At 41.7% G+C, this 55,923-nt stretch carries 71 protein-coding genes and 1 tRNA gene (1 of these 72 only partly in view); 59 read left to right on the forward strand and 13 right to left on the reverse strand.

Going from position 1 to position 55,923, the window contains the following annotated elements:
* Positions 1-95: 95 nt before the first annotated feature.
* Together GT508_RS04845 and GT508_RS04850 are read right to left on the reverse strand one after the other, a co-directional pair.
* Positions 96-1,475 carry an aldehyde dehydrogenase gene (locus GT508_RS04845; protein WP_161143687.1) on the reverse strand — a complete coding sequence of 460 codons (1,380 nt, stop codon included), beginning with the start codon at positions 1,473-1,475 and terminating at the stop codon, positions 96-98.
* Entirely contained in the window at positions 1,432-2,679 is a 1,248-nt protein-coding gene (locus GT508_RS04850) for an iron-containing alcohol dehydrogenase (protein WP_161143688.1), read from the reverse strand. The genes GT508_RS04845 and GT508_RS04850 overlap by 44 nt, the downstream gene beginning before the upstream one ends.
* A gap of 105 nt (positions 2,680-2,784) precedes the next feature.
* On the opposite strand from GT508_RS04850, the gene GT508_RS04855 reads away from it, so the two are divergent.
* Positions 2,785-3,633: a MerR family transcriptional regulator gene (locus tag GT508_RS04855; RefSeq protein WP_161143689.1), complete on the forward strand. Its 849-nt coding sequence runs from the start codon at positions 2,785-2,787 to the stop codon at positions 3,631-3,633.
* On the opposite strand, the gene GT508_RS04860 is transcribed toward GT508_RS04855, so the two are convergent.
* The 4 genes from GT508_RS04860 to GT508_RS04875 all read right to left on the reverse strand — a co-directional run bounded on the left by GT508_RS04860 (position 3,628) and on the right by GT508_RS04875 (position 5,678).
* Positions 3,628-3,918, reverse strand: a complete 291-nt coding sequence (locus GT508_RS04860) for a hypothetical protein (RefSeq protein ID WP_028088492.1) — start codon at positions 3,916-3,918, stop codon at positions 3,628-3,630. The genes GT508_RS04855 and GT508_RS04860 overlap by 6 nt on opposite strands.
* A gap of 89 nt (positions 3,919-4,007) precedes the next feature.
* Positions 4,008-4,598, reverse strand: a complete 591-nt coding sequence (locus GT508_RS04865) for a cytidylate kinase-like family protein (protein ID WP_055283662.1) — start codon at positions 4,596-4,598, stop codon at positions 4,008-4,010.
* A gap of 35 nt (positions 4,599-4,633) precedes the next feature.
* Positions 4,634-5,326 (reverse strand): LrgB family protein, encoded by a 693-nt coding sequence (locus tag GT508_RS04870; protein WP_161143690.1) that lies wholly within the window; start codon positions 5,324-5,326, stop codon positions 4,634-4,636.
* On the reverse strand, positions 5,319-5,678 hold the full coding sequence (locus GT508_RS04875) for a CidA/LrgA family protein (protein ID WP_006426152.1): 360 nt from the start codon (positions 5,676-5,678) through the stop codon (positions 5,319-5,321). The genes GT508_RS04870 and GT508_RS04875 overlap by 8 nt, the downstream gene beginning before the upstream one ends.
* 293 nt (positions 5,679-5,971) lie before the next feature.
* On the opposite strand from GT508_RS04875, the gene GT508_RS04880 reads away from it, so the two are divergent.
* Genes GT508_RS04880 through GT508_RS04890 form a run of 3 tightly spaced genes read left to right on the forward strand, consistent with a single transcriptional unit; the run spans position 5,972 to position 9,654 of the window.
* Positions 5,972-6,724 carry an ABC transporter ATP-binding protein gene (locus tag GT508_RS04880; protein WP_161143691.1) on the forward strand — a complete coding sequence of 251 codons (753 nt, stop codon included), beginning with the start codon at positions 5,972-5,974 and terminating at the stop codon, positions 6,722-6,724.
* The gene (locus tag GT508_RS04885) at positions 6,690-8,264 is read left to right on the forward strand and encodes a COG1361 S-layer family protein (protein ID WP_161143692.1); all 1,575 of its coding nucleotides are present in this window, start codon (positions 6,690-6,692) and stop codon (positions 8,262-8,264) included. The genes GT508_RS04880 and GT508_RS04885 overlap by 35 nt, the downstream gene beginning before the upstream one ends.
* Positions 8,227-9,654: an ABC transporter permease gene (locus GT508_RS04890; RefSeq protein WP_161143693.1), complete on the forward strand. Its 1,428-nt coding sequence runs from the start codon at positions 8,227-8,229 to the stop codon at positions 9,652-9,654. Before GT508_RS04885 ends, GT508_RS04890 begins: the two co-directional genes overlap by 38 nt.
* A gap of 75 nt (positions 9,655-9,729) precedes the next feature.
* Here the strand turns inward: GT508_RS04890 and GT508_RS04895 are convergent, their stop codons facing one another.
* Entirely contained in the window at positions 9,730-9,993 is a 264-nt protein-coding gene (locus tag GT508_RS04895; RefSeq protein WP_022416470.1) for a hypothetical protein, read from the reverse strand.
* Positions 9,994-10,190: 197 nt separating this feature from the next.
* Between GT508_RS04895 and GT508_RS04900 the strand changes: the two genes are divergently transcribed.
* The 14 genes from GT508_RS04900 to GT508_RS04965 all read left to right on the forward strand — a co-directional run bounded on the left by GT508_RS04900 (position 10,191) and on the right by GT508_RS04965 (position 23,840).
* A complete protein-coding gene (locus tag GT508_RS04900; RefSeq protein ID WP_161143694.1) occupies positions 10,191-11,039 on the forward strand; it encodes an aldo/keto reductase in 849 nt (282 codons plus the stop codon).
* A 147-nt stretch (positions 11,040-11,186) separates the two neighbouring features.
* Complete coding sequence (locus GT508_RS04905; RefSeq protein ID WP_118309561.1) at positions 11,187-12,251, forward strand: PTS transporter subunit IIC; 1,065 nt, start codon at positions 11,187-11,189, stop codon at positions 12,249-12,251.
* Between the two features lie 108 nt (positions 12,252-12,359).
* Positions 12,360-12,884, forward strand: a complete 525-nt coding sequence (locus GT508_RS04910; RefSeq protein WP_028088485.1) for a cob(I)yrinic acid a,c-diamide adenosyltransferase — start codon at positions 12,360-12,362, stop codon at positions 12,882-12,884.
* Positions 12,885-13,048: 164 nt separating this feature from the next.
* On the forward strand, positions 13,049-13,759 hold the full coding sequence (locus GT508_RS04915) for a GTP pyrophosphokinase (protein WP_118224693.1): 711 nt from the start codon (positions 13,049-13,051) through the stop codon (positions 13,757-13,759).
* A gap of 143 nt (positions 13,760-13,902) precedes the next feature.
* Entirely contained in the window at positions 13,903-14,562 is a 660-nt protein-coding gene (locus GT508_RS04920; protein ID WP_161143695.1) for a PHP domain-containing protein, read from the forward strand.
* 115 nt (positions 14,563-14,677) lie between these two features.
* Positions 14,678-15,283 (forward strand): sulfurtransferase-like selenium metabolism protein YedF, encoded by a 606-nt coding sequence (gene yedF / locus GT508_RS04925; protein ID WP_028088482.1) that lies wholly within the window; start codon positions 14,678-14,680, stop codon positions 15,281-15,283.
* 167 nt (positions 15,284-15,450) lie between these two features.
* Entirely contained in the window at positions 15,451-16,491 is a 1,041-nt protein-coding gene (selD, locus tag GT508_RS04930; protein ID WP_173791848.1) for a selenide, water dikinase SelD, read from the forward strand.
* A gap of 39 nt (positions 16,492-16,530) precedes the next feature.
* Positions 16,531-17,949 carry an L-seryl-tRNA(Sec) selenium transferase gene (selA, locus tag GT508_RS04935; RefSeq protein WP_161143696.1) on the forward strand — a complete coding sequence of 473 codons (1,419 nt, stop codon included), beginning with the start codon at positions 16,531-16,533 and terminating at the stop codon, positions 17,947-17,949.
* A gap of 15 nt (positions 17,950-17,964) precedes the next feature.
* A complete protein-coding gene (gene selB, locus GT508_RS04940; RefSeq protein WP_161143697.1) occupies positions 17,965-19,878 on the forward strand; it encodes a selenocysteine-specific translation elongation factor in 1,914 nt (637 codons plus the stop codon).
* Positions 19,878-20,789: a selenium metabolism-associated LysR family transcriptional regulator gene (locus GT508_RS04945; protein WP_161143698.1), complete on the forward strand. Its 912-nt coding sequence runs from the start codon at positions 19,878-19,880 to the stop codon at positions 20,787-20,789. The genes selB and GT508_RS04945 overlap by 1 nt, the downstream gene beginning before the upstream one ends.
* Before the next feature lie 227 nt (positions 20,790-21,016).
* Positions 21,017-22,156, forward strand: coding sequence for an aminotransferase class V-fold PLP-dependent enzyme (locus GT508_RS04950; RefSeq protein WP_028088477.1), 1,140 nt, complete (start codon positions 21,017-21,019; stop codon positions 22,154-22,156).
* A 92-nt stretch (positions 22,157-22,248) separates the two neighbouring features.
* Complete coding sequence (gene yedE / locus GT508_RS04955; RefSeq protein WP_055283698.1) at positions 22,249-23,346, forward strand: YedE family putative selenium transporter; 1,098 nt, start codon at positions 22,249-22,251, stop codon at positions 23,344-23,346.
* A gap of 51 nt (positions 23,347-23,397) precedes the next feature.
* Entirely contained in the window at positions 23,398-23,601 is a 204-nt protein-coding gene (locus GT508_RS04960; RefSeq protein WP_028088475.1) for a sulfurtransferase TusA family protein, read from the forward strand.
* A 2-nt stretch (positions 23,602-23,603) separates the two neighbouring features.
* Complete coding sequence (locus GT508_RS04965; protein ID WP_028088474.1) at positions 23,604-23,840, forward strand: DUF3343 domain-containing protein; 237 nt, start codon at positions 23,604-23,606, stop codon at positions 23,838-23,840.
* A 62-nt stretch (positions 23,841-23,902) separates the two neighbouring features.
* Here the strand turns inward: GT508_RS04965 and GT508_RS04970 are convergent, their stop codons facing one another.
* Together GT508_RS04970 and GT508_RS04975 are read right to left on the reverse strand one after the other, a co-directional pair.
* Complete coding sequence (locus GT508_RS04970; RefSeq protein ID WP_028088473.1) at positions 23,903-24,490, reverse strand: TetR/AcrR family transcriptional regulator; 588 nt, start codon at positions 24,488-24,490, stop codon at positions 23,903-23,905.
* A gap of 166 nt (positions 24,491-24,656) precedes the next feature.
* Positions 24,657-25,691, reverse strand: coding sequence for a proline racemase family protein (locus tag GT508_RS04975; protein WP_044919936.1), 1,035 nt, complete (start codon positions 25,689-25,691; stop codon positions 24,657-24,659).
* Between the two features lie 294 nt (positions 25,692-25,985).
* Here GT508_RS04975 and GT508_RS04980 point away from each other — a divergent pair.
* From GT508_RS04980 to GT508_RS05010, 7 genes are all read left to right on the forward strand, one after another.
* Positions 25,986-26,083, forward strand: a tRNA-Sec gene (locus GT508_RS04980).
* A gap of 140 nt (positions 26,084-26,223) precedes the next feature.
* Entirely contained in the window at positions 26,224-27,639 is a 1,416-nt protein-coding gene (gene prdC / locus GT508_RS04985; protein ID WP_028088471.1) for a proline reductase-associated electron transfer protein PrdC, read from the forward strand.
* Between the two features lie 204 nt (positions 27,640-27,843).
* Positions 27,844-29,700: a D-proline reductase (dithiol) proprotein PrdA gene (gene prdA / locus GT508_RS04990; RefSeq protein WP_117597706.1), complete on the forward strand. Its 1,857-nt coding sequence runs from the start codon at positions 27,844-27,846 to the stop codon at positions 29,698-29,700.
* Between the two features lie 17 nt (positions 29,701-29,717).
* Positions 29,718-30,017, forward strand: coding sequence for a CBO2463/CBO2479 domain-containing protein (locus GT508_RS04995; RefSeq protein ID WP_028088469.1), 300 nt, complete (start codon positions 29,718-29,720; stop codon positions 30,015-30,017).
* Positions 30,018-30,019: 2 nt separating this feature from the next.
* A complete protein-coding gene (gene prdB / locus GT508_RS05000) occupies positions 30,020-30,745 on the forward strand; it encodes a D-proline reductase (dithiol) protein PrdB (RefSeq protein ID WP_117597705.1) in 726 nt (241 codons plus the stop codon).
* 211 nt (positions 30,746-30,956) lie between these two features.
* Positions 30,957-31,724 (forward strand): proline reductase cluster protein PrdD, encoded by a 768-nt coding sequence (prdD, locus tag GT508_RS05005; protein WP_028088466.1) that lies wholly within the window; start codon positions 30,957-30,959, stop codon positions 31,722-31,724.
* 20 nt (positions 31,725-31,744) lie between these two features.
* The gene (locus GT508_RS05010; RefSeq protein WP_055214632.1) at positions 31,745-32,227 is read left to right on the forward strand and encodes a glycine/sarcosine/betaine reductase component B subunit; all 483 of its coding nucleotides are present in this window, start codon (positions 31,745-31,747) and stop codon (positions 32,225-32,227) included.
* A gap of 91 nt (positions 32,228-32,318) precedes the next feature.
* Here GT508_RS05010 and GT508_RS05015 read toward each other — a convergent pair whose 3' ends face one another.
* Together GT508_RS05015 and GT508_RS05020 are read right to left on the reverse strand one after the other, a co-directional pair.
* The gene (locus tag GT508_RS05015; protein ID WP_161143699.1) at positions 32,319-32,858 is read right to left on the reverse strand and encodes a YcxB family protein; all 540 of its coding nucleotides are present in this window, start codon (positions 32,856-32,858) and stop codon (positions 32,319-32,321) included.
* 155 nt (positions 32,859-33,013) lie between these two features.
* Complete coding sequence (locus GT508_RS05020) at positions 33,014-33,904, reverse strand: permease (protein WP_117597704.1); 891 nt, start codon at positions 33,902-33,904, stop codon at positions 33,014-33,016.
* 965 nt (positions 33,905-34,869) lie between these two features.
* On the opposite strand from GT508_RS05020, the gene GT508_RS05025 reads away from it, so the two are divergent.
* On the forward strand, positions 34,870-36,228 hold the full coding sequence (locus GT508_RS05025; protein WP_161143700.1) for a sodium-dependent transporter: 1,359 nt from the start codon (positions 34,870-34,872) through the stop codon (positions 36,226-36,228).
* A gap of 113 nt (positions 36,229-36,341) precedes the next feature.
* On the opposite strand, the gene GT508_RS05030 is transcribed toward GT508_RS05025, so the two are convergent.
* Both GT508_RS05030 and GT508_RS05035 read right to left on the reverse strand, forming a co-directional pair.
* On the reverse strand, positions 36,342-37,214 hold the full coding sequence (locus GT508_RS05030) for a LysR family transcriptional regulator (protein WP_161143701.1): 873 nt from the start codon (positions 37,212-37,214) through the stop codon (positions 36,342-36,344).
* A 156-nt stretch (positions 37,215-37,370) separates the two neighbouring features.
* Positions 37,371-38,738 (reverse strand): sodium-dependent transporter, encoded by a 1,368-nt coding sequence (locus GT508_RS05035; protein ID WP_161143702.1) that lies wholly within the window; start codon positions 38,736-38,738, stop codon positions 37,371-37,373.
* A gap of 508 nt (positions 38,739-39,246) precedes the next feature.
* On the opposite strand from GT508_RS05035, the gene rpsJ reads away from it, so the two are divergent.
* The 33 genes from rpsJ to GT508_RS05200 all read left to right on the forward strand — a co-directional run.
* Positions 39,247-39,558, forward strand: a complete 312-nt coding sequence (gene rpsJ, locus GT508_RS05040) for a 30S ribosomal protein S10 (protein WP_006427379.1) — start codon at positions 39,247-39,249, stop codon at positions 39,556-39,558.
* A 78-nt stretch (positions 39,559-39,636) separates the two neighbouring features.
* Positions 39,637-40,317 carry a 50S ribosomal protein L3 gene (rplC, locus tag GT508_RS05045; protein ID WP_055283717.1) on the forward strand — a complete coding sequence of 227 codons (681 nt, stop codon included), beginning with the start codon at positions 39,637-39,639 and terminating at the stop codon, positions 40,315-40,317.
* Positions 40,318-40,346: 29 nt separating this feature from the next.
* Positions 40,347-40,967 (forward strand): 50S ribosomal protein L4, encoded by a 621-nt coding sequence (gene rplD / locus GT508_RS05050; protein WP_117597701.1) that lies wholly within the window; start codon positions 40,347-40,349, stop codon positions 40,965-40,967.
* Positions 40,967-41,272, forward strand: a complete 306-nt coding sequence (gene rplW, locus GT508_RS05055) for a 50S ribosomal protein L23 (protein WP_006427386.1) — start codon at positions 40,967-40,969, stop codon at positions 41,270-41,272. The genes rplD and rplW overlap by 1 nt, the downstream gene beginning before the upstream one ends.
* A gap of 57 nt (positions 41,273-41,329) precedes the next feature.
* Positions 41,330-42,172, forward strand: a complete 843-nt coding sequence (rplB, locus tag GT508_RS05060; RefSeq protein WP_055283721.1) for a 50S ribosomal protein L2 — start codon at positions 41,330-41,332, stop codon at positions 42,170-42,172.
* 23 nt (positions 42,173-42,195) lie between these two features.
* Complete coding sequence (rpsS, locus tag GT508_RS05065) at positions 42,196-42,477, forward strand: 30S ribosomal protein S19 (RefSeq protein ID WP_006427388.1); 282 nt, start codon at positions 42,196-42,198, stop codon at positions 42,475-42,477.
* A 26-nt stretch (positions 42,478-42,503) separates the two neighbouring features.
* Positions 42,504-42,890, forward strand: a complete 387-nt coding sequence (rplV, locus tag GT508_RS05070; RefSeq protein ID WP_004607294.1) for a 50S ribosomal protein L22 — start codon at positions 42,504-42,506, stop codon at positions 42,888-42,890.
* 11 nt (positions 42,891-42,901) lie between these two features.
* Positions 42,902-43,555 (forward strand): 30S ribosomal protein S3, encoded by a 654-nt coding sequence (gene rpsC, locus GT508_RS05075; RefSeq protein WP_006427389.1) that lies wholly within the window; start codon positions 42,902-42,904, stop codon positions 43,553-43,555.
* A gap of 2 nt (positions 43,556-43,557) precedes the next feature.
* Entirely contained in the window at positions 43,558-43,995 is a 438-nt protein-coding gene (gene rplP, locus GT508_RS05080) for a 50S ribosomal protein L16 (protein ID WP_006427390.1), read from the forward strand.
* Positions 43,985-44,188: a 50S ribosomal protein L29 gene (gene rpmC / locus GT508_RS05085; RefSeq protein WP_028088456.1), complete on the forward strand. Its 204-nt coding sequence runs from the start codon at positions 43,985-43,987 to the stop codon at positions 44,186-44,188. The genes rplP and rpmC overlap by 11 nt, the downstream gene beginning before the upstream one ends.
* 37 nt (positions 44,189-44,225) lie before the next feature.
* Positions 44,226-44,480 (forward strand): 30S ribosomal protein S17, encoded by a 255-nt coding sequence (gene rpsQ, locus GT508_RS05090; RefSeq protein ID WP_022416483.1) that lies wholly within the window; start codon positions 44,226-44,228, stop codon positions 44,478-44,480.
* Positions 44,481-44,499: 19 nt separating this feature from the next.
* On the forward strand, positions 44,500-44,868 hold the full coding sequence (rplN, locus tag GT508_RS05095; protein WP_006427393.1) for a 50S ribosomal protein L14: 369 nt from the start codon (positions 44,500-44,502) through the stop codon (positions 44,866-44,868).
* Positions 44,869-44,883: 15 nt separating this feature from the next.
* Positions 44,884-45,195: a 50S ribosomal protein L24 gene (rplX, locus tag GT508_RS05100; protein ID WP_022416484.1), complete on the forward strand. Its 312-nt coding sequence runs from the start codon at positions 44,884-44,886 to the stop codon at positions 45,193-45,195.
* 23 nt (positions 45,196-45,218) lie between these two features.
* A complete protein-coding gene (rplE, locus tag GT508_RS05105) occupies positions 45,219-45,758 on the forward strand; it encodes a 50S ribosomal protein L5 (protein ID WP_028088455.1) in 540 nt (179 codons plus the stop codon).
* An 11-nt stretch (positions 45,759-45,769) separates the two neighbouring features.
* Positions 45,770-45,955, forward strand: a complete 186-nt coding sequence (locus GT508_RS05110) for a type Z 30S ribosomal protein S14 (RefSeq protein WP_006427396.1) — start codon at positions 45,770-45,772, stop codon at positions 45,953-45,955.
* A gap of 12 nt (positions 45,956-45,967) precedes the next feature.
* Positions 45,968-46,369 carry a 30S ribosomal protein S8 gene (rpsH, locus tag GT508_RS05115; protein WP_055283723.1) on the forward strand — a complete coding sequence of 134 codons (402 nt, stop codon included), beginning with the start codon at positions 45,968-45,970 and terminating at the stop codon, positions 46,367-46,369.
* Positions 46,370-46,495: 126 nt separating this feature from the next.
* The gene (gene rplF / locus GT508_RS05120) at positions 46,496-47,038 is read left to right on the forward strand and encodes a 50S ribosomal protein L6 (RefSeq protein ID WP_028088453.1); all 543 of its coding nucleotides are present in this window, start codon (positions 46,496-46,498) and stop codon (positions 47,036-47,038) included.
* 17 nt (positions 47,039-47,055) lie between these two features.
* Entirely contained in the window at positions 47,056-47,424 is a 369-nt protein-coding gene (rplR, locus tag GT508_RS05125; protein ID WP_022415193.1) for a 50S ribosomal protein L18, read from the forward strand.
* A gap of 14 nt (positions 47,425-47,438) precedes the next feature.
* Positions 47,439-47,948, forward strand: a complete 510-nt coding sequence (gene rpsE / locus GT508_RS05130; RefSeq protein WP_006427400.1) for a 30S ribosomal protein S5 — start codon at positions 47,439-47,441, stop codon at positions 47,946-47,948.
* Positions 47,949-47,962: 14 nt separating this feature from the next.
* Entirely contained in the window at positions 47,963-48,142 is a 180-nt protein-coding gene (gene rpmD / locus GT508_RS05135) for a 50S ribosomal protein L30 (protein WP_006427401.1), read from the forward strand.
* 29 nt (positions 48,143-48,171) lie between these two features.
* The gene (gene rplO, locus GT508_RS05140) at positions 48,172-48,612 is read left to right on the forward strand and encodes a 50S ribosomal protein L15 (protein WP_161143703.1); all 441 of its coding nucleotides are present in this window, start codon (positions 48,172-48,174) and stop codon (positions 48,610-48,612) included.
* Entirely contained in the window at positions 48,612-49,928 is a 1,317-nt protein-coding gene (secY, locus tag GT508_RS05145) for a preprotein translocase subunit SecY (protein WP_055283727.1), read from the forward strand. Before rplO ends, secY begins: the two co-directional genes overlap by 1 nt.
* A gap of 60 nt (positions 49,929-49,988) precedes the next feature.
* On the forward strand, positions 49,989-50,633 hold the full coding sequence (locus GT508_RS05150; RefSeq protein ID WP_055283729.1) for an adenylate kinase: 645 nt from the start codon (positions 49,989-49,991) through the stop codon (positions 50,631-50,633).
* A 4-nt stretch (positions 50,634-50,637) separates the two neighbouring features.
* Entirely contained in the window at positions 50,638-51,402 is a 765-nt protein-coding gene (gene map / locus GT508_RS05155) for a type I methionyl aminopeptidase (protein WP_055283731.1), read from the forward strand.
* Between the two features lie 26 nt (positions 51,403-51,428).
* A complete protein-coding gene (locus tag GT508_RS05160) occupies positions 51,429-51,677 on the forward strand; it encodes a KOW domain-containing RNA-binding protein (protein ID WP_161143704.1) in 249 nt (82 codons plus the stop codon).
* A 12-nt stretch (positions 51,678-51,689) separates the two neighbouring features.
* Entirely contained in the window at positions 51,690-51,908 is a 219-nt protein-coding gene (gene infA, locus GT508_RS05165; RefSeq protein ID WP_004607275.1) for a translation initiation factor IF-1, read from the forward strand.
* Between the two features lie 153 nt (positions 51,909-52,061).
* Positions 52,062-52,175 (forward strand): 50S ribosomal protein L36, encoded by a 114-nt coding sequence (rpmJ, locus tag GT508_RS05170; RefSeq protein WP_005339020.1) that lies wholly within the window; start codon positions 52,062-52,064, stop codon positions 52,173-52,175.
* A gap of 263 nt (positions 52,176-52,438) precedes the next feature.
* On the forward strand, positions 52,439-52,807 hold the full coding sequence (gene rpsM / locus GT508_RS05175; RefSeq protein WP_022415191.1) for a 30S ribosomal protein S13: 369 nt from the start codon (positions 52,439-52,441) through the stop codon (positions 52,805-52,807).
* Between the two features lie 32 nt (positions 52,808-52,839).
* Positions 52,840-53,235 carry a 30S ribosomal protein S11 gene (rpsK, locus tag GT508_RS05180; protein ID WP_005332330.1) on the forward strand — a complete coding sequence of 132 codons (396 nt, stop codon included), beginning with the start codon at positions 52,840-52,842 and terminating at the stop codon, positions 53,233-53,235.
* A 66-nt stretch (positions 53,236-53,301) separates the two neighbouring features.
* A complete protein-coding gene (rpsD, locus tag GT508_RS05185) occupies positions 53,302-53,895 on the forward strand; it encodes a 30S ribosomal protein S4 (protein WP_028088447.1) in 594 nt (197 codons plus the stop codon).
* Between the two features lie 29 nt (positions 53,896-53,924).
* Positions 53,925-54,884, forward strand: coding sequence for a DNA-directed RNA polymerase subunit alpha (locus GT508_RS05190; protein WP_022415190.1), 960 nt, complete (start codon positions 53,925-53,927; stop codon positions 54,882-54,884).
* A 90-nt stretch (positions 54,885-54,974) separates the two neighbouring features.
* Positions 54,975-55,511 carry a bL17 family ribosomal protein gene (locus GT508_RS05195; RefSeq protein WP_006427410.1) on the forward strand — a complete coding sequence of 179 codons (537 nt, stop codon included), beginning with the start codon at positions 54,975-54,977 and terminating at the stop codon, positions 55,509-55,511.
* 294 nt (positions 55,512-55,805) lie between these two features.
* On the forward strand, positions 55,806-55,923 hold the start of the coding sequence (locus GT508_RS05200; RefSeq protein WP_118224676.1) for an NAD(P)-binding protein. The gene runs 1,715 nt beyond the window's last position; 118 of the gene's 1,833 nt are visible here — the first part of the coding sequence; it begins with the start codon at positions 55,806-55,808; its stop codon lies beyond the right edge, outside the window.

The following is a 55,923-nucleotide window of genomic DNA, read 5'->3' on the forward strand; positions in this document are numbered from 1 at the left end:
GTTTCTTATGGTATGGAACCTGAACAAGAAGCCTTATCTATTGTTTCCTTCAAGGACTGAGAGGCCGCTTCCCCGTTAATAAATTGAATCCCAAATTATTTTAAAAACATCCGCAACATCTTCCTCTTAAACTTATTATACCTTTGATACCGCACCGGAAGATCCATCCAGGTCTTTTTATCCACAATACTCCTGTAATGTGTAAACTCATCGAATCCGGCTTTCCCGTGATATCCACCCATTCCGCTTTCACCGACACCGCCGAACGGCATGGCACTGGTAGCAAGATGAATGATGGTATCGTTGATACAGCCACCACCGAAGTGACAGCGGTCAAGGACTTTCTTCTGTGCCGCTTTATCTTCACTGAAAAAATACAGTGCCAGCGGATGCGGATGTGATTCCACGGTCTGAATGGCATCATCCAGTGATTCGTAAGTCAGGATCGGAAGGATTGGTCCGAAGATTTCCTCGCCCATGACAGCATCCTCCCATGTAACATTCTTCATCACAGTAGGTGCAATGCGTAAAATCTTGGCATCCGATTGTCCGCCGATCACTACTTTGGAAGAATCAATCAGCCCCTGCAGACGCTGGAAATGTTTCCGGTTGATGATCTTACCATAATTAGGATTCTCCAATGGATGTTTGCCGAACTGACGGCGGATCTCGGATTTGATCGCATCGGTCAACTGGTCACGGATCGCTTTATCACAGAGAATATAATCCGGTGCGACACAGGTCTGTCCGCAGTTTAAGTATTTACCAAAGACAATACGTCTTGCGGCAAGAGAAATTTTGGCCGTAGAGTCTACAATACATGGACTTTTACCGCCAAGTTCCAAAGTTACCGGTGTTAAATATTCGGCGGCGTGTCTTAAGACTTCACGTCCGACCGTCTTTCCGCCAGTGAAGAAGATCTTATCAAAACGCTGGTTTAAAAGCGCCTGGTTCTCGGCGCGCCCGCCGGTCACGACAGAGACATATTCATCTGCAAAGCATTCTTCGATGATCTCCTGCATCACACGGCTGGTAGATGGTGCATAAGCACTTGGCTTAACAACAGCGGTATTGCCGGCGGCCAGTGCATCGATCAGTGGTTCCAGTGTCAGCAGGACCGGATAATTCCATGGACTCATAATGAAAACATTTCCGTATGGGGAAGGAGAGCGGAAGCTTTTGGCTGCAAACTGTGCCAGCGGTGTCGGAACGACCGTTTCTTTTGTCAGTTTTTTTATGTGCTTCAGCATCCAGCTAAGTTCTGAAAGTGTGAGTCCTATCTCACACATATAACTTTCCGTCTCGCTTTTTCCAAGGTCGGCTTTTAAGGCAAGATTCAGATCCGGTTCGTGGCGGGTGATAGAATCTTTTAATTTCTGAAGTTGTTCTATTCGATAAGCTACAGGCAGAGTCTGGCCTGTCTGGAAAAATTTATGCTGCTTTTCCAGGATGTTCTGAATTTCTGTTTCTGTCATTTTCATTTACCTCCTGTACAAGATGATACATCTGTTCCAGTTTTGAAGGTCCCCATAAAACAGGTACCGGATAGAGCGGGTTCGCTTCTTTATCTGCATAGCAGGCCAGCTTCGGAATATCCTCGTTACGGATACCATCCAGTGTCTCCGGGATGTTCATAGAAAGATTCATGCTTCGGATATGCCGGATGAATTCTCCGGCAGCAACTGCGTCAAGGTCCGAATCAGAGATGCCGGTAAGACGCGCAAGTCTGGCCAGCTTTTTGTGTGCGGCAGTTCCATACGCTTCCAGTATGACCGGAAGGAGTACAGAATTGGCAAGTCCATGAGGAATTCCGTAACATCCACCGAGACTGTGGGCTACGGCATGCACATATCCGACATAACTTTTTGTAAAGGCAGTTCCGGCAAGATAAGAGGCACGGAGCATATGATGTCTTGCAGTTTTGTCATTTCCATTATTATAAGCGTTTTGCAGATTGTCGAAGATCAGTTGGATGGCTTCGACAGCTGCGCTGCGTGTCTGTCTGGTAGTAGAGCGTCCGATATAAGCTTCAATGGCATGGGTCAGTGCGTCCATACCGGTAGTTGCCGTAAGCTGTGGCGGAAGTCCGTAAGTGACGGATGGCTCCAGTACCGCATAGTCTGGAATCAGATTAAAATCGTTGATTGCATATTTGTGATGCGTATCGGCATCGGTGATCACAGCTGCAAGAGTGGTCTCACTTCCGGTTCCGGCAGTTGTCGGAACTGCAATCAGGAGCGGAAGTCTGTGCCAGATCTTTAAGATGCCTTCCATCTTAGAAAGAGACTTATGCGGGCGGGCAAGTCTTGCACCGACTGCTTTTGCACAGTCCATGGAAGAACCGCCGCCGAATGCAAGAAGTGCCTGACATTCATGGTCAAGATAAAGATCCTTCGCATCTTCTACGTTGGCAGAAGTTGGATTTGCAACTGTATCTTTATATATTGTACATGAAATCTGAGATTTTGAAAGCTGTTTTTCTAAAGGTTTTGTAAGTCCAAGCTTGTAGACACCCGGATCTGTGACGAGCAGGATGTGGGAAATGTGATGTTTTTTCAGTACGGCAGGGACATTTTTGAATCCATCGATTAATTCCGGTTCCCGGTAAGGAAGAAACGGAAGAGCAATTTTAAAACAAGTCTGAAAAATGCGACAGTATATTTTCTTAAAAGTATTCATGAGAAACCTCCATATAATATAAAAAATTGTGTGTTCAAAAGAATTGGAAAAATACAGTGTCATACTGCAAAATCCTGTGCTAGAATAAAACTGGGGGTAACACCCATGTCAAGAAAGAGAGTGAAAGATATGCAGAAAAAAGACGAATACTGCATCACTGCAGGTGAATTTGCAAAGATGTGCCAGACCACCAGAGATACACTCCGCTATTATGAGCGCCAGGGAATTCTGGTGCCGAAGAAGAATCCGGTCAACGGATATCATTATTATAGTTATGCACAGATCAGCTCCTATTATTTTATCCGAACATTCCGTGAACTGGACTGTTCGGTGGGAGATATTAAAGAATACCTGTTGGGCGGGGAAGAGGTAAGATTTGACGCTTTTGTGGATCAACAGTATGACAGACTGCTCATGATGAGAAGAGAACTGGACCGGAAGATCCACACGATTGCCGGAACGAGGAAGATTCTGGATCAGATCCGGATCGCAGATGTAGGGAAACCGGTGATCAGAAAAGTGGAACATTCTTTATATCTGATGCTGACAGAAGTCCGGTCGTCACCGGCGACTTCGTCCGGGGAGATAGCAGAAGATATACGCAGACATCTGAAATATTGTGAGATTCCGGATGTCCAGGCATTTCCAATGGGATCCGCAATTGGGAAAGAAGCATTTATGAAGGGAATATATTCGTATAAAAATGTGTTTAGTTTTGCGGATAAAAAGCAGAAAGTATATACAGAGATGAAGCCGGGGGAATATCTTGTGGCTGTATCGCGGGAAAGTGACGGAGATATCAGCAGAACTTACAGAAAGATGATGGAATTACTGCAGAAAGAGAAGAAAAAATGGAGTTCAGATATTTACATTCTCAGTATTGTCAATGTGATCGACCCAAACGAAGAACGGAAATATCTGAAATATATATTTGCAGCGGTCAGTGATTTATAGTATCATTTTCATCTTATCTTTCTCCATCTGCATCCAGTAATCTTTGCGCTCTTCAAATTCCTGAGAGATCCATTCCAGTGATTCATCCAGTCCTTCTCCGGTGAATGGAAAATCTTTCAAAGTCTTTACATCATCAGAAGTCTGTTCGAAGCACCATGGTTCCGGATACACCCATACGTGCAGAATGTCATTTTCTGCACGCATGAAGAAGCGCATGCCATGATGAGAACCGGAGAAAGGTTCTTTTTTTAATACTTTTGTATTGAGACCGATAACCTTGATCATAAGAAATCCTCCCTTGTTGTTCAGTCGGTATTCTCATCTTATCACAAAAAGAATGATTCATAAAGGCAGATTTCTAAAGGCAGATTCTTTTATTTCTGAGCCTCTTCTGCAAGTTTTTTGTAATAAAGAATCAGATCTGCAGCCTGCTGATAACTCAGATGAGTGGTGTCAATGGACAGGTTGTAGTATTTGGACTGTCCCCATTCTTCACCGGTGAATTCCTTGCGGAAAGTACTGCGTTTTTCATCAATTTCTTCAATCTTACGTTTGGCTTTTAAGCGGGAATTGATGTGGTCACGGGCCATGACTGCAGCAATCCGCTTGTCCATATCTGCATGAATGAATACACTGAAGGCATTGTCCTGTTCACGTGTAAGGTATCCGGCGCAGCGGCCAATGATGATGCACGGCTTCTCGGCGGCCAGTTCTTCTACGAGTTCAAAAGGAAATGGCTTCTTCTTAGGTCTGGAGTAGTTCATAGCGATAGAATACAGCAGACTGTTCATCGGCTGTTCTTCCAGATATTCTTCAACTTCCCCCTCAAATCCACGTTCTTTTGCAATTGCAATGAAACGTTCTTTATCATAGAATTCATACCCGGTACGTTTTGCAAGAATCTTTCCGATGGCATGTCCGCCACTTCCATATTCACGTCCGATACAGATAATTGTTTTTTCCATAATTGTTAACCTCCATTTATCTGATTCATAATACATTAATATAACTGATAGAAGATCGTTGCACCGATAACCGTCATAAGTCCCGAAACAGCGATAGAAAGACTGCTCATAGCACCTTCAATCTCTCCAAGCTCCATAGCTTTGGCCGTTCCCATGGCATGGGAAGCCGTTCCGATGGCGAGACCTGTGGCGATCGGATGCCTGATCCCGCACAGCCGGCAGATCACATCACCGAACATATTTCCGATGATTCCGGTAATGATGATAGCTGCAACGGTGATCGTAACGATTCCACCAAGCTCCTCAGAGATTCCCATTCCGATCGCTGTCGTGATAGACTTCGGAAGCAGGGTTGCATAGATCTTCTTATTCAGATGGAATAACATCGAGAAGACCCATACACCGGCCAGACTGGTGAATACACCGGAGAGAATACCGGCAAGGATAGCTTTCATATTCTTTTTCAACAGTCCCATCTGCTGATGCAGCGGAATTGCAAGGCAGACGGTAGAAGGTGTCAGCAGATAGCTGAGTAACGAAGAACCATCTTCATATATTTCATATTTAATATTGGTAACTTTCAAAATAATAATCACAAATACAATTGAGATCAGCAGTGGATTGCAGAGCGCAAGCTTTGTCTTTTGTCTGAGAATGATACCAATCTCATATCCGATCAGGCTGATTGCCAGACAGAAAAAAGCTGAATCCTGTAATAATTTACTCATGTTTTTTGTCCTCTTTCTTTAAGATAAACTGTGCAATACGTCCGCTTACGGCCATAACAAGGATGGTTGTAACGACGATAATAATACTGATCGGAATGATGACTGGCTTTAAAGCACCCCAGGAAACCATAAGTCCGACTCCGGCAGGGATAAAGAGCATTGGCATGATTTCAATCAGAAATCCTCCGGCTTCATTTACTGCATTGAGTGGAAGTATACCGGTCTGTAAACCGATCAGCATAAGAACGAGGCCGTAGATGCTGGCCGGAACCGGGAGCGGCAGTAATGCGTGCAACAGTTCTCCGACGAATGAGATCGCCAGGATGATCATAAATTGTCTTACAAACTTCATGTGTTCCTCCCTATATCTTGTGAATCATAAGATATCCACTTTACTTTGGTGAAATTGTCCTACCAATTATACCACTTCTGAAATAATATGCACGGAAAATCTTAGCGAAAATTGTATAAAATATAATACGTGTGATATGGCGCAGGAATTTAAACGGCATAAATGAGAAATATTATCTGAACAGTCGGAGGTATTAAGAAAATCTTCATAATTTATAAGAGGAAGTCTTTATATTTTTATAGTAAAATGAATCCATATTGTGAAAAGTCTGAAAAACGACAGAGAGGAGGAGTATGAGGAAAGTAATTGAAGTCAGGAATCTATACAAGCTGTACCGTGTTGGTGATGAGTTTGTACGCGCACTGGATGGTGTGGATTTTGAGATATATGAAGGAGAGTTTTGTGCAATTGTCGGAACATCCGGTTCCGGTAAATCTACACTTCTGAATATGCTGGCGGGGCTGGAAAAACCGACAAAGGGAGAGGTCATCATTGCGGGAAGGCATATTGAAAAGTTAAATGAAGAACAATTGGTGACATTCCGGCGGGATCATGTGGGATTCATCTTTCAGTCATTTCATCTGATGGGAACGTTGAATGCGGTGGAAAATGTAGCATTGCCGCTTAGCTTCCGCGGCGTTCCAAGAGATGTAAGAGTACGAAGAGCCAATGAGATGTTAGATCTGGTAAAACTTGGAAAGCATAAGAAGCATCTGCCGAACCAGATGTCGGGCGGACAGCAGCAGAGAGTGGGAGTTGCCAGGGCACTGGTAGTAGATCCGGATATTATATTTGCCGATGAGCCGACAGGAAATTTGGATTCCCATACATCGGAAGAAGTCATGGAACTGATGCAGCGGGTGGTCAGAGAGCAGAAGAAGACACTGGTCATGGTCACACATGATGATCATCTGGCAACTTATGCGGACAGGGTATTTCATATCCGGGACGGCAGGATCATTAAGATAGAAGATAACCGATGGAAAAAAGGAAAAGAAGAGGGAGGAAGACATGCAGAAACGAATACAGAAAGAGACAGGAAATAATTGCTTGAAAAGAATCATTGTTGCCTTTCTGGCAGTGATCATGATGACAACTATGCTGCATCCGCAGATGGTACAGGCTGCAACAGGAATTACGATCGAGTCAAAAGACAATAAGGTGCTGACGTATAAAGCGGGAGAAAAGAAGACATGGACATTTACTGTAACGAATCATTCGGGGAATCCGATGAATAATGTAACGGTAACACCGGATCTTGGAGATGACAATGATGTATGGCCATTCAAAACAGAGATGCAGAGTTACCAGCAGAACATTGGAACCCTGGAAAACGGAAAATCAAAAGATGTGGCGTTTGATTTTACTCAGAGAGAAGATGTTCAGACTTCACGCTATACTTTAAAGTTCAAGGTTACGGCAGACGGACAGGAAGAAGCAGAAAAGCAGTTCTATGTGAATACCACAGCAAAGCCGGTACAGAAAGACACACAGGATAATAAAGACAACAAAGATACAGATGACGGCAAGGATACAGGAAAAGGCAATGGAGCAGGCAGTGGTTCTGACACATCTTACCAGATACCGGATGCCGGCGGTTACAGTAACGGAGAAGCAGCTTACAGCGGAGGAGCCGGTGGAAGTACGGATGGAGGTGCAGCTTCGGGAAATGGTTCTGTTCCGCGTGTGATCGTAACCGGATTTACAACCGATCCGGCAGAAGTCCGTGCGGGCAGTAATTTCAAGTTAACGATCCATCTGAAAAATACATCCAGGATGAAAGTCAGCAATATGCTGTTCGATCTTTCAGCACCGACAGAAGGCAGCGATGAACAGACGACATCACCGGCATTCCTTCCATCATCCGGTGCAAGCTCCATCTATCTGGACAGCATTGCCCCGAATGGAACAGCCGATATCAGTATCGAACTGAATGCAAAATCAGATCTTCTTCAGAAGCCATACAGCATGGAACTTTCCATGAAATATGAAGATCCGAATGCTACGCAGGTAGAAGGATCGTCAAGTATCTCTATTCCGGTGAAGCAGGATGCAAGATTTGAAATCAGCGATTTTGAGATCAGTCCGCAGAGCGTTGCTGTCGGTGAAGAAGCAAATGTGATGTGTAGTCTTTATAATCTGGGACGGATCAAACTCTATAATGTAAAAGCTACATTTGAAGGAAAGAATATCAAAAAGTCGGAAGTATTTATCGGAAATATAGAATCCGGTGCAACCGGTTCGATTGATGCCATGCTGGAAGGAAAGAAAATATCGGATGGTCCGGCGAAGGTAACGATGACACTTAGTTATGAAGATGAATCGGGAAACATTTCAACAACCACGAAGGATCTGAATCTGGAAGTGACAGAAAAAGTGGAGGATGATGAGGCGGCAGCTTCCGATATGCCGGAGGAGACACAGAAAAGTTTTCCTGTAATTCCGGTTGTAATCGCAGCAGTGGTCATTGTAGTGGTGGCAGCAGTCGTAATACTTAAGAAGCGCAAAAAGAAACAGCTGGCAGAGATTGAAGAGGAGGAGTTATTGGATGAACTGGAACGATCTTCTGAGGATGAGCATCAATAGTCTGCGGAGAAGGAAACTCCGTACATTTCTGACGGTCCTTGGTGTGTTGATCGGTACAGCTTCGATTGTAGTGATGATCTCACTCGGACTTGGTATGCAGCAGTCCCTTTATAAGGAAGTGGAACAGTCGGGAGGTCTGACCAGTATCACTGTGACCGGATCGGACAACAGTGACGGTATGACGACAGAAAGTATGGGATCAGGACAGGAGACAGAAAAAAGGATAGATGACCAGTTGGTTGAAAAGATCAGTAAAATGGATCATGTGAAATTAGCTGCACCAATCTATGAGACTTCGGTGATCCTGCTGAAAGGCTCCTATATGGCGTATGTCCAGTTGCAAGGAATGACACCGGAAGGCCTGAAATCCCTAAATATGGATCTTGGAGATGGAACGCTTCCAAAGACCGGAACAGGACATCTGGAGCTGATATTCGGAAATGGCGTGATCACTGATTTTTATGAAACAGGAAGCGGCAACGGATATTATGATACCGGGAAAGTCCCGAATATCAATCTGATGAAAGATTCTCTTTTCATGATCACGGATACAGAGAATTACAATAGTGACAGCAGCGCAGCCTTTGGAGACAGTGCAGACAGAACAGCAGGTGCAGGGAGCCAGTCAGATTCCGGAACCGGACAGACAAAACCTGTCCAAAAATATGTAGTAAGGGCAAGCGGTGTGATAAATGGCGGCCTGGATGACTATTCCAATAATTATGACAGTGTATTTTGTGACCTGGAGACTTTAAAGCAGTTATTGCGGAAAGAATATGCAGGCAAAGTCATTCCGGGACAGCCGAAGACCAAAGCTGGAAAGGCGTTAAAAGGCTTCTATTATACGTCATTAAAAGTGAAAGCAGACGATATAGATCACGTGAATGAGGTCGCTGATGTAATCCGTAATATGGGATATAATGTTGAGACCAATGCGGAATATCTGGACAGTATGAAGAGTCAGTTCGCGATTGTACAGGCGGTGCTCGGAGGTATTGGTGCGGTGTCATTACTGGTAGCTGCAATCGGAATTGCAAATACGATGATGATGTCCATTTATGAACGGACAAAGGAAATCGGTGTGATGAAGGTACTTGGATGCAGTCTTAGGAATATCCGGGAAATGTTCCTGCTGGAAGCAGCGTTTATAGGTCTTCTCGGAGGAATTGCCGGAAATATTCTAAGCTTCGTAATGTCAGCAGCCATTAATATAATTGTTGGAAGCAGCGGTGCTATGTCGATGGGAACAGACAGCACAATATCTTATATTCCGTGGTGGCTTGTGCTGATGTCCATGGTATTTGCAGTGCTGGTCGGAGTGCTGGCCGGATATTTCCCGGCGAAACGGGCAATGAAGCTGAGCCCGCTTGCGGCGATCAGGAATGAATAAAACATAAGAAAGAAGTCAGGTAAGCCCTCAGTAAACGGTGGCCGCCTGACTTCTTTTTTATTATTTATGCATAGTTTATTCTTCAATAATATGAATCTCCAGATAGTCAAAATCAATGGAATCCACAAAGTTATCCTGATAGAATCTTGTCTTGTCATGTCTTTTGAATTCATCAATATTATGATCCAGCCAGATCGGTTTGCTGAGGTCGAACTCATAACAGATCGAGTCCAGAGCATTGAATATCTTATGCGTTCTGGTCTCATCCGTCTCATCGCAGATTACGGTGTCGCGCAGCATATGATTGTCTTTAAATTCTTTTCCCCATAAACGGAACATATGAAGTCCTCCTGTTCGTGTGTATATTTGGATTTTCAGATTGAAAATCTAAAGAATATTACAATTTGATATTCCAAGTATACAGGGAATCAAAAATAAAGTAAAGACGGGATTGCATGGAAAAAACAGTAAGGCAATAGTATAATAATGTATGTGTCAGACAATCAGAAAACATTAGATGAGGAGGAAGAGATACAATGAAAAGTTTAACGGATACATTTCAGTTGAGAAATAAAGTAGAAATTCCGTGTATCGGATATGGAACATGGAAGACACCGGATGGAGAGACTGCTTCCGTAAGTGTAAAAACTGCAATTGAACTGGGATATAGGCATATTGATACAGCGGCGGCATATGGAAATGAAACCAGTGTAGGAGAGGGAATCCGGGAAAGTGGAATTTCAAGGGAGCAGTTGTTTGTCACAAGCAAAGTATGGAATACGGAACGTGGTTATGAAAAGACACTTCATGCTTTTGAAAAAACATGTCAGGACCTGGGAACGGATTACCTGGATTTGTATCTGATACACTGGCCGGCTTCTGTGAATCAGTTTGAAAACTGGGAAGAGATAAATATTTCTACATGGAAAGCAATGATGGAGCTTTATAAAGAGGGCAGGATAAGAGCAATCGGAGTATCTAATTTTATGCCGCATCATCTGAAGGCTCTGATGGAGACAGAAATCATTCCAATGGTTGATCAAATTGAATTTCATCCGGGATGGATACAGAATGAAACTGTAAAATATTGTAAAGAGAATATGATACAGGTAGAAGCATGGAGTCCGCTGGGAAACGGACGGGTATTAAATCATCCAAATTTACAGCAGATTGCACAGAAATACGGAAAAACAATTGCACAAATATGTATTCGCTGGTGTCTGCAGCATCAGGTGCTGCCATTATCGAAATCGGTAACACCATCCCGGATAAAAGAAAATTCAGAAGTCTTTGATTTTTCATTATTACCGGAGGATATGGAACAGATAGACAAAATAGAGAACTTCGGGAACTCTGGTTCACATCCGGATAAGATTAATTTTTGACAGAAACAAAACAATTCTTGTTTTTCCTGTAGCTGTATGATACACTCGTGACATGTGACAAGACACATGTAAATGCAAACAAAATATCTGTAAATCAGCACTGATCGACAAAAAATAGCAGATATGGAAGGACGAGGAGAACGTTATATGGAAAAAGTAAAGAAAGTATTAGACCGCATCTTCATCGAAGGCTTAAGCGCCATGGCGCACGGTCTGTTCGCAACACTGATCATCGGCACGATCATCCAGCAGATCGGAACATTTATGGGCGGAAATATCGGAGAGATGATCTTCATTGCAGGCAAGCTTGCAGCAGCCCTTACCGGAGCCGGTATTGGTGTGGCAGTAGCCTATAAGTTTAAGGAAGCACCGTTGGTAGTGGTGTCGGCAGCAACGGCCGGAATGGCAGGTGCATTTGCAAGCAGTATCCTGGCCGGAAAGGTATTCGTAGACGGAGCTATGGTATTTGCCGGACCGGGAGAGCCGCTGGGAGCGTTCATTGCTGCCTATGTGGGAATCTTCTTCGGACATATGGTATCCGGTAAGACGAAGGTGGATATTCTGGTGACTCCGGTCGTGACGATCGGAAGTGGATGTCTGGTGGGATTCCTGATCGGACCTCCAATCTCGGGATTCATGAGCTGGCTTGGTTCACTGATCAATTGGGGAACAGAGCAGCAGCCGTTTTTAATGGGGATTATTGTATCGGTACTGATGGGAATGATCCTGACACTGCCAATTAGTTCGGCAGCACTTGGTGTGATCCTGAATCTGTCCGGTCTGGCAGCAGGAGCCGCAACAGTAGGATGCTGCTGTAATATGGTAGGATTTGCCGTGGCAAGTTACCGTGAGAACAAAGTCGGGGGACTTCTGGCACAGGGGATCGGCACTTCCATGTTACAGGTTCCGAATATTGTGAAGAAACCGGTAATCTGGCTTCCGGCAATTATATCGAGCGCAATTCTCGGACCGGTAGGAACAATGGTGCTTCATATGACGAATAATGCGACCGGTTCCGGTATGGGGACAGCAGGTCTGGTGGGACAGATCATGACGTGGCAGACGATGATCCAGACAGAGTCCGCACAGATGGTTCTGATCAAAATATTACTGATCCAGATCGTACTTCCGGCAGTCGTGACACTTGGTATTTCGGAATTCATGAGAAAGAAAGACTGGATTAAGACCGGAGATATGAAACTGGAATTTTAGAGAAACTACCTGTATTTACATTTTCGGTGTAAACGATTATAATGTCCTGTAGAATGAATGTGAGTTCAGATTTTACAGAGATATTTAGGAGAAAGCAGGTAGAAAGTTATGATGGGCACTGGAAGAATTCATATGTATTACGGAGATGGCAAGGGAAAGACAACAGCAGCAGTCGGACAGGCAGTCAGAGCCGCCGGAGCCGGACTTCAGGTGCTCTTCTTTCAGTTCCTGAAAGATAATTCTTCAAATGAGAGAAAGATTCTGGAATCTGTACCCGGGATCACTTGCCTTCCGGGGCGTGATCAGGTAAAGTTTGTAAGCCGGATGAACGGAGATGAGAAAGCGGAACTCCGCCATTATAATAATAAAGCGTTGGATGAGATCGTAAAGTTCTGTACGAATTTTGATGTGCTAGTGTTGGATGAATCGCTGTGTGCGATCCATCTGAATGTCTTAAGTGAAGAGAAGATCAGAAGTTTTCTGGAACATAAGCCGCGCGGACTGGAGATTATTATGACAGGGCATGAGGTATCGCAGGACCTTCTGGATCTGGCAGATTATGCGACGATGATGATGAAGGTAAAGCATCCGTATGACCGTAAGGTGCAGGCGAGGGAAGGAATTGAATTTTAAAAAATGAATGGAGAGAGGCTGTCTGAGGATAGCTTCTTTTTGTTTTACATATGTATAATCTTTCTAAAATAAATGTGAAAAATAAGACATATTAGCAGTACTTATGGTATAATATTAACAGTGCTGGTTTAACTCTTCGTTAAGAGAGGAGAGAGAACATTTATATGGAAAATACGATGAAGAACTATGAGGATGTCGACAGTTGGAAGACGATCATGTTCCTGTATAATTCAGCGTTGAAAGAAGTGGGGACAAAGCTGGAGATACTGAATGATGAATTTCAACATGTGCATAAATACAATCCGATCGAACATATCAAGACAAGAATTAAGACACCGGAAAGTATTGTAAAGAAGTTACGCAGGTATGGTTACGAGATATCAATTGAGAACATGGTAAAATATATCAATGATATTGCAGGGGTACGCCTGATCTGTTCCTTTACGTCGGATATTTACCGGCTGGCAGAGATGATCGGCAATCAGAGTGATCTGAAAGTATTGTCGATCAAAGACTATATTAAGAATCCAAAAGAAAGTGGATATAAGAGCTATCATATGCTGGTATCTGTACCGATATTTCTTTCTGACAGCGTTGTAGATACCAAGGTAGAGATTCAGATCCGTACGATCGCGATGGATTTCTGGGCAAGTCTGGAACATAAGATCTATTATAAATTCGAAGGAGATGCTCCGGAGTATATCAGCAGGGATCTGAGAGAATGTGCAGAGATGGTATCAACGCTGGATGAAAAGATGCTGTCTTTGAATGAAGCAATCAAAGAATGTCTGGAGAAACAGGAAGAGTTAAATGTAAGTACAAAGACAAAAGAGACGAACAGGCAGGATCAACGGGTTCTGCAGGGCCTGGATTAATATCTGGGCCTTTTATATAGAATTTATCTATAAGGGAATGGTTATATTAAGATTCTCTATTTGAAACCCGGAGCGGTTATTTATATAATGAGGAGTGAGAGAAAAGCTTGTAATATAAAGGAAGATCAAAGGAGCCGGGAAACATGTTTATAGATACACATATGCACGAAATGACCTGTTCAAAAGACAGTTTCTTAAAATTAGAACAGATGGTGGAAATTGCCAGGGAGAAAGGTCTTGGCGCAATCTGCATCACAGACCATGATGATATGGGACTGAAAGAATATGCGGAAGAATATGCGGAAAAAACCGGATTTCCGATCTTTGTCGGGATTGAGTTTTTTTCTTTGCAGGGAGACATCATCGCATTTGGAATTGAGGAATATCCGGATGAAAGGATTCTGGCCCAGGAGTTTATAGATCTTGTAAAGAGTCAGGGAGGCTTCTGCTTTGCGGCACATCCATTCCGGAATAATAACAGAGGTCTGGAAGAGAACTTAAGGACAGTAAGAGGTCTGGACGGTCTGGAAGTCCTGAATGGAAGTACTTCTGTAGCAGCGTGCCAGAAGGCAGCAAGATATGCACAGGAACTTGGACTTTGTACGATGGGATCCAGTGACTGTCATGTTCCGGAGAAAGTCGGCGTCTGTGCGACCTGGTTCCCGGAAGAAATAAGGACAATGGAAGAGTTTATGAAAGCTCTGAAAAAAGGTGGTATGAAACCGGCATATTATGAAGATGGATCATACCATATACTTGAGGTACAAGAGTATGGGAATGGCTATCCGGAGATAGGATTTTAAGGATAGACGTTTTCAGGCTTTTATATAATTTATATATTTACCTTTTCCATAAATAATGATAGAATATTTCTATATGTATTGATTGTGGGAATGGTGATGGAAAGGTGGAATCATTATGATTACAGTTAATGCTATGGGGGATAATTGTCCAATCCCGGTTATTAAGACCAAAAAGGCAATAGCTGCACTGACCGGACCGGAGACAATTGAAGTTCTGGTTGACAATGAGATCGCAGTGCAGAACGTAACAAAGATGGCATCAGGTTCAGGAGGAAAAGTTACTTCTGAGAAGCTTGGGGATGCCGAGTTTAAAGTTACGATTGAAATGGAAGGAGCACCGGCAGCAGACGAAGCAGAAGCAGTATGCGTACCGGATGCAAGAGACAATACAGTTGTTGTTGTATCATCTGACCGTATGGGATCTGGAAATGATGAATTAGGTAAAGTACTGATCAAAGGATTTATCTTTGCAGTGACACAGCTTGATACTCTGCCAAAGACAATGCTTTTCTATAATGGAGGAGCAACCTTGACAACAGAAGATTCGGACTCTCTGGAAGATCTGAAATCACTGGAAGCACAGGGAGTAGAGATCATGACATGTGGAACCTGTCTGGATTACTATGGCCTGAAAGACAAACTTGCAGTTGGTACAGTTACGAATATGTACAGCATTGTGGAGACAATGGCAAAAGCAGGAAGAATCGTCAGACCATCATAAATTTACTTACATATCTGGATAAAAGCCGGATTCCTGAAGAAAGATACAGGAGTTCCGGCTTTCTTATACTATCATGTATGTATAATGAATACAAAAATCCGGGCGTGTCAGAGAGATAAATGGATTGTCTCGGGAAAAAGGTATGAAAAACAGGAGGAGTAATAAGAATGAAATCAGATGTAAAATTAACGAGTTTAAGCAAAACCGCAGGTTGAGCGGCCAAGATTGGTCCGGAGACCCTTGCTCAGGTTCTGAGTAAGCTGCCAAAATTTGAGGATGACAATTTAATAGTAGGAATCGAGACTTCCGATGATGCTGCCATCTACAAAGTGACAGATGATATTGCGATGATTCAGACGGTTGATTTCTTTACTCCGATCGTAGATGATCCATATATGTTCGGACAGATCGCCGCGGCCAACTCGCTCAGTGATGTGTGGGCGATGGGAGGAGAGCCGGCAGTAGCATTGAACATCGTAGGTTTCCCGAACTGCCTGGATCCGGCGATCCTTGGCGATATTCTTGCGGGAGGTGCAGATAAGGTAAAAGAAGCAGGTGCGGTATTAGTCGGCGGTCATTCAGTACAGGATGATGAGCCAAAATACGGTCTCTGCGTATCCGGATTTGTTCACCCGGATAAGATCTTTAAGAATTATGGCTGCAGACCTGGCGATATATTGATTCTTACAAAACAGATCGGAAGTGGTATCGTGAATACTGCAATCAAAGCAGAGATGGCATCGCCATCGGCAATCCGCGAGGCACAGACGGTTATGGCATCCTTGAATAAGACAGGCAAGCAGGTTGTAGAGAAGTATGATGTTTCCGCATGTACGGATATTACAGGTTTTGGACTGCTTGGACACTGTGTTGAGATGGCATCCGCAAGTGATGTGACATTTGAACTCAGCGTTACCGACATTGCATATCTTCAGGATGCATATGATTATGCGAAGATGGGACTGGTTCCGGCAGGTGCCTATAAGAACAAGAGATATTCGATTGATAAGGTGGAAGTAGGATCGGTGAATGAGACATATTTAGATCTTCTTTGTGATCCACAGACTTCCGGCGGACTTCTCATCAGTGTATCACCAAAAGAATATGAGAATATGATGAGAGATTTTAAAACATCAGGACTGGATACAACCGTTTCCGTAATCGGAACAGTTGCGCCAAAGAGTGATAAGCTGATCCGGTTATTCTAAAATTAATATTTGAAAAGAATGACAGAATGGAGAAGTATAATGAATAAGAATTTATTGTATCGGAGTATTCCGAAGGTGGATATTCTTCTTGCAGACGAAGGGATAAAAGTATTGATTGAGACATACAGCCGTGAAAGCGTCATGGAAGCAATCCACAGTGAGATGGAAAAACTCCGTGCATTTATCGGAGTGTGCGAAGAGGAAGAAAAAGCAAAGCAGCAGATTGCTCTTCTGAATGAAAATATCGCAAAAGCCGTATCTGCAATGCATACACCGAATATGAAGAAAGTGATCAATGGAACGGGAACCATCCTGCATACGAATCTTGGCCGTGCCCCGATAAGCTTCGAGCATATGATGAGGGCAGCTGAGATCGTCAGTGGATATTCGAACCTGGAATATAATCTGGAAGCAGGAAGAAGAGGAGAGCGGTATTCACATTTTGAAAAATTACTGTGTAAGTTAACCGGTGCAGAAGCTGCCATGGCGGTCAATAATAATGCATCTTCCGTGCTTTTGATCTTAAGTTCCCTGGCAAAAGGCGGGGAAGTGATTGTTTCCAGAGGGGAACTGATCGAGATCGGCGGAAAGTTCCGTATTCCGGATGTAATGGAACAGAGCGGTGCAAATCTTGTCGAAGTCGGAACGACGAATAAGACGCATTATGAAGATTACGAAGAGGCAATTACAGAAGAGACAAAGGCACTTCTGAAGGTGCACACCAGCAATTACCGGATTGTCGGATTTACAGAAAGTGTGGGAATTGACGAACTGGTACCGATTGCAAAGGAACATGGGATTCCAGTAGTAGAAGATCTTGGAAGCGGTGTGTTGATCAATTTGGAAAAATATGGACTGACGCATGAGCCTACTGTACAGGAATCCATTGCACATGGTGCTGATGTGGTGTGTTTCAGTGGTGACAAACTGCTGGGCGGTCCACAGGCCGGAATTATCATTGGTAAGAAGAAATATATTGATATGATGAAGAAGAACCAGCTGACCCGTGCACTCCGTATTGATAAATTTACGGCGGCGGCACTGGAGATGGTTCTGATGGAGTATCTGTCAGAAGAGACAGCCGTACAGAATATTCCTGTTCTGCGGATGATCGCAATGCCGCTTGATGAGATTGAAAAAGAAGCGGGATATTTTGCTAGAATCTTACGCCGTACAGGAATGGATGCAAAGATACAGGTCGTGTCTTGTGAATCACAGATCGGTGGAGGATCCCTTCCGCTTGAAAGGATGGAAAGCCGCGCCGTATCCATCCAGCCAAATGGTATGAGTGTAGCTGAGATGGAAGAAAAGATGCGGCATCTGGAGATCCCGATTATTCCAAGAACAGTCAATGACAGTATTTGTCTGGATGTCAGAACGATCGAACGCAAGGATTATAAGATGATCGCATCAGAACTGACGGAATTACTTGGACAGAAAGAAAAAGAAGAACGGTAGGTGTGAAAGAAGGCTATGAAGAATATTATTATCGGAACGGCCGGACACATTGATCATGGTAAGACGACACTGATCAAAGCACTGACCGGAAGAAATACAGACCGCTGGGAAGAAGAACAGCGCAGAGGAATTACGATCGATCTGGGGTTTACCTATTTTGATCTGCCGGGCGGAGACCGTGCGGGGATCATCGATGTACCCGGACATGAGAAATTTATCAACAATATGGTTGCCGGAGTTGTCGGAATGGACCTGGTACTTCTGGTAATTGCAGCGGATGAAGGAATCATGCCGCAGACAAGAGAACACATGGATATTTTGAATCTTCTCGGAATTGAGAAGAGTATCATTGTGCTGAATAAATGTGATCTTGTGGATGAAGAATGGCTGGAGATGATGGAAGAAGATGTGCGGGAGGAGCTTTCCGGTACTTTTCTGGAACATGCACCTCTGATAAAGGTATCTGCAGCAACGGGTGAAGGGCTTGGTGACCTGGTGAAAGAGATTGAGCATCAGACCAGAGATGAAGTTGTGCAGAAAGACATCCATACCATTCCGCGTCTGCCGATTGACAGAGTGTTCTCCCTGTCGGGATTCGGGACGATCATCACCGGAACACTGGTGTCTGGAACGATTACAAAAGAAGATACGCTTCAGATGTACCCGGTCGGAACAGAATGTAAGATCCGGAGCATCCAGGTGCACGGGGAAGATAAAAAAGAATGCTATGCCGGACAGCGCGTGGCGATCAATCTTTCAAATGTAAAGAAAAAAGAGATTAAAAGGGGATGTGTGCTGGCACCTCTGAACAGTATGAAGAATACAGATCTTCTCGATGTAAAGTTAAATGTGCTGGATTCATCCGTGAGAATCCTTACGAATCACACCCGGCTGCATTTCTTTACAGGAACCAGTGAAGTCCTGTGCCGTGCGGTACTTCTGGACAAAGAAGAGATCGGACCGGGGGAAAGCGGATATGTACAGCTCCGGATGGAGGAAGAAGTTGCTGTAAGACGTGGCGATAAATTTGTCGTACGTTTTTATTCTCCGATGGAAACCATTGGCGGCGGCGTCGTTCTGGAGCCGAATCCGAAGATTAAGAGAAGATTCCAGCCGGAAGTGATCGAAGAACTGAAACGGAAAGAAGAGGGGTCATCTGCGGATGTGATCGAAATGCATGTGAAGAGTCATGCAGATACCCTGATCACAGTCTCTGAACTTGCGAAACTGACGGCACTTTCACTCGAAGAGGTAGAACAGGATGTAAAAGAACTGGAAGGGCAGGGAAGTGTATATGTATTTCCGATGAGGAAAGATACATATGTATGGCACTGCGATTCGGCAAGAGAGTCAGAACACATTTTGCTGAAAGCTCTGACAGAATACGAAGAGAAGTATCCATACCGCTACGGAATCAAGAAAGCACAGGTACAGACGACGTATTTTAAAAAGGTAAAACCGAATGTATATGACAGAATCCTGACGCTCCTGGAAGAACAGGGAAGTTTGAAGCGAGTGGATGAATTTTTGAGCACTCCGGGATATGAAGTGAGAAAAGATAAGATCTATGACAGGGTATCGGAGTTTTTGCTGGATACATTTAAGAAGGCCGGGTTTGACTTTGCAAGATATTCCGAGATCACATGTAAAGATGTGCCGCAGGAGATCATGGATGATATCCTGAATATCTTATTAGAAGAAAAGCAGATTGTAAAAATAAATGATGAAATGTATACACTGACTTCTTATATGGAGACTGCGAAAGAAAAGATCAGAGAACATCTGAAAGAAGATCCCCTGATCACGATCGCACAGGTGAGGGATATGTTTGCGACAAGCAGAAAGAGCGCAAAACCGATCCTGGAATACATGGACAGTATTAAGGTAACGAAGAAGACAGGAGCAGAGAGCGAAAGGGTGGCATACTGATGAATCTGAAACAATTAGAAGCTTTCGTTCAGGTAGCAGAGGGAGGCAGTTTTTCAAAGGCAGCAAAGCAGCTGTTCCTGACACAGCCGACCATCAGTGCACATATTTCGTCACTGGAGAAAGAACTGAATGCAAGGCTTTTTGTAAGAAACACAAAAGAAGTAAAATTATCGGACGATGGAAAGGATCTGTACCGCTATGCGAGACAGATGATCGATCTGCAGAAAAAAATAGAAGAACGGTTTGAAACAGGAAAAGAAGAGAGCAAGCATCTGATCACGATTGCAGCATCTACGATTCCGGCACAGTATATTCTTCCGAAAATTCTGATGAAATTCAATGAACGGTATCCGAAAGAACAGGTTAAACTTCTGGAGACAGACAGCAGTCAGGTGGTTACACAGATTATTGATCATATGGTAGATGTCGGATTTACCGGTACGGTTCTGGAGAAGAAACACTGTAAATATATCCCATTTTATAAAGATGAACTGGTTGTGATCACACCGAATACGGAGAAATATCAAAAGCTGTTGGAAGATATGCCGGATGATATCAGCTGGATTGGCGGGGAACATCTGATCATGCGTGAGGAAGGTTCCGGTACAAGAAAAGAAGCAGGAAAACAGCTCCGTGCGGCAGGAATCAATCTGGATAAGCTTAAGATTATCGCCAGTATCGAGAATCAGGAAACCATAAAAAAATCAGTCAAACAGGGAATGGGGATCTCTGTGATATCCAGGCTTGCGGCAGAAGATGAAGTGAAATATGGAGATCTTCTGGCATTCTCAATCCCAAAGGCAGATCGGGGACGGGATATCAACCTGGTATATAATAAGAATTATCAGATGTCAAAAAGTACCGAACGCTTTGTAAAGATAGTAAAAGAAGTATACGGAATTGAAGAGTAAGCGATAATACGATTGATAACATGAACCCACTGTAATAATAGAAAAAATCTATTAATACGGTGGGTTCATATAATGTTTCAATTAGACGAAAAGAGGAAAATGGACTATACTGAAAGCATATGAATAATGTACAAATTTGTTCGGAAATAAATGAGTATTGTATAAACGGGGTGTTTTTATAATAATACTTGAATCATATGCGGGGAAGATATTAGGAGGAATCAAGTATGATATATATGGATAATGCTGCGACGACAATGCATAAGCCACAGGAAGTGATCGATGCAGTAGTAAACGCTATGAATTCAATGGGAAATGCCGGCCGCGGTGCAAGTGAGGCGGCACTCAGTGCATCCAGGGTTATCTATGATACAAGAGACAGACTGGCGGAATTGTTTGGGGCAGAAGATGCAAGACGGATTGCATTTACTTCGAATTCGACAGAGAGTCTGAATATTGCAATAAAGGGAAGCCTGAATCCGGGAGATCATGTGATCACAACTGTTTTGGAACACAATTCGGTGCTGCGTCCTTTATATGAGATGGAGAAAAATGGAGTAGAACTTTCCATTATAAGGTGTGATGAGAAGGGAATGCCTGACATTAGTCAGATGGAAGCTTCGATAAAAGAAAATACGAAGATGATCATTTGTACAAATGGATCGAATCTTACAGGGAATTATGTAGATGTATCAGTCATAGGGAAGATGGCGCATGCACATGGACTGATGTTTGTGGTAGACGCATCTCAGACAGCAGGGGTTTTCCCGATTAATGTGCAGGAGATGAATATTGATATTCTGTGTTTTACCGGACATAAAGGACTGCTTGCACCACAGGGAACAGGTGGAATATATGTAAAAGAAGGAATAGAGTTAAGACCGCTGAAGACAGGCGGAAGCGGGATCCAGACATACAGTAAGGAACATCCGGTACAGATGCCGACAGCTTTGGAAGCAGGAACATTGAATGGGCATGGCATTGCGGGACTGCATGCGGCTCTTGGGTATCTGAAAAAAGAAGGAATAGACAATATCCGCAGAAAAGAGCAGGAACTGATGTGGAGATTTTATAACGGGGTAAAAGATATCCCGGGCGTTAAGATTTATGGGGATTACAGTCAGAAAGAACGCTGTGCGATCGTAACTTTGAACATCGGTGATTATGATTCTTCAGAAGTGAGTGATGAGCTTCTTATGGAATATAACATTTCTACCAGATCAGGAGGACATTGTGCACCGCTTATGCATAAAGCACTCGGAACGGTAGAGCAGGGAGCTGTGAGATTCAGTTTCTCGCATTACAACACGGAGGAAGAAGTGGATGCAGCGGTAAGAGCTATCCACGAACTGGCAGAAGAACCGTAAATATGTATGAAAAATGATATAAATTCATAAAAAAGTATGTCAGGCATAAGTTATGGGGAAATGCAAAAATGAGAGTGTAGGAGGAAATACGAATGAATTTATCAGATTCAAAGAAAAAACTGGCGCTGGCCGGTGTTGTATGTGGTATTGTAGCGGCATGCCTCGCAGCACTTGGAAATCCGGCAAACATGGCATTCTGTATTGCATGCTTTATCCGCGATACGGCAGGAGCAATGGGACTGCATCAGGCGGAAGTGGTACAGTATGCAAGACCTGAGATCATCGGACTTGTACTGGGAGCATTTATCATTTCTGTGGCAACAAAAGAATATCGCTCAACGGCAGGATCATCTCCGATGATTCGTTTTGTACTTGGTGTAATCATTATGATCGGTGCACTGGTATTCCTTGGATGTCCGCTCCGTATGGTGATCCGTATGTCAGCAGGTGATCTGAATGCATGGGTTGCATTTGTTGGCTTTATTCTTGGAGTTGGAACAGGAGTGTTTGCATTAAAGAATGGTTTCAGCCTTGGAAGAGCACATATTACAAATAAGTCAAGTGGAGCAGTGCTTCCGGCGGTCGTTGTTGGAATTCTTATCCTTGCCACATGTACAACGCTTTTTAAAGCAAGCCAGGCAGGACCGGGAAGTATGCATGCACCAATCATCGCATCTTTAGTAGGCGGACTTGTATTCGGTGCATTTGCACAGAAGTCAAGAATGTGTTTTGCGGGTAGTATTAGAGATATCATCCTGATGAAGAACTTCGATCTGATCAGCGTGATTGCAGGTTTATTTGTTGTTATGCTGGTATTCAATATTGCGACAGGACGTTTCGTGGTAGGATTCAATACACCGGGAGTCATCGCACATTCGGAACATTTGTGGAATATCCTGGGAATGTACACTGTGGGATTTGCAGCAGTTCTTGCAGGTGGATGTCCGCTTCGTCAGCTGATCCTTGCAGGGCAGGGCTCTTCGGATTCGGCTGTAACGGTTGTCGGAATGTTTGTCGGATCTGCAATCTGCCATAATTTTGGACTTGCAGCAAGTGGAACAGCTCTGAATCCAGAGACGAAAGAAGTGGTAGCAGGTGCGGTACCGGTAAATGGAAAAGTGGCATGTATCATCTGTATTGTGATCTGCTTCATTATAGCATTTACAAATAAGAGAGAAGAAGCAAAATAAGATTGAAATATGTGTAAATACATAGTATTCTAGGAAAGAAGGAATTAAATTATGAAAGAAGTAGATGCAAGAGGTCTTTCTTGCCCGGAACCTTTGATGCTGACAGCAGAGGCATTAAAAGGAGCAGCAGGACCTGTGAAAATTCTTGTCACAGAGCCGCATCAGATGATGAATGTTGAGAAATTTGCCAAAGATAAAGGTAAAAAGCCAACATCTGTGCAGAAAGACGGTTACTACGAAGTGGTGATTGAGTAAACATGAGAAAAAAAGTAATGAAACTTGTTGTAACATTCCATACAACATCGGATGCAATGGCGATGGAAAAGATATGCAAGGAAAGAAGTGTGCCGGGAAGACTGATTCCGGTTCCGAGAGCAATTTCAGCGGGCTGTGGACTTTCCTGGTGTGCAGACCTGACAGACAGGGAACAGATTCTTGATGTGATGAAAGATGTCGGAATCGAACAGGAAGATGTTCATGAATGTCTGGTGTAGTAAAAGGCGATGCTAATAGAGGAGAAGATACGAAATCTTCTGTTAGCATCGCCTTTTTGATATTAAATTCCTTCTACAAATGTGTCCAGTACATGAGGCAATAGTTTGTCAGAACGTTCAGTCAGTGAGAATTTACCTTTAAACAATGCCCAGTCATATAAAAGAGCCCGCTCGTACATAGCATAGATATCCATGAGTTCAGCGGCGGTGCTTGTACTTTTGAATTCTCCTTTGGCAAGCCCCTCTTCCATAATTTCTGTAAGCCATTTGAAATAGATCCGTTTCTTGTCGGAAAGGGATTTCTTGTCTTTGGTGATCAATTGCGAAGAATAAAGGTATGCAAGCAAATGGATATCCACGCTGGTCTCGATCATGTAGAATAATTCGTGATTCAAAAATAATAGTTTATCATAACTGGAAAGATTCGGATCGATCACGGCGGCAAGGTCTTCGTATTTCTGATCAAAAAGATAGGAAAGAGAGTTTAAAAGCGCTTCTTTTCCTTTAAAATAATGGTAAAATGTGCCTTTTGATGTTTTGGCGGCATTGATAATATCTTCTACAGTGGTCTGTTCATAACCGTTTTTGTAGAAAAGATTCCAGGCTGCTTTGACAATACGGCTTTTTGTGGATCTGCGTTTACGCGGCATTCGGATCATTCCTTTCTCTTGGTATTTATATAACAGGAGAACACGCCCGGATAATAGTTCTCTGAACATGAAAACGCTGTCTAAGTAAAAAAATAGAAGCGGATCATATGAATCCGCTTCTATCATCATATATGATAATGCAATCTAATTCAACCCCGAATATGCATTAACCTACAAGGAAACCATATTTTAATGGATCTGTAGAGTCAATTAAGTAAGTAGCAACACCTGTAAGATATGCACTTCCTGTGATCATTGGGATTACTGCATCGTAATCACCGATCTTAGTTTCTTCTTTGATCACACCTTTGAAGCGTGTTCCCATGAAACTTTCATAAATAAATTCTTCGCCGATTCCGAGTTCGCCCCATCCGTGAAGAGTAGCAAGTTTGGCACTTGTACCTGTTCCGCAAGGTGAACGGTCAGCCTGAGCATCTCCGAATACAACAACGTTTCTCATTGTAGCCTGATCCGGATTCGGTGTTGGTCCGTAGAACTCAACCAGGTCAACTTCTGTGATGTCCAGAGTTGGATGCTGGATCTTAACTTCTGCGTTGACTTTATCACGAATCTTCATTCCGAGTTCTGTATAAGCAGGAACTGTCTTAGCGTTGATTTCGCCAATGTCAAGCTTTGTAGTATCAACCAGTGCGAAGAAACTTCCACCGAAAGAAATAGTATAAGGAATGTCTACTCCGTCGATATTAACTGTTAAGTTGTCTTTGTAAATGAATGCAGGTACGTTTGTAAGAGTTACATCTGTTACCTTTCCGTCTTTTACATGAGCTTTTGTTCTGATGATTCCTGCAGGAGCATCCAGAACAACTTCGTTCTCTCCTTCGTGGCATTCAACAAGACCTGCTTCAAGGGCTACTGTAACAGCTCCGATCGTACAGTGTCCGCACATGTTCAGGTATCCGCCTGTATCCATGAAGATTACCCCAAGATCTGCTTCTTCGTGGATCGGCTCACAAAGGAAAGCACCGAACATATCGTGATGTCCTCTCGGCTCCAGCATTAATGCTGTACGAACGTGGTCGTATTTTTCCTCCATCCATTTTTTCTTTTCGATCATTGTGCTGCCTTCTGGCTCAGGGAATCCTCCGATGACCATACGACAGAACTCACCGGCTGTATGAGCATCTACAACCTGAAGTGCCTCTTCAAACCGGTCGAAGTTAACTTTTGCTTCTAACTTCATAATCCTTACCTCCTTATGATTTTCTTATAGAAACAATCTATAAGTTTTTATAAAAACACATTGAAAACATCTATATTTTCGTAGTGCCTTTTTCTATGGGTAAAAAATAAAAATATAAAATTAACAAATATTACGATATAAAATTAACAAATAGACTATGTTCTAGTATCGTGTTCAATCTGTTGATTTCATTATGTACGAAATCCCTTGAAAAGTCAATGATTTTTTGGTATTATAAAAATAAATAAAAGTGTTGAAAAATAAGGATAAATGTGATATGGTTAATAGGCACATGGGGGTAGTTGGGTAACTGGTGTGCCTCCTAGTCTTCAAAACTAGTGTAGGGCGTTAAGAGCGTCCTGGGTGGGTTCGATTCCCACATGCCTCCGCCAAAAAAACAAGCAATTCTGTTAAAAAAATGGCGAAGATGAATTTATAGAATTTATCTATAATGAAAAAAATGTGAATAAGTAAACGAACTGTATAGTTTCGTTTTGACTTAGATAAAATATTTAAAAAGGAGAAGTGTGTCATGGGAAATGTACAGATGTTATTACGCCAGCATGTTGGCGCTCCTTGTGCACCATGTGTAGAAGTTGGTGCTGAGGTGAAAAAAGGTACTCTCATTGCTACACCAACAGGCCTGGGAGCTAACATTTTTTCAAGCGTGTATGGAAAAGTAACAGAGATTACAGAAGACCGCATCATCATCGAGCCGGCCGCTGAACAGCCGGATGAATTCGTTCCTGTTACCGAATCAGTAGAAGGTATCACAGATGAGTCATCAAAGCTTGATCTGGTGAAAGCAGCCGGAATCGTAGGAATGGGAGGAGCTGGATTCCCGACAGGAGTAAAACTTAATATTAATTTAGAAGAAACTCCGATGGGTGAGCTTGATCCTGAGATCAACCCAGAGCTTCCGAAAGACTTCAAACTGGATTGTGGATACATTCTTGTAAATGCAGCTGAATGCGAACCGGGACTGGAACACAACACAAGACAGATCGAAGAGCAGAGTGATAAATTAATCCGTGGTATTAAATATAGTATGGAAATCACTCACGCAAAGAAAGCAATTATTGCTATTAAGAAGAAACATCATAAAGCAATCAAGGTATTACAGAAAGCTCTTGAGAATGAGCCTGATATCAAGATGCACCTGATGGCTGATATCTACCCGATGGGTGAGGAACGTGCAGTAGTAAGAGAGTGTCTTGGGGTATTACTCACAACTACACAGCTTCCATCAGCAGCTAGATCTGTTGTTATCAATGTAGAAACTGTCTGTAAGATTGCTGAAGCGGTTGATGAAAAGAAACCTTGTATCAGCAAGAATATGACAGTCCGTGGTAAATTAAACGGTGGAAATGAAGCACATGTATTCTTCGATGTACCGGTAGGTGTAAGCGTTGGAGAGATGATCGAAAAAGCCGGCGGAATCGACGGAAAATATGGCGAGATCATCATGGGTGGAGCTTTCACAGGAAAGTCTACTACATTAGATGCACCAACAACCAAGACGACAGGAGCAATCCTTGTAACAGTCGAGTTCCCGGATCTCCACGGAGCAACAATGGGAATTCTTGTATGTGCCTGCGGCGGAAGCGAAGAGCGTATGCGTGAGATCGCTTCTAAGATGAATGCAAAAGTAGTATCTATGTGCAAATGTAAACAGGCAATTGAAAATAAACCGGGAGCACCACTGAAGTGCTTAAGACCTGGTAACTGTCCTGGACAGGTTAAGAACAATATGCAGTTCAAGAAAGACAAATGTGAATACATTCTGATCGGTAACTGCTCAGACTGTTCAAATACTGTAATGGCGTCAGGACCGAAGATGGGACTGAAAGTATTCCATCAGACAGACCACGTTATGAGAACAGTTGGACATCCGCTGTACAGAAGCCTGAAGGTTTCAAAAGAAGTAAGTCAGGATATTGATTTTTAATCACTGTCCGAAATGACACAATATTATCAAAATTATATTATGGTATTACTGTTGCGTACAATGAGGTAGAAGACCCCCGATTCTTTTGCCCGCCAGAAGTAATTGAGAGGTTCTTCTGAATGTTGTATGTAACTGTATATATATTAAAATTACAATATCCCGTAAGGGACAATGTACCGAAACAAAACAAGGAGGGAAAACAATATGTCAATCACAGCTGAAACAGCAAAAGCACATGCTCATGATCCTGCAGTACTGTGCTGTAGAGCAGAAGCTGGTATCACAATTGAACCGGCGAACCTCGAAGATCCAGCAATCTTTGATGATCTGGTAGATTCAGGATTATTAAACCTGGACGGATGCCTTACTATTGAAGAAGTACTGGGTGCAAAACTTACAAAAACATGTGATTCTCTTTGCCCGTTAACAAATGATGTTCTGGATGGTGTAAAAGCACCTACAACTCCAGCAGAAGAAAAGGCAGAGGAAGAAGCTCCAGCAGAGGAAGCTGCACCGGCAGCACCAGTTGCAACAGCAGCAACAGTAGCTGGAGGAACACTCAAGATCCATATCGGAGAAGGAAAAGATATCAATCTTGAAATTCCGGTTGGAGCTCTTGGAGCAACAGGAGAAGCAGTAGCAGAAGTACCTGCAGCAGCAGTAGCAGCTACAGCAACAGCAGAAGCACCTGTTGAAGAAACAAAAGTAGTAGGAACATTAACAAGAAGACACATTAAGATCACAGAGGTTAAGAGAGGACCAGAGACAAAGATCGAAGGAACAACTCTTTACATCCGTGAAGGAATTGAAGCAGAAGTAATTGCTAATCAGGAACTGGTTAAAGATTTCCATCTTGAAATCATCACTCCTGACCAATACCACACATACTCAGAGACAATCATGGATGTTCAGCCAATCGCTACAAAAGAAGGCGATGCAATCCTTGGTGAAGGCGCAACAAGAGTACTTGACGGCGTTGTTATGATGCTGACAGGAACAGATGAAGGCGGAGTTCAGATTGGTGAGTTCGGTTCTTCAGAAGGATACCTTGACGAGAACATCATGTGGGGACGTCCTGGATGCCCGGATAAGGGAGAAATCTTTATCAAAGGTAACATCGTAGTTCAGGAAAAGACTAACATGGAACGTCGTGGACCTATGGCTGCACATACAGCATTCGATATCATTACTCAGGAAATCCGTGAAGTAATGAAAGAATTAGATGACAGCTTCATCGTTGAAGACGAAGAACTGAAATCTATCCGTCGTCCAGGTAAGAAGAAAGTCGTAATCGTAAAAGAGATCATGGGACAGGGAGCTATGCATGATAACTTCATCCTTCCTGTAGAACCAGTTGGTATCCTTGGCGCAAGAGCTAACGTAGACTTAGGAAACGTACCTGTATGCGTATCTCCACTTGAGGTACTTGATGGATGTATCCATGCATTAACATGTATCGGACCTGCATCTAAAGAGATGTCAAGACATTACTGGAGAGAGCCACTTGTACTTGAAGCTTTACATGATGAAGAAGTTGACCTTTGCGGAGTTGTATTCGTAGGATCACCTCAGATCAATGCTGAGAAGTACTATGTATCTCGTCGTGTAGGACATACTGTAGAAATGATGGATGTTGACGGAGCTTTCGTTACAACAGAAGGATTCGGAAATAACCACATTGATTTCGCAAGCCACATCGAGCAGATCGGTATGAGAGGAATTCCTGTAGTAGGACTTTCATTCTGCGCTGTTCAGGGTGCACTTGTTGTTGGTAACAAGTACATGCAGTACATGGTTGACAATAACAAATCAGAGTCTGGTATCGAGAATGAGGTACTTGGATGTAATACACTTTGCCAGGAAGAGGGTATCCGTGCTCTTGCTATGCTGAAAGCAGCTATGGCTGGTGAAGAAGTAAAGGCCGCTGAGAAGAAGTGGAATCCAAACGTTAAATCTACAAACGTAGAGCTGATCGAAGCAGCTTGCGGTAAGAAGATTGAACTCGTAGACAACGAACAGTCTCTGCCGATGAGCCAGAAACGTAAAGAAAAATACGACTAAGATCGGGTGTTATCATAATGGATAATGAACGTTTACACTATGGCGATAAGATCATTTATATGGAAGGTGTGATCGTAGATGTTGATGACTGTAGCATCAGCATCGACTTGAAAGGACGTCTGGGGTTCTTTAAAGCTCCGAAGAGAATGTTCATCTGCGATACAGAACCGAAAGTAGGTCAGGAAGTTGGCTGGAACATGAGTTTTCCGGAACAGCTCGGACCGGAAGTAAATGAGAAATACGTCAGCAATATTGAAAAAGAACGTCGCAAACAACAAGAAATGCAAGCACGTTTGGATGCTAATAAGGAGGATTAAAAATGAGTTTAACGGTTGTTAAAGGCTTACAGTCTGAAATATTCGTTCCTATTACTCCACCGTCAGTATGGGCTCCTGTAACAAAAGAGTTAAAAGATATGTCTATCGCTCTTGCAACAGCAGCAGGTGTTCACAAGAAGAGCCAGGAGAGATTTAACCTTGCTGGTGACTTCACATGGAGAAAGATCGAAAACACTACACCATCTAGTGATCTGATGGTATCACACGGTGGATATGATAACAGTGATGTTAACAAGGACATCAACTGTATGTTCCCAATTGACAGAATTCATGAATTAGCTGCAGAAGGATTTATCAGAGCTTGTGCTCCTGTACATGCTGGATTCATGGGTGGTGGTGGAAACCAGGAGAAATTCAAACATGAAACTGGTCCTGCTATCGCTGAAATGTTCAAAAATGAGGATGTTGACGCAGTAATCCTCACCGCTGGCTGAGGTACCTGCCACCGCTCTGCAGTATTGGTGCAGAGAGCGATTGAAGAAGCTGGAATTCCTACAATTATTATTGCAGCTCTTCCACCAGTTGTTCGTCAGACTGGTACTCCTCGTGCGGTAGCTCCGTTGGTACCTATGGGTGCTAATGCGGGTGGTCCTCACAACGTAGAACAGCAGACACAGATCGTAAAGGCAACTCTGGAGCAGTTAGAGAAAATCGAAACTCCAGGAAAGATTGTTCCGTTGCCATTCGAGTATGTTGCTAAGATCTAATTCTATTTAAGGAATATTGTTGATCTTAAGAAGGGCAGATGTATTTTGCATCTGCCCTTTTTTAAAAAAAGAATGAGACAATATATTGGAATTTCTTGCAGTATATTGTATACTAGAGACATGGAGAAGGCATAGAAAGGGGCAGAGATATGCTTAATTTCCTGAATGGTACAGGAAAGAGATATGCCTTAAGAATATAGGAGGTGACATGATGGCTGAGAAAGAGATAGACTTAAGACGCCTTGTGATCAAAGCATTTCATATGACAGATGTGGAATGGGGTGAACACAATAATATCACAACGGATGGACATATGACAGTCAGTAAAGAGATGATCGATCAGCTTGTTGCACAGGATGATTGTATTGAGAAGATTGATATTCAGATCATAAAACCGGGAGACCACGACAGATGGACGAACACGATCATGGATATCATTCCAATCTCAACAAAAGTGCTTGGTAAATTGGGAGAAGGAATTACTCACACCATAACCGGTGTATATGTAATGCTGACAGGCGTTGATGTGAATGGAAAGCAGTGTCACGAATTTGGTTCATCGGAAGGGAATCTGAAAGAACAGTTATACTTAAACCGTGCAGGTACACCGGGAGATGATGATTATATCATTTCTTTTGATGTTACATTTGCGGCCGGAATGGGACAGGAGAGACATGGACCATTTACTGCGCACAGATTGTGTGATGAATTTATTCAGACATACAGGGATAAACTGAAAAAGTTCAAAGGGGACAAGTGTACGGAACGGCATGAATATCATGATAAGGTGAGACCTGGAAAGAAGAAGGTTGTCATTATCCGTCAGGTTGCAGGTCAGGGAGCTATGTATGATACGTGGATGTTCCCGGATGAACCGTCAGGGGTTGAAGGCGGACGTTCAATTATCGATATGGGTAATATGCCGGTTATGATTACTCCAAATGAGTACAGAGACGGTATTATCCGTTCGATGCAGTAATAATAGGAGGTGCAGAAGTTATGGGTATTGGACCATCGACAAAAGAAACATCATTACATCATTTCAGAGATCCTCTTCTGGAAGTCGTATCTGAGGATACAGATCTGGACCTTCTTGGACTTATTATAGTAGGGACTCCGGATGATAATAAAGATAAGATGCTGGTTGGAACCAGAGCGGCAGCAATGGCTGAGTGTATGCGTGCAGATGGTGTGATCATATCATCAGATGGATGGGGAAATAGTGATGTGGATTATACCAACACATGTGAACAACTTGGTATTCGTGGAATTCCGGTAACGGGACTTAATTTCAGCGGAACGGTTGCGAAGTTCGTTGTAGTCAATGATTATCTGGATGGAATCATTGATATTAATAAGAGTGCCGATGGCACAGAAACAGACGTTGTCGGAGAAAATAATATGGTGAAAGTAGACTGTCTGAAGGCGAAGGCACTTCTGAAACTCAAGATGCGCCATAAAGACGAACTGGAAGGACGTTAAAATATCTGGACAGAATGTCTGAAAAAAGGAAAACGGAGAACTTGTAAAAAGAGAAGATTACCACATTTTGCGATGGAAATCTTCTCTTTTTCTATTTGTCAAATGCCGGATCAATAGGTCCGTATTTGATTTCCGGATGCTGTTCTAACATCCATTGTTTAAAACTGCTCGAATCCCCTTCTGTAAAAGAGTCTTTGTCAAGCATAATTCCTTCTATCTGATCTTTGGAAGTTAATTTATAATAAGTTTTTGCTTCTTCAAATTTTGTGAGATCTTCCCAGTTTACATGATTGTTGATCTTATTGTTGATAAAGAGTGCTATATCTTTCTCACGGATCATCACTTTACATGTCCAGTCTTTTCCATTGAAATATTGTGCGCGTGTCACACGGAAAGTTTTGTCAGCATGCATCCATTTGAAAAATACTCCGCGGTAGAGGGCTATAAAGGAAAGTGTAGCACCAACAGACTGCCATCTGAGCGAAGCGCCTACATGATGAAAATAAATCCAGCCAAAAGTTCCGGCTGCGAAGATTATACAATATACGTAAAAGATGGGAAGCTTCCAGAATTTTGGAGCTGCCCATTTGTCATAACGCTTGCGTGTCATTACATATTCGTTAACAAACATATGATATTCTCCATAAATAAAATTGTAATGCGTGGAAACTGCACAGGCAGTTCCTCTTGTGTGTCAGGATATAAAGATGGCAGTCTGTTAAGACTGCCATCCGGATGTTATTTTGTTTAAATAAGTGCATTGCTTATTTATATGTTTTGCGGATATTAAGCAATACCTTTTGCTTTATCTTTCTTTGCTGCACTAAGTAATGTGTAAGAAGTCCAAAGAAGAACGATACAAATTAAGTTGATGAGCCAGAACATCGGAAGTCCTGTAACCACTTTCCATGCAATGAATACACCGATACATCCGCCGAGCGCATTACCGACTGTGTGTGGTACGTCATATCTGTGTGATTTAATGAACTCGATAGAACAAGCCGGCATTAAGCATGCGCAAGATCCCATGAATACAGGGAAGCATGTAGCAGCATCAACACCAAGAAGCAGACATGTTGCCATACATGGTGCATAAAGACCGAAACCGATATCCATTAAAGCACCCCATAAGATATTAAGAGCTGCGGCAACGATCAGTTTCCATCCGCTTAATCCTGTTGCAGTACCAACAATACCGAAAGGTCCGACACCTAAGTTCTTGCAAAGCATGATCGCAGCAAGAGGAATCATAATGGTTCCAAGAGCAATTCTGATCTTGTTACGTGGCCATTTTGTTACGATGGATGCAAATCCGAATGAACCAACAGCGGCACAGATATACATTACCCATAAGAAGATAGGATCACATTCTACAGAAGTTGTGAAGATGAATGCCTCAAAAATAACTGGGAATGTGTCACCAACATTCAGTGTACCCGGAATGTTGATATCATCAATCTGATTAAAAAGTTTGTACATGAATGTTGATGGTGCATAGGAACCACATCCTAAAGTATCAAGGAAGTTGGCTATGATACCAACCGCAAAAGCGGAACCCCACTGCTTACCTGTAGAACCTTTGAGTTCATCCATGCGGTTCTTGCCTATGTCGACAACAAGGCCGATACCTGTTCCGGCGAACAAAACACCTAATAAAATTTGGATCGCTAATAACATAAATTCATCCCTCCAGATTTTCATATTTAATTGTTGACAAGCTATACATGTGAATGCATAAGTGCAAAATGTATTTTAGCACTTTAAAAAAGAAATCTTATACACCCCGATTTGTAAAGATTTTCTATAAATTCACGCATTGCTTTGTATTAATATTTTACCAATTAAATCGTTAAAAGTCAATCAAACATGAAAATTATAGACAGATTCAATAAGAAAAAGCACGACATCTGAACATGTCGTGCTCTTTCTTATTGGTATGTCATTGAGAGGTTTTTCCTCGTTGCATTGCAGTTTTGTCTTTATATACAAAGCTGGGGAATGCTCCTCTATATAGAGGATGTATATATCAATTGGAGTTCACCTTCGCAAGGTCATTCTTGGGGGAAACGACCAGCTTAGGTATAACTGCAATAACAACCATAATAATGGTTTCTTAAAAACAAATTACTACAATATAATGTCTGATTCTAAAAGAGCAGTTCCCGCATAATAGAATTCTGTTAAGGAACCGCCGTTGGTGTCTGTTTTTAAGTTGATATTAATATAGCACGTTAATTCGATGATGTCAATAAGGATGTAAAAAACTGGCATTGCAACAAGAAAATGTGGAATTGATGGGTGCTCTTTCGTGCAATTTTAATGAATAAATGAGAAATGATGTCAAAAATAATATACAAGAAGCAGCTTGAAGAGTCGGAATTGTGAAAAAATATGAGTGAATAGTAATGTTTGCGGGGAAATATATGTAAATATGCACGAAATATAAATATTGACAGATAATTTCCTGCCTGTTATAATAGGAACAGATTTTACGTGACAAGGGTGTTACTTCTTGAGGAAAGAGAAGTAACGCCCTTTTTGTTTTAGACCAAAGTATGAATGAGACAGTAGAAATTAAGGATAATCAAACCAGGGAATAAAAGGGTCATGTAGAATACTTAAAAGGATAGGAGTGATTATATATGAGTGATCACAAAGAAGCAAAAAGTTTCTCGAGATTCGGTTATATTATGGTAGCGGCCGGTGCTGCGATAGGACTGGGTAATATTTGGAAATTCCCGTATCTGGCTTACGGTGACGGAGGAGGAGCGTTTGTTCTGATTTACATTGTAATCTGTATTCTTCTGGGACATCCGATCGTTCAGGCGGAACAGGCAGTTGGACGTAGAGGACGTGCAAGTGCAGCCGCAAGCTATGGCGTAATTCATCCGAAATGGCGATTTGTCGGAGTAATTAATATAGTATGTACATTTCTCATTGATATTTATTATCTGGTTGTATCCGGATGGGTACTCAAATATTTTGTTACTTATGTAGTGTCCGGTGATTTTGGCAAGGATAAACAGGCATACTTTGATAATTATATCAGCAGTACAACGCAGCCATTGATCTATAGCCTGATTATTATTGCAATCATTGTCTTTTTCCTTTTCTTCGGGATTACGAATATTGTTGAGAAAGCTTCAAAGGTGATTATGCCGATGCTGGCGGTATTACTTCTTGTATGCGGTATTTATGCATTAATCGTTGTGCCGGGAGCTGTGGATGGATTGAAATATTATTTTGTGCCGGATTTCAGTAAATTCGGAATGCAGCAGTTCGCAGATGCATGTATGCAGGTATGTTTCTCTGTTGGTATTGGATGGGGGATCTTTACAACTCTTGGTGCGAGCATGAATAAAGACGCTAATCTGAAGGCGGATGCATGGTGGGTAGATATCTGCGATACCTTTATTGCGCTGCTTGCCGGGTTTGTTATCATCCCGACTGTTGTCGGGACAGGAAGTGAGATGTCTTCCGGACCATCGCTTGTGTTTGTCGCAATGACACAGATTTTTGAAACGTTACCGGGTGGAAGAATTATTGGTATCTTTTTCTTCGCATCTTTGATTTTTGCGGTTATTTCAACATTCTTTACGATTCTTGAAATTCCGCGTATGTATGTACAGGAGAAGACGCATACGTCACATCAGGTTTCTCTGATTATTACAGCGACTCTGGTGTACGGCGGAAGTGTTCTCTGTTCTTTGTCAAAAGGCATACTTAGCTGGTTGAAACTTCCATGGCCGAGTTTTCAGGGAATTGCTTATTATGATATTTATGATTGGTGCGACTGCCTGAGTGGTTATGTACTCCTGCCTCTGGGCGTATTGCTGACGTGTTTCTATATTGTGAAAGCATGGGGATTTAATGAGTATGAAAAAGAACTTACGAATAATGGTAAACATGGAAAGTTATCTATGTATGATAAGTTGTCTCTGGCAGTGATCTGTCCGGTGCTTACATTGATTGTAATACTTCATGTGTTTGGATTTATTTAAGGCATTGAGTGCATCTGATACATTATATATAATAGAAAACCCTGCTGTATGAAAAACAGCAGGGTTTTTGTTTGTTAAGTAAAGTATACAGATAAAACAGCAGCTTTGCGGGATTAATCATCTAACAGGAAATTTTTCGCGTATTCCAGAAATGTCTTGGAAGCCGGTGACAAATCTTCTAAAGAAGAATAGGCCAGGCCTAACTGCCGGGTAATCGTTGGTTTCAGCGGACGTTTGACGAATTTTCCTTGTTGACCACGGAGCAGAAGACCTGGGAGGATAGAGTATCCAAGTTCGTGTTCTACCATAGAAAGAGAAGAAAATTCATTTCGGGTTACGTAACGGATATCCGGATGGATTTTATTCTTTCTTAAGACACGGTGCACATCGCTTCCGGGTGTATATTCAGTGATGATAAAAGGAGCCCCTTCGAATGCTTCGATCGGAATTTCCGCTTCTTTGGCAAGCGGATCGTTTTCCGGAATAACTGCATACATTGGATCGTCCATGACAGGAAGAAATTGATACTTATGATTTTTCTGCAGGCTGATAAATCCGATATCTACGCGGCGCTCCTGAATCCAGTCGGCAAGTTCGCCTTCAACACCCTCGATTACCTGGATGATAATATCCGGATGCTTCTGTTGGAATTCACGGATGATCTTTGGAATCCAGTGAATCGAACAGCTGAGATAAGTACCGATCCGGATTGTGCCTCTTTGAGCACCGTTTAACGCTGCAATTTCCTGATGAATCACCTCGTCGGCATTCAATAATGTGCGGATTGCCGGAATCAGTGATTTGGCCTCATTTGTAAGTCTGATACCGTGGTGATCTTTGATATAGAGTGGAAATCCGACCTTTTTTTCCAGGTTTTTCATCATTTGTGTAATGCCGGATTGTGTGTAACCGAGTTCTGCGCCTACACGGGTAAAGCTGCCGTAATCATCTACGGCCAGCATGATTTTCCAACTTTTGATGTCCATTCTTTTATTCTCCAATGTATAAAAAATACAAAAATTCGTGAAAATTTATTTGCTTATTAATAGTAGCGAAAAAATATAAAAATTACAAGTAAATAAAATTAAAATTTTTAAAAATATCATATGACCGAAGAAAGTGTCGGTGTCTGACACCGGATTTTAGCGTATGAATCCAAATACATTCAGAATAATGATCACCATGAAGACCGGAACGACAATGTGAGTAAGAATCTTATCATATAAAGTAATTCTTCCGAATTTGCCGTTGTTCGTAAGTTCTTTTTCGTATTCTTCAAATCCCCAGACCTTGGATACGAAGAGACAGACAAGAAGACAACCGAGCGGAAGCAGGATATATCCGGTAAATGTGTCAAGCCAGTCATAGAGTCCGAGATAGGATATACCGGAAGCGTCCAGCCATGGAAGCTTTATACCGCTTAATACTCCGAATCCGAGAGAAACGATAATGTTGCCGGCCCCGATGATCAGAGAAATGATAAGTGTTGCCTTGATCCGGCCCATTTTCAGGTTATCTTCGAAAGTGCGGATAGAAATCTCAAAGAATGTAAATAATGATGAAATCACGGCAAATACAATCGCAAGGAAGAAACAGATGCCGATCAGACGTCCTCCAGGCAGTTTGCTGAAGATGCCGGTCATTACAAGGAATATCAGGCTCGGGCCGCTTTGCATATCGACTCCGCCTGCGAATGCGGATGGAATAATTACAAAGCCGGCAAGGATGGCAGCACCGGTATCGCAGATGGATACAAGAATGGCATCGCTCTTTAGATTATTCTTTTTTGGAATATTTGCCCCCAGTGTTTCATAGATTCCCCAGCCGATACCTACAGAGAAGAGCACCTGTGTTGCAGCCTGGGAAAATACGGTGAAATTGAACTTGCTGAAATCAGGAAGAAGATAGTATTTTAATCCTTCAATTGCGTTATCGGTTACAAAGATCGCCCAGATACCACATATAATAAGGAAGAGAAAGAGTATCGGCATGATAATCTTGGTTACTTTTTCTACAAGATTGGTGATTCCGAACAGTAACAATATAGAGACGAATGCCAGTAAGATCATAGCCCAAATAATCGGTTCGACAGTTGAAGTAGTAAAATCTGTGAAGTAGGCCTGTTTGTCGGAACCGAAGTCGCCGCTTATAATGTATTGAAAAGCGTACTTGAGTACCCATCCACCGACAACGACATAATACATATTGATAAGTAGTGTACAGATATTTGCCAGCCAGCCGACAAATCCCCATTTTTTATTAATACGTTCAAAACAGGTTACTGTGTCAGAAGCGCTGTGGCGTCCGATTGCAGTCTCCATCTCTACCATTGGATGAGCCATGACGGCAACAATCAGGATATAGACGACCAGAAATACACCGCCACCGCCCTGATAAGCGAGGTATGGGAATTTCCAGATGTTTCCTAGTCCGATTGCAGCACCGGCCGCAACCATGATGTATCCAAACCTTGAGCTCCATTCACGAGATTGATTTCCATTTTCGCTCATATGTAACACGCTCCATTCTCTATTATATTTTTGCAAAAAAGGGAAGCAAAACATCTCTGATGTCTGACTTCCCTGTCTGCACTGGTTTATAGTAACAGTATAGTCTGAAAAAATGAAAATATCAATAGAGATATTAGAAAACATAATGCAGATATAATGAAAAGTGATACTTTTAGCGAAAAATTAACAGCGCCGATATAAAAGAGAATCTGAAAGATTGTACGGTAAAAAAAACAAAAATAGTACTTGCATTATCTGCCGGATTGGGATATACTAAGAGAGCTGTGACATGATAGCGTTGAAGCGTGAGGTTGCTGCTGGAGATCAGCAGGTTTTCCGTGGAGCGAATGTCAAGTTAGGAAACTGGCGACAAGTCACTGTACGAAACTACTATAACAGCCACTGCGATGTGGTAACAACGTGTGGGTTCTCACGACACACACGGGAGAGTGTACAGTCACCGCTTGTCGTACTCGATTATAAGTACGAAAAGGAGGCGACTTTTTTTATGGCAAGTCAAGTAATGAGAATCACTTTAAAGGCGTATGATCATCAGTTAGTAGATGCATCCGCTAAGAAAATCATCGAAACTGTAAAGAAAAATGGATCTAAGGTGAGTGGACCTGTACCACTTCCGACAAAGAAGGAAGTAGTTACAATCTTAAGAGCTGTTCACAAATACAAAGATTCCAGAGAGCAGTTCGAACAGAGAACTCATAAGAGACTGATCGATATCATTGCACCGACACAGAAGACTGTAGATGCATTATCAAGACTGGAAATGCCAGCTGGTGTAGCTATTGATATCAAAATGAAATAAGAAGCAGTAATTCCTATAATTTAGGATGAGCGTCCGAAAAAAGGGCGTTCCGCTGTAAATCACAGGAGGTAAAATAAAATGAAGAAAGCTATTTTAGCAACAAAAGTCGGAATGACTCAGATCTTCAACGAAGACGGAACACTTACTCCGGTAACAGTTCTTCAGGCAGGACCTTGCGCTGTAACACAGATCAAGACTGTTGAGAATGACGGATATGAAGCTGTTCAGGTTGGGTTCGTTGACAAGAAAGACAAGATCATCAACAAAGACAAAGGTGGAAAGAAAGAAATCGTTCACCGTCACGGTGTAACAAAGGCAGAGCAGGGACATTTTGCTAAAGCCGGTGTTACAGGTAAGAAATTTGTAAGAGAATTTAAATTTGAAAATGCTAGCGAATATGAGTTAGGTCAGGAAATCAAAGCTGATATCTTCGCTGCTGGAGATAAGATTGATGCAACTGCAATCTCTAAAGGAAAAGGATTCCAGGGTGCAATCAAACGTCACAATCAGTCAAGAGGACCTATGGCTCATGGTTCTAAGTATCATCGCCATGCTGGTTCAAACGGTGCTTGTTCAGATCCAAGTAAAGTATTCAAAGGAAAACACATGCCGGGACATATGGGAAGTAAGAAGATTACAGTCCAGAACCTTGTAGTTGTACGTGTTGATGCTGAGAATAACTTACTTCTGGTTAAAGGTTCAGTACCGGGACCTAAGAAATCTTTAGTAACTATCAAAGAAGCAGTAAAAGCTAACTAAGATTTGGCGAAGGAAGGAGGACACTTAAGATGGCTAACGTATCTGTTTATAATATCGAAGGTAAAGAAGTTGGTAAGATCGACTTAAGCGATGCTGTATTCGGTGTTGAAGTAAATGAACATCTTGTACACATGGCAGTTGTAAGCCAGCTTGCAAATAACCGTCAGGGAACACAGAAAGCGAAAACACGTTCTGAAGTTTCTGGTGGTGGAAGAAAACCATGGAGACAGAAAGGAACCGGTCATGCAAGACAGGGATCCACAAGAGCTCCACAGTGGACAGGCGGCGGAGTTGTATTCGCACCAGTTCCGAGAGATTATTCTTTCAAAATGAATAAGAGAGAGAAGAGAGCAGCTCTGAAATCTGCACTCACATCAAGAGTTGAAGAAAACAAATTTATCGTAATCGATGAGATCAACTTTGAAGAAGCAAAGACAAAGAACTTTGCAAACATTCTTAAGAATTTAGATGTATCTAAAGCATTAGTAGTATTAGAGGATGACAACAAAAATGCAGAACTTTCAGCAAGAAACATTGCTGACATCAAGACTGCAAAGACTAATACAATCAATGTGTACGATATCTTAAAATACAACACAGTAATCACAACAAAAGCTGTTGTTGCTAAAATCGAGGAGGTGTACGCATAATGGCAAACGTTCAGTATTATGATGTAATCCTTAAACCTGTAGTAACAGAAAAGAGTATGGAACTTATGGGAGAAAAGAAATACACTTTCTTGGTACACCCAGAAGCAACAAAATCTCAGATTAAAGAAGCTGTTGAAAAAATGTTTACCGGAACAAAAGTTGAGAAAGTAAACACAATGAATAACGATGGAAAGAAGAAAAGAGTTCGTGGAACTTACAACTTCGGAAAAACAGCTAAAACTAAGAAAGCAATCGTAAAACTTACAGAGGATAGCGCAGATATCGAGATCTTCCAGGGATTATAAGATTGCAAAGCATACGGACAGAAACCGTGACAATAAACAATTGAAAGGAGATTTATCATGGGAATTAAAACATACCGCCCATATACGCCTTCCAGAAGACAGATGACTGGTTCTGATTTCTCTGAAATCACAAAGACAACACCAGAAAAATCTCTGTTAGCTCCAAAGAGCAGACAGGCTGGACGTAATAATCAAGGAAAAATCACAGTTAGACACCGCGGAGGCGGAGCTAAGAAAAAATATAGAATTATCGACTTCAAGAGAAGAAAAGACAATATCCACGCAACTGTACTTGGTATCGAATATGATCCAAACAGAACAGCTAATATTGCTCTGATCTGCTATGAAGATGGTGAAAAAGCATATATCATCGCTCCAGAAGGACTTACAGATGGAATGACAATTATGAATGGACCAGAAGCCGAAGTTAAAATCGGTAACTGCCTTCCATTAGCACAGATTCCGGTTGGTACTCAGGTTCATAACATTGAGCTTCATCCTGGAAAAGGTGGACAGATGGTTCGTTCCGCTGGTAACAGTGCTCAGTTAATGGCGAAAGAAGGAAAATATGCGACACTCAGACTTCCATCAGGAGAAATGAGAATGGTACCGCTTGAGTGCAGAGCTTCTGTCGGAGTTGTTGGAAATGGTGATCACAACCTGATCAACATTGGTAAAGCAGGACGTAAACGTCATATGGGAATCAGACCTACAGTTCGTGGTTCTGTTATGAACCCGAATGACCATCCGCATGGTGGTGGTGAAGGTAAGACAGGAATCGGTCGTCCGGGTCCGTGTACACCTTGGGGCAAACCAGCACTTGGTCTTAAGACAAGAAAGAAAAATAAAGCTTCTAACAAGATGATCGTAAGAAGAAGAGATGGTAAAGCAATTAAATAGTTTTCATAAGGAGGTTAGAACCTATGGCACGTTCTATTAAAAAAGGACCATTCGCAGACGCAAGCCTGCTTAAAAAGGTTGATGCTATGAACGAGGCTGGAGACAAGTCTGTAATCAAGACATGGTCCCGTCGTTCTACAATCTTCCCAAGCATGATCGGACATACAATTGCTGTTCATGACGGAAGAAAGCATGTACCTGTATATGTTACTGAAGATATGGTTGGACACAAACTCGGAGAGTTCGTAGCAACCAGAACCTACAGAGGACACGGAAAAGACGAAAAGAAATCCAAAGTTAGATAATTAGATTGTGAAAGGAGGGTTCATCCATGGCTAAAGGACATAGATCCCAAATTAAAAGAGAAAGAAATGCTAACAAAGATACAAGACCTTCTGCTAAGTTATCTTACGCAAGAGTTTCTGTTCAGAAAGCATGCTTCGTATTAGATGCCATCAGAGGTAAGGATGTAACAACAGCACTTGGTATTTTGACATACAATCCAAGATATGCTTCTAGTTTAATAAAGAAATTATTAGAGTCTGCAATTGCAAATGCTGAGAATAACAACGGCATGAATGCTGAGAATCTGTACATTGCAGAGGCTTATGCAAACAAAGGACCAACAATGAAGAGAATCAGACCTAGAGCACAGGGTAGAGCTTACAGAATCGAAAAGAGAATGAGCCACATTACACTCGTGCTTGATGAAAGATAAGGAGGGCAAACATGGGACAGAAAGTTAATCCTCATGGTTTGAGAGTCGGAGTTATCAAAGACTGGGACTCAAGATGGTATGCAGAGAAAGATTTCGCAGACTGCTTAGTGGAAGACCATGAAATCAGAACATATCTTAAAAAGAGATTATACAGTGCTGGTATTTCTAAAATTGAAATCGAGAGAGCATCTGACCGCGTAAAGATCATCGTTTACACAGCAAAACCTGGTGTTGTAATCGGTAAAGGCGGAGCAGAGATCGAGAAAGTAAAAGGTGAATTAGCACAGTTTACAGATAAAAAGTTAATCGTTGACATCAAAGAAATCAAGAGACCGGATAAAGATGCTCAGTTAGTAGCTGAGAACATCGCATTACAGCTTGAGAACCGTATTTCTTTCAGACGTGCAATGAAATCCTGCATGTCAAGAACTATGAAATCTGGAGCACTTGGTGTTAAGACTTCTGTATCAGGACGTCTTGGTGGAGCTGACATGGCTCGTACAGAGTTCTACAGCGAGGGAACAATTCCTCTTCAGACACTGAGAGCAGACATTGACTACGGATTCGCTGAAGCAAACACAACTTACGGAAAAGTTGGTGTTAAAGTTTGGATCTACAAAGGCGAAGTTCTTCCGGAGAAAACAGTTAAGGAAGGAGATAGATAATCATGTTAATGCCAAAAAGAGTAAAACGTCGTAAACAATTCCGTGGTACCATGAAGGGTAAAGCTCTTCGCGGTAACCAGATTACAAACGGTGAATATGGTATCGTTGCAACGGAACCTTGCTGGATCCGTTCTAACCAGATCGAAGCAGCCCGTATCGCTATGACACGTTACATCAAGCGTGGTGGTAAAGTTTGGATCAAGATATTCCCAGATAAACCTGTAACTACGAAACCAGCTGAGACACGTATGGGTTCTGGTAAAGGAACCTTAGAATACTGGGTAGCTGTTGTTAAACCGGGACGCGTTCTTTTTGAGATCGCAGGTGTACCGGAAGAAGTTGCGAAAGAGGCTCTTCGTCTTGCAACTCACAAGCTGCCATGTAAATGTAAAGTAGTTTCTCGCGCAGACTTAGAAGGCGGTGATAACAGTGAAAATTAATGCATTTGTTGAAGATTTAAAAGCAAAATCAGCTGCAGAGCTGAATGAAGAATTAGTAGCTGCTAAAAAGGAACTTTTTAATTTAAGATTCCAGAACGCAACAAACCAGTTGGACAATACAAGCAGAATTAAAGAAGTAAGAAGAAATATTGCCAGAATTCAGACAGTAATCACTGAAAAGGCAGCTCAGTAGAAACTGAAAACTCACAAAATGAAAGGAGTTACAGACTGTGGAAAGAAATCTTAGAAAAACCAGAGTTGGTAAGGTTGTCAGCAACAAGATGGACAAAACTATCGTTGTAGCAATCGAAGATCATGTAAAACATCCACTTTACAAGAAGATTGTAAAGAAGACATATAAATTAAAAGCACATGATGAAAACAATGAGTGCAATATCGGCGACAAAGTAAAAGTTATGGAAACAAGACCTCTGTCAAAAGACAAGAGATGGAGACTTGTTGAAGTTATGGAAAAAGTGAAATAGTATAAGGAGGGAAACCTGCATGATACAGCAAGAAAGCAGACTTAAAGTAGCAGACAACACAGGTGCGAAAGAGTTACTGTGTATCCGTGTACTTGGCGGTTCAACAAGAAGATATGCAAGTATCGGTGATGTAATCGTTGCGACTGTTAAAGATGCAACACCAGGCGGCGTTGTTAAAAAAGGTGACGTAGTTAAAGCTGTAGTTGTTCGTACTGTAAACAGTACACGTCGTAAAGATGGATCTTACATCCGTTTCGATGAAAATGCTGCTGTAATTATAAAAGATGATAAGACACCAAGAGGAACCCGTATCTTCGGGCCAGTAGCAAGAGAGCTTCGTGACAAACAGTTCATGAGAATTGTTTCTCTGGCTCCGGAAGTACTTTAAGGAGGTGCGCGTAAGATGTCAATGTTAAAGATCAAAAAAGGTGATACAGTTAAGGTTATCGCCGGTAAAGATAAAGACAAAGAAGGCAAAGTTATCGCTGTTAACCAGAAGACAGGAAAGGTTATCGTTGAAGGCGTAAATATGCTGACAAAGCACACAAAACCAAGTGCTCAGAACCAGGAAGGCGGAATCGTTCGTCAGGAAGGACCAATCGATATCTCTAACGTAATGTATGTTCACAAAGGAACTGCTACAAGAGTTGGTATCAAGATGGATGGAGACAAAAAAGTACGTTACGCTAAATCAACAGGCGAAGTGATTGATTAATTTGAGGAAGGAGGTCCAAAGCTTTGAGTAGACTGAAAGAACAGTACCAGAACGAGATCGTTGATGCAATGATCAAAAAGTTCGGTTATAAAAATATTATGGAAGTACCAAAACTCGATAAAGTTGTTATCAACATGGGTGTTGGTGAAGCAAAAGATAACGCAAAACTTTTAGATGCTGCAATCGCTGACATGGAGAAAATCACAGGTCAGAAGGCTGTAGTTTGTAAAGCTAAAAAGTCCGTTGCTAACTTTAAAATCAGAGAGGGTATGCCGATCGGATGTAAAGTTACATTAAGAGGAGAAAAGATGTATGAGTTCGTTGACCGTCTGGTTAACCTTGCTCTTCCTCGTGTACGTGACTTTAGAGGTGTAAATCCTAACGCATTTGACGGAAGAGGTAACTATGCTCTCGGAATTAAAGAGCAGCTGATCTTCCCTGAGATCGAATACGATAAAGTAGATAAGGTAAGAGGTATGGATATCATCTTCGTTACTACTGCTAATACAGATGAAGAGGCACGCGAACTGCTCACTCAGTTCAACATGCCATTTACAAAATAAGGAGGTAAATTATGGCTAAGACAGCAATGAAAGTGAAACAGCAGCGCAAGCAGAAGTTCTCCACAAGAGAATACAATCGTTGCAGAATCTGTGGACGTCCACATGCATATTTGAGAAAATATGGTATCTGCCGTGTTTGCTTCCGTGAGTTAGCATACAAGGGACAGATTCCAGGTGTTAAGAAAGCAAGTTGGTAGGAGGAAAGAACAATGACAATGAGTGATCCAATCGCAGATATGCTTACAAGAATCCGTAATGCAAATACTGCTAAACATGATACTGTAGATGTTCCAGCATCCAAGATGAAGCTTGCTATCGCTAATATCTTGTTAGATGAAGGATATATCGAGAAATACGATGTTGTTGAAGACGGAGTATTCAAAACAATTCACATCACACTGAAATACGGTGCTGATAAGAACGAGAAAGTTATCACAGGCCTTAAGAGAATTTCTAAACCAGGTCTTCGTGTATACGCTTCAAGCGAGAATGTACCTAAGGTATTTGGTGGACTTGGAACAGCAATCATTTCCACAAACCAGGGTGTAATCACTGACAAAGCTGCAAGAAAGCTTGGTATCGGTGGAGAAGTTCTCTGCTATATTTGGTAAGAAACCCGTGAGCAACTTAGTGAAGGTGTGCCGTAAGGCACAGCCTGAACTGATTGCCATATAGAAACTGAAAACAGAGAAGCCATAAGAGCTTTTCCGAGAATCTAAGTTAAGGAGGAATAAGGTATGTCACGTATCGGAAGACATCCAATCGCTATCCCGGCAGGCGTAACTGTTGAGATCGCTGAGAACAATGTAGTGACTGTTAAAGGTCCAAAGGGAACACTTGAGAAAGCACTTCCTACAGAGATGGAAATCAAACAGGAAGGCGAAGAAATCGTTGTAACAAGACCAAATGACTTAAAGAAAATGAAATCTTTACATGGTCTTACAAGAACACTGATCAATAACATGGTTATTGGTGTAACGGAAGGATACCAGAAGGTTCTGGAAGTTAACGGTGTTGGATACAGAGCAGCAAAATCAGGTAACAAATTAACACTGAACCTTGGTTATTCTCATCCAGTCGAGATGGAAGATCCTGAAGGCATTGAGACAGTAGTTGAAGGTCAGAACAAGATCATCGTTAAAGGACTCAGTAAAGAAAAAGTTGGTCAGTTTGCGGCTGAGATCAGAGACAAGAGAAGACCGGAGCCATACAAAGGTAAAGGTATTAAGTATGCTGATGAAGTTATCAGACGTAAAGTTGGTAAGACTGGTAAAAAATAAGTAAGGAGAGTGTGAAAATGGTTAGCAAAAAATCAAGAAGTGAAGTTCGCGTAAACAAGCACAGAAAATTACGTAACCGTTTATCTGGTACAGCTGAGTGCCCACGTTTAGCGGTATTCAGAAGTAATAATCATATGTATGCTCAAATTATTGACGATACAGTTGGAAATACACTGGTTTCCGCTTCCACTCTTCAGAAAGATGTGAAAGCAAACCTGGAGAAAACTAACAACGTTGATGCAGCAGCATATTTAGGAAAAGTAATCGCAGAAAAGGCCCTTGAAAAAGGTATTAAAGACGTTGTCTTCGACAGAGGCGGATTTATTTATCAGGGTAAAGTACAGGCATTAGCAGACGCAGCTAGAGAAGCTGGGTTGAATTTCTAGAAGGAGGAGCACACATGAGACAGGAACGTATTGATGCTAATTCATTAGAATTAAACGAAAAAGTAGTATCAATTAAACGTGTAACCAAAGTTGTTAAGGGTGGCCGTAATATGAGATTCACAGCTTTAGTAGTTGTTGGTGACGGAAATGGCCATGTTGGTGCAGGTTTAGGAAAAGCTACAGAAATTCCGGAAGCAATCCGCAAAGGAAAAGAAGATGCAGCTAAAAATCTCATCTCTGTAGCATTAGATGAAAATGACAGTGTAACACATGATTATATCGGTAAATTCGGAGGCGCTTCTGTATTACTTAAGAAGGCTCCAGAAGGTACTGGAGTTATCGCTGGTGGTCCAGCACGTGCCGTAATCGAGATGGCAGGAATCAAGAATATCCGTACAAAATCTCTTGGTTCTAACAACAAACAGAACGTTGTACTTGCTACAATCGAAGGATTACGCCAGATTAAAACTCCGGAAGAAGTAGCTAAGCTTCGCGGTAAATCTGTTGAAGAGATCTTTGGCTAAGGAGGTAGAACAAAATGGCAGATTTAAAAATCACATTAGTAAAATCTACAATCGGTGCTGTACCTAAGCATAAGAAAACTGTTGAAGCATTAGGACTTAAGAAGCTGAACAAAACTGTTGTACTTCCAGATAATGCAGCAACAAGAGGTATGGTTAAACAGGTTTCTCACCTGGTAAAAGTAGAAGAAGTATAATTCATTTATTCGGATAAGGAGGTGTCACAATGGATTTATCTAACTTAAGACCTGCTGACGGATCAAAGCAGAGTGATAATTTCAGAAGAGGACGTGGACACGGTTCTGGAAATGGTAAGACAGCTGGTAAGGGACATAAAGGTCAGAAAGCTCGTTCAGGCGGTACAAGACCTGGTTTCGAAGGTGGTCAGATGCCATTATATAGAAGAATACCAAAGAGAGGTTTCACTAACAGAAACACTAAGACAATCGTTGCTATCAACGTAAGTGCTCTTGAAGTATTTGAAAATGATACAGTTGTTACTGTAGATACATTAATCGAACAGGGTATCGTTACAAATCCAAAGGATGGAGTTAAGATTCTTGGAAATGGCGAACTTACTAAGAAGCTTACAGTTCAGGCAGATGCATTCAGTGCAGGAGCTGTAGCTAAGATCGAGGCGTTAGGTGGAAAAGCAGAGGTGATCTAATGTTAGAAGCATTTCGAAAGGCATTCAAGATAAAGGATATTCGAAAGAAGATCGGATATACATTTTTGATGTTAATCGTAATACGAATTGGATCGCAGTTGCCAACACCAGGCGTAAATGGTGAATATATTAAGAATTTCTTTGCTCAAAACACTGGAGAGGCGTTCAATTTGTTTAACGCCTTCACCGGTGGCTCTTTTGAGCAAATGTCTGTATTTGCCTTAAGTATTACACCTTATATTACTTCATCAATCATAGTTCAGCTGCTTACAATTGCAATTCCGCAGTTAGAAGAGATGCAGCGTGACGGCGAGACTGGAAGAAAGAAGATTGTTGCTATTACAAGATATCTTACCGTTGGTCTTGCTTTAATTGAATCCGGCGCTATGGCAGTTGGATTCGGCCGTCAGGGACTTCTGGTGAAGTATAATTTTGTTAATGCAGCAATTGTCGTATTAACACTCACGGCAGGATCCGCTTTCCTGATGTGGATTGGTGAGAGAATTACAGAAAAAGGTGTGGGCAATGGTATATCTATTGTCCTGGTGATCAACATTATCTCTCGTATTCCGAGTGATATGACGACGTTATTTGACCAGTTCGTGAAAGGAAAAGCGATTGCTTCCGCTGGTCTTGCAGTATGTGTAATCATTGCAATCATCTTAGCATTGGTTGTTTTTACCGTAATCCTGCAGGATGGAGAAAGAAGAATTGCTGTACAGTATTCCCAGAAAGTGGTTGGAAGAAGATCATATGGTGGACAGTCCACTAATATTCCGCTGAAGGTTAACACGGCAGGCGTTATCCCTATTATCTTTTCATCATCTTTGATGCAGTTTCCAATCGTAATTGCAACTTTTCTTGGAAAAGATAATGGTAGTGGAATCGGAAGTGAGATTCTTCGTGGATTAAACCAGAGCAACTGGTGTAATCCGGAACAGATCAAGTATTCGTGGGGACTGGTACTATATATTGTCCTGACTGTATTCTTCGCATATTTTTACACTTCAATTACATTTAATCCATTGGAGATTGCAAATAATATGAAGAAGAGCGGTGGATTTATACCGGGAATTCGTCCGGGAAGACCAACAGTAGAATATTTGACAAAAATCTTGAATTATATTATTTTTGTTGGTGCATGCGGATTGATTCTGGTACAGATTGTTCCGATATTATTCAACGGATGGCTTGGAGCAAAAGTATCCTTTGGTGGTACTTCTCTGATCATTATTGTCAGTGTAGTATTGGAAACGCTTAAGCAAATTGATTCAATGACACTTGTAAGAACATACAAGGGATTTTTAAATAGTTAATATTTTGACTCGCGGGAAGTTTTTTTCGCGGGTTAAAATGCTATAAGGAGGAACCGCCAAATGAAAATTATTATGTTAGGTGCCCCAGGAGCGGGCAAAGGAACCCAGGCAAAAAAAATTGCAGCAAAATATGATATCCCACACATTTCCACAGGAGATATCTTCAGAGCCAATATCAAGAATGGTACAGAACTGGGAAATAAGGCAAAAACATACATGGATCAGGGCTTGTTAGTTCCGGATGAACTGGTAGTAGATCTCGTAGTAGACCGCGTACAGCAGGATGATTGCAAGAACGGATATGTTTTGGATGGTTTTCCGAGAACAATTCCACAGGCAGAAGCACTGGATAAGGCACTTGCAGCACTGGGAGACAAGGTTGACTATGCAATCGATGTAAATGTCCCGGATGAGAATATTGTAAACCGTATGGGTGGACGACGCGCATGCGTAGGATGTGGAGCAACTTATCATCTGGTATATGCACCGACAAAGACAGAGGGAATCTGTGATGTTTGCGGAAAAGAACTGATTTTAAGAGATGATGATAAACCAGAGACAGTTCAGAAGAGACTGAACGTATATCATGAGCAGACACAGCCGTTGATTGATTATTATACAAAAGCCGGTATTTTAAAAACTGTTGACGGAACAGTTGATATTAATGATGTATTTGCAGCAATCGTAGAGATACTTGGAGCATAAGATCATGGCAATTACAATTAAGTCCGAAAGAGAAATCGAATTAATGGCGGAAGCCGGTAAGATACTTGAACGGGTTCATAATGAACTGGAGAAAGCACTCCGTCCGGGAATGAGTACGAAAGATATTGATACTCTGGGTGAGGAGATTATCAGAAGTTATGGATGCATTCCTTCTTTTTTGAATTATAATGGATATCCGGCATCCATCTGTGTATCAGTGAATCAGGAAGTTGTTCATGGAATTCCGGATAAACACAGGATCATTCAGGAAGGCGATATTGTCAGTCTGGACGCAGGAGTTATTTATAAGGGCTATCATTCAGATGCGGCAAGAACGCATGCGGTCGGTGAAGTCAGTGAGGAAGCAAAAAAATTGATTCGGGTTACAAAAGAAAGCTTCTTCGAAGGAATAAAATTTGCCAAAGCAGGGAATCATTTATTTGATATATCCGGTGCGATCGGCAGATATGCAGAAGAAAGAGGTTATGGTGTTGTAAGAGATCTATGTGGACATGGAATCGGAACAGCACTTCATGAGGCACCTGAAATCCCGAATTATGAAGTGGGACGTAAAGGTGTGAGATTAAGACCAGGTATGACACTTGCCATCGAGCCGATGATCAATATAGGAACACATGAAGTTGACTGGCTGGACGATGACTGGACAGTTGTAACAAGAGATGGTTCTTTATCGGCACATTATGAGAATACGATATTGATCACCGAAGGCGAACCTAGAATTCTGTCCTTAACCTGTGAGAATGAATAGACTTATATAAGTAAGAGGAAACAGATATGGTGATATATGAAGCAGGCATGCTTGCAAGATCAAAAGCCGGACATGATAAAGCAAAGATGTATATCATAAATGAAGTGGACGATACATATGTATATCTGGTGGATGGACGAATCAGAACACTCGTCCATCCTAAAAAAAAGAAAAAAAAACATGTGCAGATCGTTCATGGCACATATAATATGAAAGAACTTGATGATGCAGGCATAAGAAAGTTAATTAAGGATTGGATGAAAGAAGAAAAGTAGGAGGAAGATAGAATGTCAAAGGCTGACGTTATTGAAATTGAAGGAACTGTAGTAGAAAAACTGCCAAACGCAATGTTTCAGGTAGAACTTGAGAATGGACATCAAGTATTAGCTCATATCAGCGGTAAACTGAGAATGAACTTCATCAAGATCCTGCCGGGAGATAAAGTAACATTAGAACTGTCTCCATATGATCTTTCAAAAGGAAGAATCATCTGGAGAGATAAATAAATTCAAAAAAACTATTGACTTATATTGCAAATAGATGCTATACTATATAAGCACGTTTTCTAGGCATGCTTATGCACTGAAATCTCTGAGTTGCGATTTCAAATGGAAATGTGTAGCAACAAAGGCATAGCAATGGATGAAAGGAGGATCCCCGTGAAGGTTAGATCATCAGTAAAACCAATTTGCGAAAAATGCAAAGTAATTAAAAGAAAAGGAAGCGTTCGCATTATCTGCGAAAATCCAAAACACAAACAGCGTCAGGGTTAATTTCTGAGGAATGTTTGATGTATTTAGGCGGCTGATAGTGGACACGCCAGGCGGTGTGGAAACTATTTTAAATATACAAGGCGCACCCGAAAGACCGGTGATGATCCTCGTATATTGCTTCTAATGCCGGCTCGTCATTACCGCATAGCTTCCAACACTATGAGCGGTGGCCGGAAAGGGCATGATACCGAACATGCCTGGGACAAAAATACAGGTCCCCTATTAAAGACAATTAACAATGAAAGAAAATGGAGGAAATTCACATGGCTCGTATAGCAGGTGTAGACTTACCAAGAGACAAACGTGTTGAGATCGGACTGACTTATATCTACGGAATCGGTAGAACAAGCGCAACTCGTATCTTGACAGAGGCAGGAGTTAATCCTGATATTCGTTGTAGAGATCTTACAGACGATGATGTAAAGAAAATCAGTGCTGTAATCGATGAGACACAGACAGTAGAAGGTGATCTTCGTAGAGAAATCGCTCTCAACATCAAGAGATTACAGGAAATCGGATGCTATAGAGGAATCCGTCACAGAAAAGGACTTCCGGTTCGTGGTCAGAAGACTAAGACAAATGCAAGAACAAGAAAAGGTCCTAAGAGAACAGTAGCAAACAAGAAGAAATAATTTATTTGAGGAAAGAGTAGGTTAGTTTTATTATGGCAAAGAAAGTTACAAAAAAAGTGACAAAGAAACGTGTCAAGAAAAACGTTGAACACGGACAGGCTCACATCCAGTCATCTTTTAATAACACAATCGTAACATTAACAGATGCACAGGGAAATGCTCTGTCATGGGCAAGTGCAGGCGGTCTCGGATTCAGAGGTTCAAGAAAATCTACCCCTTATGCAGCTCAGATGGCAGCTGAAACAGCAGCTAAAGCAGCATTAGTACATGGTTTAAAATCAGTTGACGTAATGGTTAAAGGACCAGGTTCAGGTAGAGAAGCAGCAATTCGTGCTCTGCAGGCATGCGGAATCGATGTAACAAGTATCAGAGACGTTACACCAGTACCACACAATGGTTGCCGTCCACCAAAACGCAGAAGAGTCTAGTACTATTATTATTCACTACGTTAACGGATTGTATGTGTCCGAATTATATAGGAGGAAAACAAAAACATGGCAGTAAATAGAGTTCCGGTTCTTAAAAGATGCAGATCCCTCGGAATGGATCCAGTTTATTTAGGAATTGATAAAAAGTCTAACAGACAGTTAAAAAGAGCGAATAGAAAAATGAGCGAGTATGGTCTCCAGTTACGTGAGAAACAGAAAGCAAAATTCATCTATGGTGTATTAGAGAAACCTTTCCTGAACTACTTCAAGAAAGCATCTAAGATGAATGGTATGACAGGTGAAAACCTGATGGTACTCTTAGAGTCAAGACTTGACAACGTTGTATTCCGTCTTGGACTTGCCAGAACAAGACGTGAAGCAAGACAGATCGTTGACCACAAGCACGTGCTTGTAAACGGAAAACAGATCAACATCCCTTCATACCTTGTAAAGGCAGGAGATGTTGTAGAAATCAAAGAAGCTAAGAAAAACTCACCAAGATACAAAGAGATCGTTGAGGTTACAGGCGGACGTCTTGTTCCAGAATGGTTAGAAGCTGATCTGGAAGGTCTGAAAGGAACAGTAAAAGAACTTCCAAAACGTGAAGCAATCGATGTTCCTGTAGATGAGATGTTAATCGTCGAGTTGTATTCTAAATAATAAACCGTAACCCACAGGAGGTGGACTTAGTGTTTGATTTTAATAAACCCAATATTGAAATAACTGATATTTCAGATGATAAGAAATATGGTAGATTCGTTGTAGAACCTCTTGAAAGAGGTTATGGTACAACATTAGGTAATTCTCTTAGAAGAATTATGCTTTCATCTTTGCCTGGTTCAGCAATCAGCCAGGTTAAGATCGATGGTGTACTTCATGAATTCAGTTCTATTCCGGGTGTTAAGGAAGATGTCACAGAGATTATCATGAACCTGAAATCTCTGGCAATCAAAAACACATCTGAATCTGATGAGCCTAAGACTGCTTATATTGAGTTCGAAGGCGAAGGAGTTGTAACAGCAGCTGACATTCAGGTGGATCAGGATATTGAAATCATGAACCCGGAGACTGTAATCGCTACATTAAACGGCGGTGCAGACAGCAAATTGTATATGGAACTTACCATTACAAATGGAAGAGGCTACGTGAGTGCTGATAAGAATAAGAATGACGAACTGCCAATCGCAGTGATTCCAATTGATTCTATCTACACTCCAGTGGAACGAGTGAACCTTACAGTAGAGAATACCCGTGTCGGACAGATTACAGACTTTGATAAACTTACACTGGATGTATACACGAACGGCACACTGCTTCCGGATGAAGCTGTAAGTTTGGCTGCAAAGGTACTTAGTGAACATCTGAAACTCTTTATTGATCTGTCAGAAGTAGCACAGGCTGCTGAAGTTATGATTGAAAAAGAAGACGATGAAAAAGAAAAAGTTCTTGAGATGAGCATTGACGAACTTGAACTTTCTGTTCGTTCATACAATTGCCTGAAGAGAGCTGGTATCAATACAGTTGAAGAACTGACAAACAGAACACCGGAAGATATGATGAAAGTACGTAACCTTGGACGTAAGTCTCTGGAAGAAGTACTTGCAAAATTAGATGAGTTAGGCTTAAGCCTCAGCAAAGGTGAAGAATAATCTGTCAGTAAGCCCGTAAGTGCATGGCAGAGCATTTGGCTAGTAAGCCCGAAGAAGCATAACCAAGTGTTATAATGGAGGATATTTAAAATGGCAAAATATAGAAAACTTGGCAGAACATCAAGCCAGAGAAAAGCATTATTAAGAAACCAGGTAACAGCACTTCTGAACAACGGTAAGATCGTTACAACAGAAGCTAAGGCTAAAGAGATCCGCAAGATCGCTGAAGGACTTATCGCATTAGCTGTTAAAGAAAAAGATAACTTCGAAGAAGTTACTGTAAAAGCTAAAGTTGCCCGCAAAGATAAAGATGGCAAGAGAGTAAAAGAAGTTGTAGATGGTAAGAAAGTTACTGTATATGACGAAGTTGATAAAACAATCAAAAAGGATATGCCAAGCAGACTGCATGCTCGTCGTCAGATGCTGAAGGTTCTTTATCCTGTAAAGGAAGTTCCAACTGCACAGGCTGGAAAGAAGAAAAATACAAAAGAAGTTGATCTTGTAGCAAAATTATTCGATGAGATCGCTCCTAAGTATGCAGATCGTAACGGTGGATACACAAGAATCGTTAAGATTGGTCAGCGTAAAGGTGATGCAGCTATGGAAGTTCTGATTGAACTTGTATAGTTAGAAGTCAATAAAAATATTGAAAACCTCACACAATCATGTGTGAGGTTTTTTTCTGCATAAATGACACAGAAAAAAGACAGACAGGAAATTTCGTAAAACAGATAATCAAAGATTTGTTAAAAATCTGACTATAGCGTTAAATTTACTACTATTAACAAATATGATTACAAATTATCAAATAAATGATATAATACCGATATCACATTTGAAATGAATTGTGCAAAAAACTGATAATTGCAATTCATATGTACTGTAAATTGAAAACAAACAGATGGAAGGTAGGAATAAAGAATGAGCAGACTGGAAATTGCCTCTCCCAAAAAAGCAAAGATCGTAATGGAAGGCCTTTATAAAGATCTGGAAAGAAGAATCGAATCAAGTCCTCCGGGATTATGTCCTGTAGATATGG

The organism is Dorea sp. BIOML-A1 (assembly GCF_009875615.1).
GTDB classification, from domain to species: domain Bacteria; phylum Bacillota; class Clostridia; order Lachnospirales; family Lachnospiraceae; genus Dorea_A; species Dorea_A amylophila.

Coding starts and splice junctions, on each gene's coding strand:
- GT508_RS04845 (WP_161143687.1), bottom strand. CDS start 1,475: ATGACAGAAACAGAAATTCAGAACATCCTGGAAAAGCAGCATAAATTT.
- GT508_RS04850 (WP_161143688.1), bottom strand. CDS start 2,679: ATGAATACTTTTAAGAAAATATACTGTCGCATTTTTCAGACTTGTTTT.
- GT508_RS04855 (WP_161143689.1), top strand. CDS start 2,785: ATGTCAAGAAAGAGAGTGAAAGATATGCAGAAAAAAGACGAATACTGC.
- GT508_RS04860 (WP_028088492.1), bottom strand. CDS start 3,918: ATGATCAAGGTTATCGGTCTCAATACAAAAGTATTAAAAAAAGAACCT.
- GT508_RS04865 (WP_055283662.1), bottom strand. CDS start 4,598: ATGGAAAAAACAATTATCTGTATCGGACGTGAATATGGAAGTGGCGGA.
- GT508_RS04870 (WP_161143690.1), bottom strand. CDS start 5,326: ATGAGTAAATTATTACAGGATTCAGCTTTTTTCTGTCTGGCAATCAGC.
- GT508_RS04875 (WP_006426152.1), bottom strand. CDS start 5,678: ATGAAGTTTGTAAGACAATTTATGATCATCCTGGCGATCTCATTCGTC.
- GT508_RS04880 (WP_161143691.1), top strand. CDS start 5,972: ATGAGGAAAGTAATTGAAGTCAGGAATCTATACAAGCTGTACCGTGTT.
- GT508_RS04885 (WP_161143692.1), top strand. CDS start 6,690: ATGCAGAAACGAATACAGAAAGAGACAGGAAATAATTGCTTGAAAAGA.
- GT508_RS04890 (WP_161143693.1), top strand. CDS start 8,227: ATGAACTGGAACGATCTTCTGAGGATGAGCATCAATAGTCTGCGGAGA.
- GT508_RS04895 (WP_022416470.1), bottom strand. CDS start 9,993: ATGTTCCGTTTATGGGGAAAAGAATTTAAAGACAATCATATGCTGCGC.
- GT508_RS04900 (WP_161143694.1), top strand. CDS start 10,191: ATGAAAAGTTTAACGGATACATTTCAGTTGAGAAATAAAGTAGAAATT.
- GT508_RS04905 (WP_118309561.1), top strand. CDS start 11,187: ATGGAAAAAGTAAAGAAAGTATTAGACCGCATCTTCATCGAAGGCTTA.
- GT508_RS04910 (WP_028088485.1), top strand. CDS start 12,360: ATGATGGGCACTGGAAGAATTCATATGTATTACGGAGATGGCAAGGGA.
- GT508_RS04915 (WP_118224693.1), top strand. CDS start 13,049: ATGGAAAATACGATGAAGAACTATGAGGATGTCGACAGTTGGAAGACG.
- GT508_RS04920 (WP_161143695.1), top strand. CDS start 13,903: ATGTTTATAGATACACATATGCACGAAATGACCTGTTCAAAAGACAGT.
- yedF (WP_028088482.1), top strand. CDS start 14,678: ATGATTACAGTTAATGCTATGGGGGATAATTGTCCAATCCCGGTTATT.
- selA (WP_161143696.1), top strand. CDS start 16,531: ATGAATAAGAATTTATTGTATCGGAGTATTCCGAAGGTGGATATTCTT.
- selB (WP_161143697.1), top strand. CDS start 17,965: ATGAAGAATATTATTATCGGAACGGCCGGACACATTGATCATGGTAAG.
- GT508_RS04945 (WP_161143698.1), top strand. CDS start 19,878: ATGAATCTGAAACAATTAGAAGCTTTCGTTCAGGTAGCAGAGGGAGGC.
- GT508_RS04950 (WP_028088477.1), top strand. CDS start 21,017: ATGATATATATGGATAATGCTGCGACGACAATGCATAAGCCACAGGAA.
- yedE (WP_055283698.1), top strand. CDS start 22,249: ATGAATTTATCAGATTCAAAGAAAAAACTGGCGCTGGCCGGTGTTGTA.
- GT508_RS04960 (WP_028088475.1), top strand. CDS start 23,398: ATGAAAGAAGTAGATGCAAGAGGTCTTTCTTGCCCGGAACCTTTGATG.
- GT508_RS04965 (WP_028088474.1), top strand. CDS start 23,604: ATGAGAAAAAAAGTAATGAAACTTGTTGTAACATTCCATACAACATCG.
- GT508_RS04970 (WP_028088473.1), bottom strand. CDS start 24,490: ATGCCGCGTAAACGCAGATCCACAAAAAGCCGTATTGTCAAAGCAGCC.
- GT508_RS04975 (WP_044919936.1), bottom strand. CDS start 25,691: ATGAAGTTAGAAGCAAAAGTTAACTTCGACCGGTTTGAAGAGGCACTT.
- prdC (WP_028088471.1), top strand. CDS start 26,224: ATGGGAAATGTACAGATGTTATTACGCCAGCATGTTGGCGCTCCTTGT.
- prdA (WP_117597706.1), top strand. CDS start 27,844: ATGTCAATCACAGCTGAAACAGCAAAAGCACATGCTCATGATCCTGCA.
- GT508_RS04995 (WP_028088469.1), top strand. CDS start 29,718: ATGGATAATGAACGTTTACACTATGGCGATAAGATCATTTATATGGAA.
- prdD (WP_028088466.1), top strand. CDS start 30,957: ATGGCTGAGAAAGAGATAGACTTAAGACGCCTTGTGATCAAAGCATTT.
- GT508_RS05010 (WP_055214632.1), top strand. CDS start 31,745: ATGGGTATTGGACCATCGACAAAAGAAACATCATTACATCATTTCAGA.
- GT508_RS05015 (WP_161143699.1), bottom strand. CDS start 32,858: ATGTTTGTTAACGAATATGTAATGACACGCAAGCGTTATGACAAATGG.
- GT508_RS05020 (WP_117597704.1), bottom strand. CDS start 33,904: ATGTTATTAGCGATCCAAATTTTATTAGGTGTTTTGTTCGCCGGAACA.
- GT508_RS05025 (WP_161143700.1), top strand. CDS start 34,870: ATGAGTGATCACAAAGAAGCAAAAAGTTTCTCGAGATTCGGTTATATT.
- GT508_RS05030 (WP_161143701.1), bottom strand. CDS start 37,214: ATGGACATCAAAAGTTGGAAAATCATGCTGGCCGTAGATGATTACGGC.
- GT508_RS05035 (WP_161143702.1), bottom strand. CDS start 38,738: ATGAGCGAAAATGGAAATCAATCTCGTGAATGGAGCTCAAGGTTTGGA.
- rpsJ (WP_006427379.1), top strand. CDS start 39,247: ATGGCAAGTCAAGTAATGAGAATCACTTTAAAGGCGTATGATCATCAG.
- rplC (WP_055283717.1), top strand. CDS start 39,637: ATGAAGAAAGCTATTTTAGCAACAAAAGTCGGAATGACTCAGATCTTC.
- rplD (WP_117597701.1), top strand. CDS start 40,347: ATGGCTAACGTATCTGTTTATAATATCGAAGGTAAAGAAGTTGGTAAG.
- rplW (WP_006427386.1), top strand. CDS start 40,967: ATGGCAAACGTTCAGTATTATGATGTAATCCTTAAACCTGTAGTAACA.
- rplB (WP_055283721.1), top strand. CDS start 41,330: ATGGGAATTAAAACATACCGCCCATATACGCCTTCCAGAAGACAGATG.
- rpsS (WP_006427388.1), top strand. CDS start 42,196: ATGGCACGTTCTATTAAAAAAGGACCATTCGCAGACGCAAGCCTGCTT.
- rplV (WP_004607294.1), top strand. CDS start 42,504: ATGGCTAAAGGACATAGATCCCAAATTAAAAGAGAAAGAAATGCTAAC.
- rpsC (WP_006427389.1), top strand. CDS start 42,902: ATGGGACAGAAAGTTAATCCTCATGGTTTGAGAGTCGGAGTTATCAAA.
- rplP (WP_006427390.1), top strand. CDS start 43,558: ATGTTAATGCCAAAAAGAGTAAAACGTCGTAAACAATTCCGTGGTACC.
- rplN (WP_006427393.1), top strand. CDS start 44,500: ATGATACAGCAAGAAAGCAGACTTAAAGTAGCAGACAACACAGGTGCG.
- rplX (WP_022416484.1), top strand. CDS start 44,884: ATGTCAATGTTAAAGATCAAAAAAGGTGATACAGTTAAGGTTATCGCC.
- GT508_RS05110 (WP_006427396.1), top strand. CDS start 45,770: ATGGCTAAGACAGCAATGAAAGTGAAACAGCAGCGCAAGCAGAAGTTC.
- rpsH (WP_055283723.1), top strand. CDS start 45,968: ATGACAATGAGTGATCCAATCGCAGATATGCTTACAAGAATCCGTAAT.
- rplF (WP_028088453.1), top strand. CDS start 46,496: ATGTCACGTATCGGAAGACATCCAATCGCTATCCCGGCAGGCGTAACT.
- rplR (WP_022415193.1), top strand. CDS start 47,056: ATGGTTAGCAAAAAATCAAGAAGTGAAGTTCGCGTAAACAAGCACAGA.
- rpsE (WP_006427400.1), top strand. CDS start 47,439: ATGAGACAGGAACGTATTGATGCTAATTCATTAGAATTAAACGAAAAA.
- rpmD (WP_006427401.1), top strand. CDS start 47,963: ATGGCAGATTTAAAAATCACATTAGTAAAATCTACAATCGGTGCTGTA.
- rplO (WP_161143703.1), top strand. CDS start 48,172: ATGGATTTATCTAACTTAAGACCTGCTGACGGATCAAAGCAGAGTGAT.
- secY (WP_055283727.1), top strand. CDS start 48,612: ATGTTAGAAGCATTTCGAAAGGCATTCAAGATAAAGGATATTCGAAAG.
- GT508_RS05150 (WP_055283729.1), top strand. CDS start 49,989: ATGAAAATTATTATGTTAGGTGCCCCAGGAGCGGGCAAAGGAACCCAG.
- map (WP_055283731.1), top strand. CDS start 50,638: ATGGCAATTACAATTAAGTCCGAAAGAGAAATCGAATTAATGGCGGAA.
- GT508_RS05160 (WP_161143704.1), top strand. CDS start 51,429: ATGGTGATATATGAAGCAGGCATGCTTGCAAGATCAAAAGCCGGACAT.
- infA (WP_004607275.1), top strand. CDS start 51,690: ATGTCAAAGGCTGACGTTATTGAAATTGAAGGAACTGTAGTAGAAAAA.
- rpsM (WP_022415191.1), top strand. CDS start 52,439: ATGGCTCGTATAGCAGGTGTAGACTTACCAAGAGACAAACGTGTTGAG.
- rpsK (WP_005332330.1), top strand. CDS start 52,840: ATGGCAAAGAAAGTTACAAAAAAAGTGACAAAGAAACGTGTCAAGAAA.
- rpsD (WP_028088447.1), top strand. CDS start 53,302: ATGGCAGTAAATAGAGTTCCGGTTCTTAAAAGATGCAGATCCCTCGGA.
- GT508_RS05195 (WP_006427410.1), top strand. CDS start 54,975: ATGGCAAAATATAGAAAACTTGGCAGAACATCAAGCCAGAGAAAAGCA.